The organism is Burkholderia puraquae (assembly GCF_002099195.1).
Taxonomy (GTDB): Bacteria; Pseudomonadota; Gammaproteobacteria; order Burkholderiales; family Burkholderiaceae; genus Burkholderia; species Burkholderia puraquae.
In genome coordinates this window covers 1-55,047 of sequence record NZ_NBYX01000021.1, presented here as the reverse complement: position 1 = coordinate 55,047, position 55,047 = coordinate 1, and the positions used below count along the sequence as shown (strand labels likewise).

The 55,047-nt window shown below is 67.6% G+C and carries 53 protein-coding genes, 1 tRNA gene, 1 pseudogene and 1 riboswitch (1 of these 56 only partly in view); of the genes and pseudogenes, 25 read left to right on the top strand and 30 right to left on the bottom strand.

Translation table 11 applies throughout. The features are described 5' to 3' along the window. A protein-coding gene (locus tag B7G54_RS30190) for a tetratricopeptide repeat protein (RefSeq protein ID WP_085042354.1) crosses the window boundary here: on the top strand, nt 1-1,635 show its 3' portion. The gene continues 21 nt to the left of window position 1, outside the view; the window shows 1,635 of its 1,656 coding nt (coding positions 22-1,656); the start codon falls outside the window, past its left edge; it ends in the stop codon at nt 1,633-1,635. 79 nt (nt 1,636-1,714) lie between these two features. Here the strand turns inward: B7G54_RS30190 and lnt are convergent, their stop codons facing one another. The 8 genes from lnt to B7G54_RS30155 all read right to left on the bottom strand — a co-directional run bounded on the left by lnt (nt 1,715) and on the right by B7G54_RS30155 (nt 10,035). Further along, nucleotides 1,715-3,403 carry an apolipoprotein N-acyltransferase gene (lnt, locus tag B7G54_RS30185; protein ID WP_085042353.1) on the bottom strand — a complete coding sequence of 563 codons (1,689 nt, stop codon included), beginning with the start codon at nt 3,401-3,403 and terminating at the stop codon, nt 1,715-1,717. Between the two features lie 52 nt (nt 3,404-3,455). After that, nucleotides 3,456-4,343, bottom strand: coding sequence for an HlyC/CorC family transporter (locus tag B7G54_RS30180; RefSeq protein ID WP_021160150.1), 888 nt, complete (start codon nt 4,341-4,343; stop codon nt 3,456-3,458). A 305-nt stretch (nt 4,344-4,648) separates the two neighbouring features. Beyond that, nucleotides 4,649-4,798 (bottom strand): hypothetical protein, encoded by a 150-nt coding sequence (locus B7G54_RS39210; protein WP_165765636.1) that lies wholly within the window; start codon nt 4,796-4,798, stop codon nt 4,649-4,651. Between the two features lie 70 nt (nt 4,799-4,868). Then, entirely contained in the window at nt 4,869-5,501 is a 633-nt protein-coding gene (locus B7G54_RS30175) for a gamma-glutamylcyclotransferase (RefSeq protein ID WP_085042352.1), read from the bottom strand. Nucleotides 5,502-5,513: 12 nt separating this feature from the next. Beyond that, nucleotides 5,514-6,290: an rRNA maturation RNase YbeY gene (gene ybeY / locus B7G54_RS30170; protein ID WP_085042351.1), complete on the bottom strand. Its 777-nt coding sequence runs from the start codon at nt 6,288-6,290 to the stop codon at nt 5,514-5,516. A gap of 148 nt (nt 6,291-6,438) precedes the next feature. Next, a complete protein-coding gene (locus B7G54_RS30165) occupies nt 6,439-7,485 on the bottom strand; it encodes a PhoH family protein (protein WP_085042350.1) in 1,047 nt (348 codons plus the stop codon). 29 nt (nt 7,486-7,514) lie between these two features. Further along, nucleotides 7,515-8,888: a tRNA (N6-isopentenyl adenosine(37)-C2)-methylthiotransferase MiaB gene (gene miaB, locus B7G54_RS30160; RefSeq protein ID WP_085042349.1), complete on the bottom strand. Its 1,374-nt coding sequence runs from the start codon at nt 8,886-8,888 to the stop codon at nt 7,515-7,517. A gap of 214 nt (nt 8,889-9,102) precedes the next feature. After that, a complete protein-coding gene (locus B7G54_RS30155) occupies nt 9,103-10,035 on the bottom strand; it encodes a LysR family transcriptional regulator (protein WP_085042348.1) in 933 nt (310 codons plus the stop codon). 143 nt (nt 10,036-10,178) lie between these two features. On the opposite strand from B7G54_RS30155, the gene B7G54_RS30150 reads away from it, so the two are divergent. From B7G54_RS30150 to ribB, 3 genes are all read left to right on the top strand, one after another. After that, on the top strand, nt 10,179-11,354 hold the full coding sequence (locus B7G54_RS30150; protein WP_085042347.1) for an MFS transporter: 1,176 nt from the start codon (nt 10,179-10,181) through the stop codon (nt 11,352-11,354). Between the two features lie 218 nt (nt 11,355-11,572). Beyond that, nucleotides 11,573-12,274, top strand: coding sequence for a helix-turn-helix domain-containing protein (locus B7G54_RS30145; protein WP_085042346.1), 702 nt, complete (start codon nt 11,573-11,575; stop codon nt 12,272-12,274). 188 nt (nt 12,275-12,462) lie between these two features. After that, a riboswitch (FMN riboswitch) is annotated at nt 12,463-12,611 on the top strand. A 118-nt stretch (nt 12,612-12,729) separates the two neighbouring features. After that, a complete protein-coding gene (gene ribB, locus B7G54_RS30140; protein WP_085042345.1) occupies nt 12,730-13,440 on the top strand; it encodes a 3,4-dihydroxy-2-butanone-4-phosphate synthase in 711 nt (236 codons plus the stop codon). A 91-nt stretch (nt 13,441-13,531) separates the two neighbouring features. Here ribB and B7G54_RS30135 read toward each other — a convergent pair whose 3' ends face one another. From B7G54_RS30135 to B7G54_RS30115, 5 genes are all read right to left on the bottom strand, one after another. After that, entirely contained in the window at nt 13,532-14,218 is a 687-nt protein-coding gene (locus tag B7G54_RS30135; RefSeq protein WP_085042344.1) for an HAD family hydrolase, read from the bottom strand. Nucleotides 14,219-14,409: 191 nt separating this feature from the next. After that, nucleotides 14,410-15,396, bottom strand: coding sequence for an inositol 2-dehydrogenase (iolG, locus tag B7G54_RS30130; protein ID WP_085042343.1), 987 nt, complete (start codon nt 15,394-15,396; stop codon nt 14,410-14,412). 72 nt (nt 15,397-15,468) lie between these two features. Then, nucleotides 15,469-16,296 (bottom strand): TIM barrel protein, encoded by an 828-nt coding sequence (locus B7G54_RS30125; protein WP_085042342.1) that lies wholly within the window; start codon nt 16,294-16,296, stop codon nt 15,469-15,471. A 39-nt stretch (nt 16,297-16,335) separates the two neighbouring features. Then, on the bottom strand, nt 16,336-17,370 hold the full coding sequence (locus B7G54_RS30120; RefSeq protein WP_085042416.1) for a xylose isomerase: 1,035 nt from the start codon (nt 17,368-17,370) through the stop codon (nt 16,336-16,338). 168 nt (nt 17,371-17,538) lie between these two features. Further along, on the bottom strand, nt 17,539-18,603 hold the full coding sequence (locus tag B7G54_RS30115) for a LacI family DNA-binding transcriptional regulator (protein ID WP_085042341.1): 1,065 nt from the start codon (nt 18,601-18,603) through the stop codon (nt 17,539-17,541). A 233-nt stretch (nt 18,604-18,836) separates the two neighbouring features. Here B7G54_RS30115 and B7G54_RS30110 point away from each other — a divergent pair, with 233 nt between their 5' ends. The 3 genes and pseudogenes from B7G54_RS30110 to B7G54_RS38325 all read left to right on the top strand — a co-directional run. Next, nucleotides 18,837-19,859 carry a fatty acid desaturase family protein gene (locus B7G54_RS30110; RefSeq protein ID WP_425266528.1) on the top strand — a complete coding sequence of 341 codons (1,023 nt, stop codon included), beginning with the start codon at nt 18,837-18,839 and terminating at the stop codon, nt 19,857-19,859. A 36-nt stretch (nt 19,860-19,895) separates the two neighbouring features. Next, entirely contained in the window at nt 19,896-20,204 is a 309-nt protein-coding gene (locus B7G54_RS30105; RefSeq protein ID WP_085042339.1) for a non-heme iron oxygenase ferredoxin subunit, read from the top strand. A 9-nt stretch (nt 20,205-20,213) separates the two neighbouring features. Further along, nucleotides 20,214-20,363, top strand: a pseudogene (locus tag B7G54_RS38325) (FAD-dependent oxidoreductase); the annotation flags it as partial. Nucleotides 20,364-20,524: 161 nt separating this feature from the next. Here the strand turns inward: B7G54_RS38325 and B7G54_RS30100 are convergent. The 3 genes from B7G54_RS30100 to glpD form a co-directional block, all read right to left on the bottom strand. Then, nucleotides 20,525-21,241, bottom strand: coding sequence for an MIP/aquaporin family protein (locus B7G54_RS30100; RefSeq protein ID WP_006484467.1), 717 nt, complete (start codon nt 21,239-21,241; stop codon nt 20,525-20,527). Nucleotides 21,242-21,322: 81 nt separating this feature from the next. Continuing rightward, complete coding sequence (glpK, locus tag B7G54_RS30095; protein ID WP_085042338.1) at nt 21,323-22,825, bottom strand: glycerol kinase GlpK; 1,503 nt, start codon at nt 22,823-22,825, stop codon at nt 21,323-21,325. A gap of 105 nt (nt 22,826-22,930) precedes the next feature. Then, the gene (gene glpD / locus B7G54_RS30090) at nt 22,931-24,454 is read right to left on the bottom strand and encodes a glycerol-3-phosphate dehydrogenase (protein WP_085042337.1); all 1,524 of its coding nucleotides are present in this window, start codon (nt 24,452-24,454) and stop codon (nt 22,931-22,933) included. Nucleotides 24,455-24,616: 162 nt separating this feature from the next. Here glpD and B7G54_RS30085 point away from each other — a divergent pair, with 162 nt between their 5' ends. Continuing rightward, on the top strand, nt 24,617-24,985 hold the full coding sequence (locus B7G54_RS30085) for a hypothetical protein (protein ID WP_085042336.1): 369 nt from the start codon (nt 24,617-24,619) through the stop codon (nt 24,983-24,985). An 89-nt stretch (nt 24,986-25,074) separates the two neighbouring features. Here B7G54_RS30085 and B7G54_RS30080 read toward each other — a convergent pair whose 3' ends face one another. Further along, a complete protein-coding gene (locus tag B7G54_RS30080; RefSeq protein WP_006751304.1) occupies nt 25,075-25,272 on the bottom strand; it encodes a hypothetical protein in 198 nt (65 codons plus the stop codon). A gap of 305 nt (nt 25,273-25,577) precedes the next feature. Further along, nucleotides 25,578-26,357, bottom strand: coding sequence for a DeoR/GlpR family DNA-binding transcription regulator (locus B7G54_RS30075; protein WP_040141834.1), 780 nt, complete (start codon nt 26,355-26,357; stop codon nt 25,578-25,580). 222 nt (nt 26,358-26,579) lie between these two features. On the opposite strand from B7G54_RS30075, the gene B7G54_RS30070 reads away from it, so the two are divergent. The 3 genes from B7G54_RS30070 to B7G54_RS30060 all read left to right on the top strand — a co-directional run bounded on the left by B7G54_RS30070 (nt 26,580) and on the right by B7G54_RS30060 (nt 29,952). Then, entirely contained in the window at nt 26,580-28,220 is a 1,641-nt protein-coding gene (locus tag B7G54_RS30070) for a gamma-glutamyltransferase family protein (protein ID WP_085042335.1), read from the top strand. Between the two features lie 327 nt (nt 28,221-28,547). After that, complete coding sequence (locus B7G54_RS30065) at nt 28,548-29,375, top strand: ferritin-like domain-containing protein (RefSeq protein ID WP_011353107.1); 828 nt, start codon at nt 28,548-28,550, stop codon at nt 29,373-29,375. A gap of 70 nt (nt 29,376-29,445) precedes the next feature. Further along, nucleotides 29,446-29,952 carry a hypothetical protein gene (locus B7G54_RS30060; protein WP_085042334.1) on the top strand — a complete coding sequence of 169 codons (507 nt, stop codon included), beginning with the start codon at nt 29,446-29,448 and terminating at the stop codon, nt 29,950-29,952. Here the strand turns inward: B7G54_RS30060 and B7G54_RS30055 are convergent. The 3 genes from B7G54_RS30055 to B7G54_RS30045 form a co-directional block, all read right to left on the bottom strand. After that, nucleotides 29,946-31,409 (bottom strand): DEAD/DEAH box helicase, encoded by a 1,464-nt coding sequence (locus B7G54_RS30055; RefSeq protein WP_085042333.1) that lies wholly within the window; start codon nt 31,407-31,409, stop codon nt 29,946-29,948. The genes B7G54_RS30060 and B7G54_RS30055 overlap by 7 nt on opposite strands. A 134-nt stretch (nt 31,410-31,543) precedes the next feature. Then, on the bottom strand, nt 31,544-32,842 hold the full coding sequence (locus B7G54_RS30050) for a c-type cytochrome (protein ID WP_085042332.1): 1,299 nt from the start codon (nt 32,840-32,842) through the stop codon (nt 31,544-31,546). A gap of 19 nt (nt 32,843-32,861) precedes the next feature. Further along, a complete protein-coding gene (locus B7G54_RS30045) occupies nt 32,862-33,626 on the bottom strand; it encodes a c-type cytochrome (RefSeq protein ID WP_085042331.1) in 765 nt (254 codons plus the stop codon). 373 nt (nt 33,627-33,999) lie between these two features. On the opposite strand from B7G54_RS30045, the gene B7G54_RS30040 reads away from it, so the two are divergent. Then, nucleotides 34,000-34,932 (top strand): CopD family protein, encoded by a 933-nt coding sequence (locus tag B7G54_RS30040; RefSeq protein WP_085042330.1) that lies wholly within the window; start codon nt 34,000-34,002, stop codon nt 34,930-34,932. Nucleotides 34,933-35,088: 156 nt separating this feature from the next. On the opposite strand, the gene dgoD is transcribed toward B7G54_RS30040, so the two are convergent. Continuing rightward, on the bottom strand, nt 35,089-36,237 hold the full coding sequence (dgoD, locus tag B7G54_RS30035) for a galactonate dehydratase (RefSeq protein WP_085042329.1): 1,149 nt from the start codon (nt 36,235-36,237) through the stop codon (nt 35,089-35,091). A gap of 163 nt (nt 36,238-36,400) precedes the next feature. Between dgoD and B7G54_RS30030 the strand changes: the two genes are divergently transcribed. Then, nucleotides 36,401-37,084, top strand: coding sequence for a FadR/GntR family transcriptional regulator (locus B7G54_RS30030; RefSeq protein WP_085042328.1), 684 nt, complete (start codon nt 36,401-36,403; stop codon nt 37,082-37,084). Nucleotides 37,085-37,106: 22 nt separating this feature from the next. On the opposite strand, the gene B7G54_RS30025 is transcribed toward B7G54_RS30030, so the two are convergent. Then, complete coding sequence (locus B7G54_RS30025; RefSeq protein WP_085042327.1) at nt 37,107-37,352, bottom strand: DUF1272 domain-containing protein; 246 nt, start codon at nt 37,350-37,352, stop codon at nt 37,107-37,109. Nucleotides 37,353-37,504: 152 nt separating this feature from the next. On the opposite strand from B7G54_RS30025, the gene B7G54_RS30020 reads away from it, so the two are divergent. Then, nucleotides 37,505-37,852 carry a GFA family protein gene (locus tag B7G54_RS30020; RefSeq protein ID WP_085042415.1) on the top strand — a complete coding sequence of 116 codons (348 nt, stop codon included), beginning with the start codon at nt 37,505-37,507 and terminating at the stop codon, nt 37,850-37,852. Nucleotides 37,853-37,885: 33 nt separating this feature from the next. Here the strand turns inward: B7G54_RS30020 and B7G54_RS30015 are convergent, their stop codons facing one another. Continuing rightward, a complete protein-coding gene (locus B7G54_RS30015; protein WP_085042326.1) occupies nt 37,886-40,990 on the bottom strand; it encodes a transglycosylase domain-containing protein in 3,105 nt (1,034 codons plus the stop codon). A 423-nt stretch (nt 40,991-41,413) separates the two neighbouring features. On the opposite strand from B7G54_RS30015, the gene B7G54_RS30010 reads away from it, so the two are divergent. Both B7G54_RS30010 and B7G54_RS30005 read left to right on the top strand, forming a co-directional pair. Further along, nucleotides 41,414-41,806, top strand: coding sequence for an MAPEG family protein (locus B7G54_RS30010; RefSeq protein ID WP_085042325.1), 393 nt, complete (start codon nt 41,414-41,416; stop codon nt 41,804-41,806). 164 nt (nt 41,807-41,970) lie between these two features. Further along, nucleotides 41,971-42,255 carry a PAAR domain-containing protein gene (locus B7G54_RS30005; RefSeq protein WP_085042324.1) on the top strand — a complete coding sequence of 95 codons (285 nt, stop codon included), beginning with the start codon at nt 41,971-41,973 and terminating at the stop codon, nt 42,253-42,255. A gap of 58 nt (nt 42,256-42,313) precedes the next feature. On the opposite strand, the gene B7G54_RS30000 is transcribed toward B7G54_RS30005, so the two are convergent. Together B7G54_RS30000 and B7G54_RS29995 are read right to left on the bottom strand one after the other, a co-directional pair. Continuing rightward, nucleotides 42,314-42,625: a cupin domain-containing protein gene (locus B7G54_RS30000; RefSeq protein WP_085042414.1), complete on the bottom strand. Its 312-nt coding sequence runs from the start codon at nt 42,623-42,625 to the stop codon at nt 42,314-42,316. A gap of 59 nt (nt 42,626-42,684) precedes the next feature. Beyond that, nucleotides 42,685-43,368 (bottom strand): DJ-1/PfpI family protein, encoded by a 684-nt coding sequence (locus B7G54_RS29995; RefSeq protein WP_085042323.1) that lies wholly within the window; start codon nt 43,366-43,368, stop codon nt 42,685-42,687. A gap of 117 nt (nt 43,369-43,485) precedes the next feature. Between B7G54_RS29995 and B7G54_RS29990 the strand changes: the two genes are divergently transcribed. The 4 genes from B7G54_RS29990 to B7G54_RS29975 all read left to right on the top strand — a co-directional run bounded on the left by B7G54_RS29990 (nt 43,486) and on the right by B7G54_RS29975 (nt 47,322). Continuing rightward, nucleotides 43,486-44,460 (top strand): GlxA family transcriptional regulator, encoded by a 975-nt coding sequence (locus B7G54_RS29990; RefSeq protein WP_085042322.1) that lies wholly within the window; start codon nt 43,486-43,488, stop codon nt 44,458-44,460. Nucleotides 44,461-44,634: 174 nt separating this feature from the next. Continuing rightward, nucleotides 44,635-45,609 (top strand): LysR family transcriptional regulator, encoded by a 975-nt coding sequence (locus B7G54_RS29985; RefSeq protein ID WP_085042321.1) that lies wholly within the window; start codon nt 44,635-44,637, stop codon nt 45,607-45,609. 254 nt (nt 45,610-45,863) lie between these two features. Continuing rightward, nucleotides 45,864-46,652: a hypothetical protein gene (locus B7G54_RS29980; protein WP_085042320.1), complete on the top strand. Its 789-nt coding sequence runs from the start codon at nt 45,864-45,866 to the stop codon at nt 46,650-46,652. Nucleotides 46,653-46,695: 43 nt separating this feature from the next. Further along, a complete protein-coding gene (locus B7G54_RS29975) occupies nt 46,696-47,322 on the top strand; it encodes an Lcl C-terminal domain-containing protein (RefSeq protein WP_165765635.1) in 627 nt (208 codons plus the stop codon). Between the two features lie 158 nt (nt 47,323-47,480). Here the strand turns inward: B7G54_RS29975 and B7G54_RS29970 are convergent. From B7G54_RS29970 to B7G54_RS29955, 4 genes are all read right to left on the bottom strand, one after another. Beyond that, nucleotides 47,481-47,557 (bottom strand) — tRNA-Met (locus B7G54_RS29970). A gap of 162 nt (nt 47,558-47,719) precedes the next feature. After that, on the bottom strand, nt 47,720-49,378 hold the full coding sequence (locus tag B7G54_RS29965; RefSeq protein WP_085042318.1) for an MFS transporter: 1,659 nt from the start codon (nt 49,376-49,378) through the stop codon (nt 47,720-47,722). Between the two features lie 226 nt (nt 49,379-49,604). Continuing rightward, nucleotides 49,605-51,152: a sensor histidine kinase gene (locus tag B7G54_RS29960; RefSeq protein WP_085042317.1), complete on the bottom strand. Its 1,548-nt coding sequence runs from the start codon at nt 51,150-51,152 to the stop codon at nt 49,605-49,607. A 17-nt stretch (nt 51,153-51,169) separates the two neighbouring features. After that, nucleotides 51,170-51,898 carry a response regulator transcription factor gene (locus tag B7G54_RS29955; RefSeq protein WP_085042316.1) on the bottom strand — a complete coding sequence of 243 codons (729 nt, stop codon included), beginning with the start codon at nt 51,896-51,898 and terminating at the stop codon, nt 51,170-51,172. On the opposite strand from B7G54_RS29955, the gene B7G54_RS39205 reads away from it, so the two are divergent. From B7G54_RS39205 to B7G54_RS29935, 5 genes are all read left to right on the top strand, one after another. Continuing rightward, nucleotides 51,897-52,037: a hypothetical protein gene (locus B7G54_RS39205; RefSeq protein WP_165765634.1), complete on the top strand. Its 141-nt coding sequence runs from the start codon at nt 51,897-51,899 to the stop codon at nt 52,035-52,037. The genes B7G54_RS29955 and B7G54_RS39205 overlap by 2 nt on opposite strands. A 50-nt stretch (nt 52,038-52,087) precedes the next feature. Next, nucleotides 52,088-53,161 carry a recombinase RecA gene (gene recA, locus B7G54_RS29950; RefSeq protein ID WP_085042315.1) on the top strand — a complete coding sequence of 358 codons (1,074 nt, stop codon included), beginning with the start codon at nt 52,088-52,090 and terminating at the stop codon, nt 53,159-53,161. Then, on the top strand, nt 53,161-54,030 hold the full coding sequence (recX, locus tag B7G54_RS29945; protein ID WP_085042314.1) for a recombination regulator RecX: 870 nt from the start codon (nt 53,161-53,163) through the stop codon (nt 54,028-54,030). The genes recA and recX overlap by 1 nt, the downstream gene beginning before the upstream one ends. Nucleotides 54,031-54,174: 144 nt before the next feature. Further along, the gene (locus B7G54_RS29940) at nt 54,175-54,783 is read left to right on the top strand and encodes a DUF2889 domain-containing protein (protein WP_085042313.1); all 609 of its coding nucleotides are present in this window, start codon (nt 54,175-54,177) and stop codon (nt 54,781-54,783) included. 68 nt (nt 54,784-54,851) lie between these two features. Further along, the coding region (locus B7G54_RS29935) for an ATP-grasp domain-containing protein (protein ID WP_341866402.1) at nt 54,852-55,047 on the top strand (196 nt) is incomplete at its 3' end.

Below are 55,047 nucleotides of genomic sequence, written 5' to 3'. Positions count from 1 at the left end.
CTCATTCCGCTGCTTCCGCCCTTCCTCGCGCTGCTCGGGCAGGCCGCCGATGCGCAGGCGCGCGGCGAGCGCGCCGCGCGCGATCTGTGGCTCGCCGCCGCCGCGCACTTGCATGCGGTCGACGCCGATGCGCTCGCGCAACTCACCGGCGCGCTCGTCGCGCGGCAGCGCACAGCCGACGCGGTCGCACTCGCTGAACGCGTGGCAGGTGTGCAGCCGGGTGCGGCCGCGTACTTCAATCACGGCTACGCGCTGCAGATGGCCGGCCGTCACGCGGACGCCGTGGCACCGTATCGCGCGGCGCTGGCGCTCGATGCCGAGCGGCCATCGCTGCGCAACAACCTCGCGATCGCGCTGCGGCTGTCGGGCAGCGACCGCGCGGAGGAGATCGCGCTGCTCGATGCGGCCGTGCGCGCCGATCCGCGCGACGTGCAGGCGTGGATCAACCTCGTCGTTGCGCGGCTCGCGACGCGCGACCTGGACGGCGCGCTCGCGTGCGCCGCGCGGCTCGTCGAGCTCGCGCCCGACAACGCGCTCGCGATGAACAACGTCGCGATGGCGATGAAGGAGGCACAGCGCTGGGACGACGCCGAGCACTACGCGGCGCGCGCGTGCGCGCTGGCGCCCGACGACGCGTCGTACCGTTTCAACCTGGCGATCATCCAGCTCGTGCGGGGCAACTACGCGGCCGGCTGGCGCGGCCACGAGGCGCGCTGGGACGGCGCGGGCGAGTTGCGCGGCCGCCGGCCGGCGCTGCCGGGCCCGCGCTGGCAGGGCGAGCCGCTTGCCGGCAAGACGCTGCTCGTGTGGGGCGAGCAGGGGCTCGGCGACGTGCTGCAGTTCTGCCGCTTCGTCGCGCCGCTCGCCGAGCGCGTGCATCGCGAGGGCGGCCGGCTCGTCTGGAATACGTTCCCGCCGGTGGGCACGCTGATGCAGCGCAGCCTCGGCGCGCATGCGGATGGATTCAGCGCGGGCGGGGGCGTCGACGTGCTGCCCGCCTTCGATTACGAAGTCCCGCTGATCGGCCTGCCGCTGATGCTCGGCATGGAAGCGTCGATGCTCGCGTCGTCGGTGCCATACCTGCGGGCCGACCCGCCTGCGCGCGACGCGTGGCGCGCGCGGCTCGCGGGCGACAGCCGGCTGAAGGTCGGGCTCGTGTGGACGGGCAGCGCGGGGCACCAGCGCAATCCGTTCCGGCGCGTCGGGCTCGAGCGCTATGCCGACGCATTCCGCGGGATCGATGGCGTCGCGTTTTATTCGCTGCAGCCGGGTGCGCAGGCGGATGTCGCGGCGGCGCGCGCAGCCGGCTTCGCGATCGAGGATTTCACGGCGGAACTGACGAGCTTCGACGATACGGCCGCGTTCATCGGCGCGCTGGATCTCGTGATCACCGTGTGCACGTCGGTGGCGCACCTGGCGGGCGCACTCGGCGCGCGCACCTGGGTGCTGCTCGACGTGAATCCGCACTGGCCGTGGCTGCTCGAACGCAAGGACAGCCCGTGGTACCCGACCGCGACGCTGTACCGGCAACCCGCATTCGGCGTGTGGGAGCCGGTGATGGAGGACGTGGGCCGCGATCTGCGGCGCCTGGCCGCGCAGCCGGTTCAATCGGCTGCGTCCGCCCGGCAGGCCTGAGCGGCCGGGCGGCTTGCGGTCACGGGCCGCTGCATGCGGCCCGTGACCGCCACGTACTGCGTAGCGGCCACACGTTGCGTCATTTCGGCTGGTCGTCGCCGTGCGTCCGGCTGTTGCGCCGGCGCAGCGCGGGTCCGAACGTGAAGCCGAACGCGAGCAGCACGAACGACACCGCGAGCACGATGTTGTTGCCGCTCGTCACGTAAGGCGTGAAGCCGCTCGTGCCTTCGATCCGCACGTCGAGCGAGCCGATCGTGAACGGCTTCAACTGGCCGAGCACGCGGCCGCGTGCATCGATCGCGGCCGTCATCCCCGTGTTGGTCGAACGCAGCATCGGGCGGCCCGTCTCGAGCGAGCGCATCCGCGCGATCTGCAGGTGCTGGTCGAGCGCGATCGTGTCGCCGAACCACGCGAGGTTCGTCACGTTGACGAGCACGCCCGGCGGCTGCGGGTTGTCGCGGATCGTCGCGGCGATTTCCTCGCCGAACAAGTCCTCGTAGCAGATGTCGGCCATCACGGGCTGGTTGTGGACGAGGAACGGTTTCTGCACGGGCGCGCCGCGCGCGAAATCGCCGAGCGGCATCTTCATCAGGTCGACGAACCACCGGAAGCCCCACGGGATGAATTCGCCGAAGGGCACGAGGTGGTGCTTGTCGTAGTGATAGATGTCGCGCGAATTCGGCGTCACGCCGTACAGGCTGTTCGTATAGTCGACGTAGTGGCCGTCCTCGGTCACCGATGCACCGACCGCACCGAACAGCACGGCCGAGCCCGTCGTGTCGCTGAACTTGCGGATCGCGACGGCGAACGGCTCGGGCAGCTCCTGGATCATCACCGCGATCGCGGTTTCCGGCGTGACGATCAGGTCGGCCGGCTTCTCGATGATCATCTGCGTGTACATCTTGATCGCCGCGTCGATGCCCGCTTCCTCGAACTTGATGTCCTGCTTCACGTTGCCCTGCAGCAGCCGCACGGTGAGCGGCGCGTTCGCGGGTACCGTCCACGCGACCTGCGACAGTCCGAGACCGGCCGCGACCAGCGCGAGCGCAATGCCGGCCGGCGCGGCGATGCGCACGCGCCCATTGCCGGCGGGAGGGGCGGCGAGCGGCGACGGCCGGGCGGCGGCGAGCGCCTGCACGACGAGCGCGGCGAACAGCGCGAGCACCCACGCGATCCCGTACACGCCGGCGACCGGCGCGAAGCCCGCGAACGGGCCGTCCACCTGCGGATAGCCGCTGGCGAGCCACGGGAAGCCCGTGAACATCGTGCCGCGCAGCCATTCGCCGAGTGCCCATGCGCTCGCGAACGCGAACGCGCCGTGCCAGGTCGGCGCGAACGGCCGCGGATCGGGCGTGCGGCGATGCCACGCATGGCCCGCGCAGAACGACCACAACCCGGCAGAGAACGCCGGGTACAGCGACAGGTACAGCGAGAACAGCACGAGCGCGCCGCCCGCGAGCGGCGCGGCCATCTCGCCGTACACGTGCATGCTGATGTAGAGCCACCAGATGCCGCTGATGAAATTGCCGAAGCCGAACGCGCCGCCGGTGAGTGCGGCGCTGCGCCAGCTCGCGGTGCGCGTGAGCTGCGCGAAAAACCAGACGAATACGACGAGTTGCAGCCAGCCGCCATGCGGCGTCGGCGCGAAGCTGAGCGTATTGGCTGCGCCGGCGAGCAGCGCGGCCGGGTAGTGCCAGCGCGGCAGCGCGCGGCCGGGTGTCGGCGCGAGAACGCCGCCAGCCGGGCGGGACAGGATCGGATCGTCCATGTGAAGCGAAAGTGGGCGAGCGGTTGTGGAACGCGCGGCTGGCGCGCGACGGTCAGTCTTCGTGCGAGGTTTCGGCGCGACGGCTGGCGAGCGGGTTGCGGCGCACCAGCAGCACGTGAACCTGGCGCGCATCGCCGCGCTGGATCTCGAACACGAGGTTGCCGAGCTGCAGCTTCTCGCCGCGATGCGGGACGCGGCCGAAATGATGCGTGATCAGCCCGCCGATCGTGTCGACCTCGTCGTCGGGGAAATCGGTGCCGAACGTCTCGTTGAACTGTTCGATCTCGGTGAGCGCACGCACGCGGTAGCGGCCGTCGGGCCCCGAGATGATGTTGCCGGCTTCCTCGTCGAAATCGTATTCGTCCTCGATGTCGCCGACGATCTGCTCGAGCACGTCCTCGATCGTGATCAGGCCCGCGACGCCGCCGTATTCGTCGACGACGATCGCGAGGTGGTTGCGGTTCACGCGGAAGTCGTGCAGCAGCACGTTCAGGCGCTTCGATTCGGGAATGAACACGGCCGGGCGCAGCATCCCGCGCACGTCGAATTCCTCTTCGGCATAGAAACGCAGCAGATCCTTCGCGAGCAGCACGCCGATGACGTTGTCGCGGTTCTCCTCGTACACCGGGTAGCGCGAGTGTGCCTTTTCGAGGACGAACGGGATGAAATCTTCTGGCTTGTCGGCGATGTTGATCGCGTCCATCTGGGCGCGCGGCACCATGATGTCGCGTGCGCACAGGTCGGATACCTGGAAAACGCCTTCGATCATCGACAGCGAATCGGCGTCGATCAGGTTGCGCTCGTGGGCGTCCTGGAGGATTTCCAGCAGCTCGCCGCGGGATTCGGGCTCGGGCGAGATGAAGTCGGTCAGGCGCTCGAGCAGCGAGCGCTTTTCTTGCGGTTTGTCGGTTGGCTTACGACTGGGATACGAATCGTTCATGGTGGTGCGCCCGGGTCATGCCGGAGCGCGCTGTCACGGAGTAGGCAAGGATACACCAAGGGCACGACGCGACCGTGTCACACCAGCCGTACGGCCAGGGTGGCAGATCGCGCGGGCCCCGCTCGCGGACGGCCGCGCCGGGCGCGACATCGTCTTCGTGTCCATCCTATCTCAGAAAGGGGTGGCAGGGCAGCGGCGGCAAAAAACGGGTGTGGACGGGGCGGGGAGCCGTGACGCGGGAAAACGGCCGGCCGAGGGGGCCAGCGGCGGCATTCTGCCGCACGCGGGTTCCGCGGGGCCGCGGTTCAGAAACGCATGCCGGCCGAGCAACCGCCGGCGGCCGCGCCATTGGTCGCGGCGCCGCCGCAGCCCAGGATCCCGCAGCCGGACAGCGCGACGCTCACGGCGACGATCAGCACGGCACCCTTGCAACGCGACCAGCGTGACGGTTTCATCGGTCCTGCCCTCGTTCGAATGCGCACGTGGCGCGGCAGCGCGTGGCGGCAAGCCGGGCGCCGTGCTGCGTCACCGGCATCGCGCGAGCAGCCCTTCCAGTGCGCGATCCGGGATGCCGCTCGCGCGCAGCGCGTCGACCGTGCGGCTCACGTAATCGAGCGTCGTGCCGTAGCGGCCGGCCGCGCAGCCGAACACTTCCTTCACGACGGGATCGGACAGCTTGCCCGTGTAGGTCGGCGCGTCGCGGCGCATCACGAACGCGAGCGCATTCACGCGCTCGCCGTTCTCGAGCGAGCACGGCAGCCACGCGGGCCGGTACGAACCCATCGGCATCTCGCGTTTCCACAACGTTTCGAGGTGCGGCTGCGCGGTCGGGCCGGCGAGCCGGAACGCGATGCCCGAGCACGAGCCGCCGCGATCGAGCGCGAGCACGAGGCCCGGGCGCTCGGGCGTGCCGCGGTTCACGCGCGACCACAGGTAGAGCCCGCGATGATAGCCGTGCACCTTGCCGCGCACGGCGGCGACGGTCGGCAATCCCGGGTTCCAGATCAGCGAGCCATAGCCGAACAGCCAGAGATCCTGCCGGCCGTCCCAGTCGCGCATCGTGTGCGCGAGCGAGGCCGCGAGCTCGTCTTCCGTCAGCAGGCGCCCGTCGCCGATCGACGGCGGGTAGGCGGGCGGGAGCGTCGCGGCGTTGCGCATCGTGCGGACGGCTTACTGGTACGGGTTCGGGAAGCCCAGCTTCGCGAGGATGTCGACTTCGAGCGCTTCCATTTCGGCCGCGTCCTCGTCGCTCGTCTCGTGGTCGTAGCCCTGCGCGTGCAGTGCGCCGTGCACCAGCAGGTGTGCGTAATGGGCGGTGAGCGGCTTGCCCTGGTCGTGCGCTTCCTTCTCGACGACCGGGCAGCACAGCACGAGGTCGCCGATCACGGTGCCGTCGGGCGCCGCGTCGTACGCGAAGGTCAGCACGTTGGTCGGGTAGTCCTTGTGCCGGTAGCCGGCGTTCAGCGTGCGGCCTTCGACTTCGCCGACGAAGCGCACGGTGAGCTGCGCGCTGGCGAACAGCGCCGGCTCGATCCATTCGGCGATCAGCTTGCGCTTGGGGAGCGTCTTGCGCACGTCGCTCGTGATCTCGTCACCGTACTGCACGGACAGGTCGAGCTCCGGCTCGCGCAGTGCGTCTTCGGCGTCGTCTTCACGCGGTGCGGGCTCGGCACCCACGTGCAGCGTCACGCTGTCGTAGTGCTCGGGCTGCAGCGCGAGCTTCGCGCGCATGGCCGGATCGTTGTGTTGCGCGACGATCGCGACGGCTGCTTCCCCCGAACTGCCCGACAGGTCGAACATCAGGCTGCGGCCGTCCGGGAAGTCGATTCGCAGCCCTTGCGCGTTGACGGTCCGGGCCTTGCCCTTCGCATCGAACAGCGAAAGGCGGGGGGAGGCGGGCGCGGCGGACTGGGCGCGCCCGGACTTGCGGGAACGGGAGGATTTCATGACGCGTGCGGCGATTGGGACGCGTTGAGGATACACCAAACGGCCGATCGCACCCGAATTCGCGCGGGCGAAAAAAAAGCCCGGCGCGCCGTCTGGCGGGCCGGGCCGGGCTGTCGGGCCGGGGCGGGATGCAGGTGCCGCCGGCCGGTCAGCCGTCCTGGTGCTGCGCGTGGAATTCGTCGTACGCCTCGACGATGCGCGCGACGAGCGGATGGCGCACGACGTCCGCGCTCGTGAAGCGCGTGAGCGCGATGCCGCGCACGCCGCTGAGGACCTGCTGCGCCTCGACCAGGCCGCTCTTGTGGCCGCGCGGCAGGTCGACCTGGCTCGTGTCGCCGGTCACGACCGCCTTCGAGCCGAAGCCGATCCGCGTGAGGAACATCTTCATCTGCTCGGGCGTCGTGTTCTGCGCCTCGTCGAGGATGATGAACGCGTGGTTCAGCGTGCGGCCGCGCATATAGGCGAGCGGCGCGATCTCGATCATCTGGCGTTCGAACATCTTCGCCGTCTTGTCGAAGCCGAGCAGGTCGTACAGCGCGTCGTACAGCGGACGCAAATACGGGTCGACCTTTTGCGCGAGATCGCCCGGCAGGAAGCCGAGCCGCTCGCCGGCCTCGACGGCCGGGCGCGTCAGCACGATCCGCTTGACCTGGTCGCGCTCGAGCGCGTCGACCGCGCAGGCAACCGCGAGGTAGGTCTTGCCGGTGCCGGCCGGCCCGATGCCCAACGTCACGTCGTGCGACAGGATCTGCTTCAGGTACTCGCGCTGCGCGGGGGTGCGGCCGCGCAGGTCGGCGCGCCGCGTGTAGAGCTTCGGTCCGGGTTCCTCGTCCGGCTCGCTGGCGTCGAGCTGCACGACCGGATCGTCGAACGGATGGTCGGGGTCGCCGCGAAAGCGCACGTCGACCGTGTCCTGGCGGCCGTTGCCGGACGTGTGGCGCACTTCGACCAGCGCGAGCTGGATGTCGTCGACCGACAGCGCATCGCGCGCGCGGTTGTAGAAGTTCTCGAGCGCGGTGAGCGCGAGCTTGGCGCCGCGACCGCGGATCGCGATCCGATGGCCGCGTCGCGACAGCGTGACGTCGAGCGCCTGTTCGATCTGCCGCAGGTTCTCGTCGAGCGGGCCGCAGAGGTTGGCGAGGCGCGCATTGTCGTCGCGCGGCGCGACGAATTCCAGTGCTTGGGTCGGCTTCAAAGTGGCGTCGTGCTCCTGTTGAGCGTCAGTCAGTGGGTGGCCGCGCTCGCGTCGCCGCTCACGAGCAGGAGCTCGCCGCGCAGCGAATGCGGGTACGCATGGTTGATCTTCACGTCGATCATCTGGCCGATCAGGCGCGGGTGCGACGCGAGCGGCGCCGGGAAATTCACGACCCGGTTGTTCTCGGTGCGGCCCGCGAGTTCGTTCGGGTCCTTGCGCGACGGGCCCTCGACGAGGATCCGCTCGACCTTCCCGACCATCGACTGGCTGATGCGCGCGACGTTTTCCTCGATGGTCGCCTGCAGATGTTGCAGGCGTTTGAGCTTGACCTCGCGCGGCGTGTCGTCGTGCAGGTTCGCGGCCGGCGTGCCGGGGCGCGGGCTGTAGATGAACGAGAAGCTGGTGTCGTAGCGCATCTCGTGCACGAGCGCCATCATCTTGTCGAAATCCTCCTCGGTCTCGCCGGGGAAGCCGACGATCATGTCGGTCGACAGCGACAGGTCCGGGCGGATCGCGCGCAGCTTGCGGATCACCGACTTGTATTCGAGCACCGTGTAGCCGCGCTTCATCGCCATCAGGATGCGGTCGGAGCCGTGCTGGACGGGCAGGTGCAGGTGGCTCACGAGCTTCGGCACCTTCGCGTAGGTGTCGATCAGGCGCTGCGTGAATTCCTTCGGGTGCGACGTCGTATAGCGGATCCGCTCGATGCCGGGGATGTCGGCGACATATTCGATCAGTGTTGCGAAATCGGCGATTTCCGACGAGCCGGACGCCAGCGCGCCGCGGTATGCATTCACGTTCTGGCCGAGCAGCGTGACTTCGCGCACGCCCTGGTCGGCGAGGCCGGCCACTTCGGTCAGCACGTCGTCGAGCGGGCGCGATACTTCGTCGCCGCGGGTGTACGGCACCACGCAATAGCTGCAGTACTTCGAGCAGCCTTCCATGATCGACACGAATGCGCTCGGCCCCTCGACGCGCGCGGGCGGCAGGTGGTCGAACTTCTCGATTTCGGGGAACGTGATGTCGACCTGCGCGCGGCCGCTCTCGCGGCGTGCGTCGATCATCTGCGGCAGGCGGTGCAGGGTTTGCGGGCCGAACACGAGGTCGACGTACGGTGCGCGCGACACGATCGATGCACCTTCCTGGCTCGCGACACAGCCGCCGACGCCGATCAGCAGGCCGGGCTTCGCTTCCTTCAGCTCGCGCACGCGGCCGAGATCGGAGAACACCTTCTCCTGCGCCTTTTCACGCACCGAGCACGTGTTGAACAGGATGATGTCCGCGTCTTCCGGCGTGTCGGTCTTTTCGAGGCCTTCGGCCGCATGCAGCACGTCCACCATCTTGTCCGAGTCGTACTCGTTCATCTGGCAGCCGAAGGTCTTTACGTAAACTTTCTTGGTCATGGGGGTTCGCCGTTCGCAGTGGTTGACCTGGGGGCGTCGTCAAGAGTGAATCGGGACGGCCATGCGTTGCACACGGTTGGCGCGCAGCCGGCATGAAAAGCCGTCGGGAAAGCCTTTCATTATAGCTTTTCATGCCGCCCGGGACGGGCGGCGGGTTGCGGCCGCGCGACGCCGCCGGCCACGTTCCGACCCCTGAACGGCCATGCGCGGGCGGTCAGCGGCACGCGTTCAGCAGGTCGTCGTGCGCGGCTTCCTCGCGCGCGAAGCGTTCGGCGAGAAAGTCGAGCAGCACGCGCACGCGCGGCGCCATGTAGCGCTTGCCGGGATAGATCGCGTGCAGCGACGCGCTCTGGTGCCGCCAGTCAGGCAGCAGGACCTTGAGCCGCCCGGCGCGGATGTCGTCGGCGACATCCCAGATCGAGTTCAGCACGATGCCGCGGCCGCGCAGCGCCCACTCGCGGGCGAGGCCGCCGTCGTTGGTCTCGAACGCGGTGGCGAGCGGCACCGTGCAGGTCTGCGTATCGTCGCCGCGCGTAAAGCGCCACGTGTTCATCGGCCCCGACGCCACTGTAATCACGTTGCACGGAAAGCGGGCCAGATCGTGCGGGTCGCGCGGCACGCCGTGGCGTTCGACGAACGACGGCGCCGCGCACGGCACGCGCCGGTCCGCGGCGAGCCGGCGGGCGATCAGCGCGCCGTCGGGCGGCGCGGCAAAACGGATCGCGAGGTCGATCTCGTCCTGCCACAGGTTCACCGTCGAGTCGGATGCCGTCAGCGAGAACGTCACGTCCGGGTAGCGCGCGGTGAATTCGTCGAGCCAGTCGAGCAGCCGGCGGCGGCCGAAATCCGACGTCGCCGACAGCCGCACCCGGCCGCCGACGACGTTGCGGCCGGCCTGCAGCAGCGCGTTTGCGTCGTCGAGCGCCTGCAACGCCTGCCGGCAGCCGTTTAGGTACAGGCGGCCCTCGTCGGTGAGCCGCAACTGTCGGGTCGAACGGTCGAACAGCCGGGTGGCGACCGCCGCCTCGAGCTTCGCGAGGCGCGCGCTCGCGGCGGCCGGCGTGAGGTTCAGCTTGCGCCCGGCGGCGGACAGGCTGCCCAGATCGGCCGCCTCGACGAACAGCCGGATGTCGCCCAGTCGATCCATGCGATTTTCCAGAAATATTTGAAAATGGTTCAAATGCCACGCCAATTATCAAATACAGACATCTTCGGGACAATGCGCACATCCTGCTTTTGTGCGGTGCGGCACCGACCGGGCGCCGCGTCCGCCGCCTTCCGGAGAATGTCATGCCCATTCCGTTACTGGCGCTTGCGATCAGTGCCTTCGCCATCGGTACCACCGAGTTCATCATCATGGGCCTGCTGCCCGAAGTCGCGCACGACCTGGCCGTGTCGCTGCCGTCGGCCGGCCTGCTGGTCACGGGCTATGCGCTCGGTGTCGCGGCCGGCGCGCCGCTCCTCGCGGTGCTGACGAGCCGCATGCCGCGCAAGGCCGCGCTGCAGTTGCTGATGGCGATTTTCATCGTCGGCAACGTGCTGTGCGCGACCGCGTCCGGCTACGCGATGCTGATGGTCGCGCGCGTCGTCACGTCGTTCGCGCACGGGTCGTTCTTCGGGATCGGCGCGGTGGTCGCCGCGTCGCTCGTGCCGACCGACAAGCGCGCGAGCGCGATCGCGCTGATGTTCACGGGGCTCACGCTGTCGAACGTGCTCGGTGTGCCGTTCGGCACGTTCGTCGGCCAGTTGCTCGGCTGGCGCGCGTCGTTCTGGATCGTCGCCGTGCTCGGCGTGCTGGCGCTCGGCGGCGTCGCCGCGCTCGTGCCGAACCGCCACGACAGCGGGCCGGTCGGCCTCGGCCACGAAGTGCGCGTGCTGAAGGAGCCGCAGGTGTGGCTTGCGCTGCTGATGACCGTGCTCGGCTTCGGCGGCGTGTTCGTTGTGTTCACGTATATCGCGCCGATTCTCGAGACCGTGTCGGGCTTCTCGCCGCGTTCGGTCGCGTTGATCCTCGTGCTGTTCGGCGCGGGGCTGACGATCGGCAATACGCTCGGCGGCAAGTTCGCCGACCGCGCGCTGATGCCGTCGCTGATCGTGATCCTCGTCGCGCTGATGGCCGTGATGGCCGTGTTCGCGAAGACGAGCCACCTGCCGGTCGCGGCCGCCGTCACCGTGTTCGTGTGGGGGATCGCCGCGTTCGCGACGGTGCCGCCGCTGCAGGCGCGCATGGTCGAGAAGGCCGCGAGCGCACCGCATCTCGCGTCGACGCTCAATATCGGCGCGTTCAACGTCGGCAATGCGGGCGGCGCGTGGCTCGGCGGCCTTGCGCTGGAACACGGCCTCGCGCTCGATGCGCTGCCGTGGGTCGCCGTCGCGGTGACCTTCGCGGCGCTCGTGGTCACGTGGTTCGCGATGCGGCTCGACGCGCGTGGGCCGGCACGCGGCGCGGCGCCGGCGGCGCAATGAGTGGCGCAATGAGCGGCACCCGCTCGACGCGATAGCGGCAGGAAAAGGTTCGCGAGGAACGCATTCCTCCGCGATGCTGATAACGGTGTGAAGATAACTTCGTTTGCCGGTGCAAGACCGGGTGATAGCGTCTCGATACGCGCCGTTGCTGGCGCAACCCGATTCCGATCCCGGCTTACCCCATACGCAGGGCTGCACAGCGGCCCGGAGGCAATGCTATGTCTTCATCCCTGGCGCTCGTGCGCGACGTGTCTTCCTTCGAGTCCGGCAACGCCGCCGATGCGCGGGCGTCCGCATCGCTCGACGTTCTCGAGCAGGTGGTCGGCGTGAACCTCGCGCGGTTGCGCGCCGAGCGGCAGTTGTCGCTCGATGCGCTCGCGCGGCTGTCCGGTGTGTCGCGCGCGATGCTCGCGCAGATCGAGTCGGCGCGCAGCGTGCCGTCGATCAAGGTGCTCTGCAAGATCGCCGCGGCGCTGAAGGTATCGGTCGCCGCATTCCTGCGCCGCCATGCGGTGAACGGCTTCGAGCACCTGGCGGCCGAGCGCGCGTCGCGCGTCGTCAGCTCGAATGGCCGCTTCTCGGCGCGTGCGCTGTATCCGGAAGGCGAACCGGCCGCGGCCGAGTTCCACGAACTGCGGATCGCGCCGCTGCATACGGAGCCGGGCGCGCGCCGCGCGCCCGGCACGACGGTCAACCTCGTCGTCAGCGAGGGCACGCTCGAAGTCAGCGTGCATGACCGCCGGCAGTTGCTCGCGACCGGCGACGCGATCGTGTTCGATGCCGACCAGCCGTACAGCCTGCGCAACCCGGGCGACAGCGAGGCGCGGGCGTTCCGCGTGACGGTGAGCCCCGAGGTGCCGCCGCGCTGGCTTGTGCCCGACGCGGCGCACACCGCACATGCAGCGCACGCGGCCGGCTGATTGCGCAGGCCGCACGGAGCGGGCCGCGTTCTTCCCGTTCGGGCAGGATCGCGGGCCATTCGTCGGCCGTTTGGACGATGCCGTTAGACGGGGTCGTCAGTAAGGTTTTAGGTGGTGTTGGCTGCGCCGGGGGCGCAGCTGTTGTATGCTTGGCCCGCCGTTGACGGGGTTGTCCCGTCCGGCAATCAGTGCGTCTTCAGGGCGGGGCGAAATTCCCCACCGGCGGTAGGCTGGCGTAAGCCGGCGAGCCCGCGAGCGCCCGCGCATCCGCGCGGGGTCAGCAGATCTGGTCGAATGCCAGAGCCGACGGTCATAGTCCGGATGAGAGAAGATGTGCAGATAGTCATGTCCGCCAGGGCTGCTTCGCCATGCGTGCGAAGCGGGTCGTCGTTCTGTCTGTTTGCAATGCCCTGAAACGTTTTTCGCCCAAATCGTCTTTGCGAGGAGCGTTTCACATGTCCTTGATGTCCGTTTCGTCGGCACCCGCCGACGCCTTTGCCGATCTCCCGTTGCTGGATTCCGAACCGGTGCCGCCGCGCATCGCCGCCGCGCTCGATGCGATGCGCGCAGGCCGTGCGGTCGTGCTGCAGGACGACCACGACCGCGAGAACGAAGCCGACCTGATCGTTGCCGCCGAGCGCATCACGCCCGAGACGATGGCACTGCTGATCCGCGAGTGCAGCGGCATCGTGTGCCTGTGCCTGACCGACGACACGGTGCGCGCGCTCGAACTGCCGCCGATGGTGCAGACCAACGAAAGCCGCAACGGCACCGCATTCACCGTCTCGATCGAGGCACGCGAAGGCGTGCATACGGGCGTATCGGCGGCCGATCGCGTGACGACGATCCGCGCGGCGATCGCAGAAGGAGCGAAGCCGCACGACATCGTGCGCCCCGGCCACGTGTTTCCGTTGCGTGCGCAACCGGGCGGCGTGCTGGCACGCCGCGGTCACACCGAAGGCACGGTCGACCTGTCGATCCTCGCGGGCCTGAAGCCGGCCGGCGTGCTGTGCGAGCTGATGAATCCGGACGGCACGATGACGCGTGGTGACGATGTCGAGCGTTTCGCGCAGCAGCACGGGCTGCCGATGCTGACGATCGCGGAACTCGTCGAGTTCCGCGAGGCGCTGGCCGCCGCGCGCGAGCGCTGCTGCGAACCGGCCTGAGTGAAGGGAAGGCGGGCGCGTTCGTGCGCCCGTGGCACGGCGTGCGGGAACCGGTGCACGCCGGGCCGGCCCGATCGGGCCGGCATGATCGTCAGGACTGTACGTTCCCGAATTCGCCGCGCATGCCGGCTTCGACGAACGTCGGCAGTTCGTCCATCTTGCGCATGATCCGCGTGATGCCCATCGCGCGCAGCGCGTCCGCATAGTTGTCGGGGATGTGGCTCGCGCCGACGAACGCGATCGTCTTCATGCCGGCCGCACGCGCGGCATTCAGCCCCGACACGCTGTCCTCGACGACGACGCAGCGCTCCGGCGCGACGCCGAGCGTGTGCGCCGCATGCAGGTAGACGTCGGGGTAGGGCTTCGGCCGTGCCACCTGCTCGGAGCTGAACACGCGATCGCCGAAGATCTCGGTGAGCGAGGCGCGCTTCAGCGAGCTGCGCACGCGTGCGAGCCGGCTGTTCGACACGACGGCCGCCGGCAGGCTCACCTTCAGCAGCGCGTCGCGCACGCCGGAGATCGGCGCGAGCGACTGCGCCAGCGCGCTCTCGATGTTGTGCTCGATGGTCTCGATGAAGTTGGCGGGCATCTCGACCCCGAAGCGGGATTCGATCCCCGCGAGGAAGCGCGACGTCTGCTGGCCGAACGCCGACTTCGCGGCCGCTTCGAAATCGAGATTCGGGAACGTGGCGGACAGCGTGTCGAGCAGTACGCGGTCGGCGATGATTTCGCTGTCGACGAGCACGCCGTCGCAGTCGCAGATGAGGTGATCGAGCATGGTGGTGAAAAAGCGGGATGTCGGCGACGCAGATCAATTCGCCATCATACGTGCTTTCACGCGCATGCCGCGCGACGCTTCGGCAAATTTTCCCGATGCGGCCGGACGCTTGCCGCGGCTCGTCCGGGTGTGCGCCGATCGTCCGGCGGCGGCCGGCTTGCGCGGTTCGCCGCCGCTTGCCACCGGCCGCGTTACAGCTCCATCACGCGCCCCGTTTTCCACGACGTCATCGCGGCCTCGGCCAGTTCGAGCGCAGCGAGCCCGTCGTCGATCGTCGTCCGGACCGGCGTGCCGTCGCGCAGCGCGTCGACGAAGTGCGCGATCTCGGCCGCGTACGCATGCCGGTAGCGCTCGAGGAAGAACGGCTCCGGCACGTCCGTCGCGATGCCGCCCGCGAGCCACGCGCTCACCTCGGTCGGCCGTACGTTGCCGGCCTGCAGCATCCCGTTGCTGCCGAGCAGCTCGAAACGCTGGTCGTAGCCGTAGGCGGCGCGCCGCGACGTGTTGATCTGGCACAGCAGCCCGCGCCGCGTGCGGATCGTCACGGCGGTCGAATCGATGTCGCCCGCGTCGCGCACGGCCGGATCGGTCAGGCAACTGCCGGTCGCGTGCAGCGTCTGCGCTTCGTCGCCGAGGATCCAGCGGAACACGTCGAAATCGTGGATCAGCATGTCCTTGAAGATGCCGCCCGAGCTGCGGATGTAGTCGACGGGCGGCGCGCCCGGGTCGCGGCTCGTGACGACCAGCATTTCCGGCGCGCCGATCTCGCCGCGCTCGACGCGCGCCTTCAGCGCGGCGAACGTCGGGTCGAAGCGGCGCTGGAAGCCGATCATGCAGGTCACGCCGCTGCGCCGGACGACGTCCGCGCACGCACGCGAGCGCTCGACGGTCAGGTCGACGGGTTTCTCGCAGAACACCGCCTTGCCGGCGTTCGCGGCCGCGACGATGAGGTCCGCATGCGTGTCGGTGCTCGATGCGATCACGACCGCCCGGATGGCCGGATCGCCGAGCGCGCGCTCGACATCGGCTACCTGTGCGCCGTGCGCGTGGGCCAGCGCATCGGCCGACGGCGCATGCCGGTCGACGACGTACTTCAGCTTCGCGCCCGGGTGGCGCGCGAGATTCGCTGCGTGGATCTTGCCGATCCGTCCTGCGCCGAACAACGCGAATTCGATCATTCCGTTCTCCTGTTGATTGCGTGTTTTTGCGCCGGCACGCGGCTTGGGTCGGCCGCGTAGCGCTGGCGGCGCTCATTGATCCGACAGTTCGCCGCGCACGTAGTCGATGCTCGCCCGCAGCCGGTCTTCGATGTCGTCGGCTTCGGCGATTTCGTTTGCGAACGGCTCGAACGAGAACGCGCCGCGGTAGCCGCGCGCGAGCAGTTCGCGCAGTTGCCGGATATTGCCGAGCCGGTCGGCGCCGCCGACCAGCACGCGATGGCCGTCGCGCATCCGGTCGACCGGCAGGTCGCCTTCGTCGACGCCCGAGATGTGCACGAGGCCCGTCAGGTTCGGGAAGAAAATGTCCTCCCCGGACAGGTGATGGTGAAACGTGTCGTGCACGAGCCGGAACACCTGTTCGCCCGCCGCGTCGTAGATGCCCTTCACCGCATCCGACTTGCGGCGCAGCGCGCATTCCTCGAAGCCGAGGGGTTCGATGAAGCCGAGCAGGCCACGCGCTTCGAGGATCGGCTTGAGCGCCTTCAGCGCCTTCACGAGATCCGCGTGGCGCACGTCCGCGCCGCGCGTGTCGCCACGGCAGTTGGTCGGGCACAGCACCAGCGCACGCGCGCCGCATTGCGCCGCGTAGTCGGCCAGCGCGGTCGCCTCGTCCGCACGCTCGGCGTTCCATTGCTCGAAGCGCTGTAGCGCGTTGATCGTCAGGATCGTCACGCCGCCCGCTTCGGCCGTCGTGCGCACGGCGGCAGCCGGTGTGCCGTCGGTGATCTCCACGCCGTCGAGATCGTTGCGGATCTCGATCGTGTCGACGCCGAGGCGCTTGCACAGCGCGACGTAACGGTCGAACGGCAAGCGCGGCGCGCTCATCCGGTTCAGCGAAAAATGAAAGGCTTGCGTCATCGTTCTGTCCTTGGGTCTCGAGTGGGGGCGGGGTTCGAATCAGGTGCCGGTGCACGCAATGTCGGCGGCCGGCCGGGTCGACGGCGGCGCGGCGAGGGCATGCCACGTGTCGCGCAGCCATTGCGCGCACGCGACGTTGTTGTCGAAGATCGAGTAGCGCGCGCCGCCGCCGTAGTCGGGAAACGGGATGAACTCGCAGCTGATCTGTTCGACGCGCGCCGGCTGTGCATGGGCCTGCGATTGCAGCAACTGCCGAAGTGCGGCCTGCCACGTGTCGAGTGCCGCCGCGCGCCATGCGCCGTGATAGGCGCCCGGTGCCGGTGCGACGAACGGATACTGGATGCCGCGCCCGGGTCTGCCGTCGGCGCGGCGCATCCACGCGTTGTCCGGATTGTTCGGCATGACGCTGCGCGCATGCGCATGCCGGACCCAGCCGCGCGCGATCCAGTCGGCGTAGACGGCGCCGGGCGACGCAGGGTCGAGCATCCGGCGGCCGTCGTCGTCGGCTTCGCGTATGCCCGATGCATCGAGTTCGGCGCGATTGCCGATCTTGAACAGCAGGTGCGAATGATCGAGCGTGATCCGGAACGGCACGCCGGCCTGCTCGACCTGCTGCGCGACGCGTGCGATGCGCGTGAAATCCTCGCTCCACATGTCGACGTGCACTTCCATGCTCGGCAGGCAACCGGCCGGCTCGCCGCGCTCGTAGGCACGCAGGTAGAAATCGGCGACCTCGCGGTCGGACAGCGGATGGCCGTCCGCATGATTTGCATACAGCTGGCAGTTGAGCACCATGCTGCCGAAGCGCGCGCCTGCATCGACGATCTCGGCGACGTGTGCTTCGTCACGGCCCGCGCACCAGATACCGCCGATCACGCGAATCGGTAGCGCATGGCGTTCGACCAGCGCGAAATACGGTGACAGGTCTTCGCCGCGGGCCGGGTTCTTTTCGACATAGTCGAATATCCCGGCGCCGGCGACCATCCGGAATCGTTCGGCGGGCGCGGGCAACGGCAGGCCGTCGTGTTCGAGCACGCCGTCGAGGTTCACGCCGATGAGGATCGGGTCAGCCATCGTCTCCTGTCCGCCGTTGTCATGGGAATGGCTGCCCAATGTACGGATGCGCGGCGCGGGCTGCATGACAAACGTTGGCGAAAAATCGCCAATGCGGCGGTCGATTTTTTTGCAACGCGCACGCGGCGCGACAGGCGGTGCACCAGACAGCGCACCAGGCGGCGCGATTCAGGCCGGCAGGTAGGCGCTCGTCCTCACGTTTGCCGGACAGAACACGCGGAATTCGACCGGGTCCGCCGGCGGCGGCTGTTCGACGATCCCGCACGCATGCAGCACGTGCTGCAGCGCGGAAATCACCTGGCCGTCCGGATCCTGGTCGATCGCGAGATCCATCGCGCCGGCTTCGATGAAGGTGCGGTGCTGGTCGATCATCTCGTGGCCGATCCACACGACGCGGCCGGCCGCGCCGGCCTTGCGCAGCGCCGCTTCGATGCCGGCCGAGCCGGCGCCGCTGTTGTAGATCGCGACCACGTCGTCGTGCGCCTGCAGCGCCTTCGTCACGGCGCGGTAGCAGCGGTCGTCCTGGTCGAGCGTCTCGACCGGCTCGTCGTCGCAGCGGACGGCGGCGAACGCTTCGGCGAGCTGGTCGCGGCAGCCGGCCATCCGGTCTGCGTGCGCGCGGTAGCCCATGCGCCCGCCGAGCAGCAGTACGCGGCCGGGGCGCGCCGCCAGGCGGCCGATGTAGTAGCCGGCCGTGCGGCCGGCCCGGTAGTTGTCGATGCCCGCGAAGTGCACGCGGTCGATGCCGCCGATGTCGGTGACCATCGTGACGACGGTCTCGCCGCGCGCGATCGCGCCGGCCAGCGCGTCGCGCACGCGGGCCGTGTCGCGCGCCGTGACGATCAGCGCCGCGCGCCGGTAGGCAGGTCGTTCGATCAGCGCGGCGGCCCGCTCGTCGTCCGCGGCGGGCAGGATCGTCCGGTGCACGACCACGCGCCGGTCGAGCATCTGCAGCGAGCGCTGCAGCGCCAGCTGCAGCCGCCGGAAGAACGTCGCGTCGGTATCCGGCAGCAGCACGTCGACGTGGATCAGCCCATGCCGCGTGTCCGGCAACTGGCGCGGCACGCCGAGCTGCCGCGCGGCCGCGACCACGCGTTCGCGCGCCTGCGCCGATACGCTGCCGCGCTCGTTCAGCACGCGGTCGACGGTGGTCGTGCTGACCCCGGCGAGCGCTGCGATCTCGTCGAAGCGCGCGGTGCGCTTGCGCCAGCGCGGCCCGGATTCGCCTGCCATGGTTGTCTCCATCCTGGTGTCGCCATCGAGACGTGGCGATGCGTGGAACGCTAAAGCGATGGCGAAATTTCGTCAACGTTTCGATTGAGCGGGAGAGGCTGCGGGCCTAATTTTGATTCCATGCGCGAAGCGCTTGCCGCGCTTCCTAAGTACAAGGAATCCAGGAGACGCACGTGGTTCATATCGACGACCAGGCGCACGACCGCACGGCGGCGCGCCGTCGGGAATACCGGATGATCGGCGGCGCCGGCGAGCGCGCGCACGCGGCCGGGCTCGTCAACGCCGAGTGGTACCGGTGCCCGGTGCCGCGGCCGCTGATGAAGCAGCTGATGCAGCGCGGCGATGCCCGCGCGATCCGTGACACGCTGATCTGGTACGCGGCGATCGCGATCAGCGGCGTGCTCGCGTGGCTGGCATGGCGCGCGCATTCGGCGTGGGCGATCCCCGCGTTCTTCGTGTACGGCACGCTCTACTGCAGCCCGGCCGACTCGCGCTGGCACGAATGCGGGCACGGCACCGCGTTCCGCACGCGCTGGATGAACGACGTGCTGTACCAGGTCGCGTCGTTCCAGGTGTTCCGCCGCGCGACGGCGTGGCGCTGGAGCCATGCGCGCCATCACACCGATACGCTGGTCGTCGGGCGCGATCCGGAAATCGCCGCGCCGAAGCCGACCGACTGGCTCTCGCTCGCGCTGAACATCGTCGCGCTGAAGCATGTGGCCGGCGAGCTGCGCAAGACGATCGCGATCGCGTTCACCGGCCGGCTCGACGACGAGGAGCGCACCTACGTGCCCGAATCGGAAGTGCCGAAGGTGGTGCGCGAGTCGCGCATCCATCTCGCGGTGTATGCGTGCGCGATCGGTGCTTCGCTGTACTGGCACACGATCCTGCCGCTGCTCTACATCGGGCTGCCGAGCCTCTACGGCGCATGGCTGTACCTGTATTTCGGCCTCACGCAGCACGCGGGCATGCCCGAGAACGTGCTCGATCACCGGCGCAACTGCCGGACCGTGATGATGAATCCCGTGTTCCGCTTCCTGTACTGGAACATGAACTATCACGTCGAGCACCACATGTTCCCGATGGTGCCGTTCCACGCGCTGCCGAAGCTGCACGAGGCCGTGAAGGCCGACATGCCGCCGCCGTATCGCAGCACGCTGGCCGCGTATGCGGAGATCGTGCCGGCGCTGGTCCGGCAGACGCGCGATCCGTCCCATTACGTCGTGCGGCCCGTGCCGGATACCGCGCGTGCGTGACCGATATCGAACCTTCCGACCCAGGAGACACGCAACATGACGCAATGGATCGACACCGTCGCGCTCGACGACATCGACGACGAAGACGTCGCGCGCTTCGACCATGCCGGCCACACGTACGCGATCTACCGCATCGACGGCGAAGTCTATGCGAGCGACGGCCTGTGCACGCACGAGCACGTGCATCTCGCGGACGGGCTCGTGATCGACCACGTGATCGAATGCCCGAAGCACAACGGGCGCTTCGACGTGCGTGACGGCCGGCCGCTGTCCGCACCCGCATGCGAGAAGCTGCGCACGTATCGCGCGAAGATCGAAGACGGCCGCATCCTGATCGAGGTGTGACGCGATGACGAGCGACCGGCGGGCGGCGCGCTGGCCGTCGTGCTCGACGACGGCCACACACTGGTCGCCGATACGGTCGTGGCCGGCATCGGCATCGATCCGGCCGACGAGCTGGCGCGCGATGCGGGCCTGGCGGTCGAGCGCGGGATCGACGTGAGCCCGGCGGCCGTTGCGGATGCGGGCGTGAAGCTGAAGTCGCTGGTGTGAAGTCGCGGGTCTCGGCCGCTGGCGGCCGGTTGCGGAAACGAAGCAGCGGGGGAGCGAAGGAAGGCGAGTGAAGCGCGCGGCGGTGGAAGCCGCGCGCTTCGGTCAGACGGCGATCAGATCGTCGTGTGCAGGTGCAGGTACAGGCCGGCCGCCGCGGCGCCGCCCAGCAGCGGGCCGACGACGGGCACCCACGCATAGCGCCAGTCGCTGTCGCGCTTGCCGGGGATCGGCAGCAGCGCGTGCATGATGCGCGGCGACAGGTCGCGTGCGGGGCTCATCGCATAGCCGGTCGGGCCGCCGAGCGAGATGCCGATGCCGAGCACGAGCAGGCCGACGGGCAGCGCGTCGAGGGCGCCGAGGCCGACCTGCGGCGACGCGAGGTACAGCACGCCGAGGATCAGCACGAATGTGCAGATCGCTTCGGTCAGCACGTTGTGCGTGACGCTGCGGATCGCGGGCGCCGTGCAGAACACCGCGAGCTTCAGGTCCGCATCGGCTTCCTTCGCGAAGTGCTGGCGATAGGCGAGCCACACGAGCAGCGCGCCCGCCATCCCGCCGAGCATCTGCGCGAGGACATAGCCGCCGACTTTCGACCACGCGAACTTGCCCGCGAGCGCGAGACTGATGGTGACGATCGGGTTCAGGTGCGCGCCGCTGAACGATGCGGTCACGTAGACGGCGACGAATACGGCCATCGCCCAGCCCATCACGATCACGATCAGGTCCGCGCCTTTGCCCTTGGTCTTTGCAAGCAGCACGTTTGCGACCGCGCCGTTGCCGAGCAGCACGAGGATCGCTGTGCCGATGAACTCTGCAATATAAGGTGACATGGTTGTCTCTCGTAAGTCACGGCGGACTCGCGCGTTGCGCGGTCCGCCGGTGTTGTTGTATTTCGTCTGGATGTCTGAAGATTACTGGGCGTCGTCGGCCCATGCCTTCGCGGCACGCACGGCACGCTGCCAGCCCGACATGCAGCGTTCGACCTGCTCCTTCGGCATCGACGGCGAGAAGCGGCGATCGAGCTGCCACTGGTCGCGCACTTCGTCGAGGTTCTTCCAGTAGCCGATCGCGAGGCCCGCGAGGTAGGCCGCGCCGAGCGCGGTCGTCTCGGTGATCTGCGGACGTACCGCGTCGACGCCGAGCAGGTCTGCCTGGAACTGCATCAGCAGGTCGTTCGCGCTCGCGCCGCCGTCGACGCGCAGCTCGCCGATGCTGATGCCCGAATCGGCTTCCATCGCGGCCAGCACGTCGAGCGACTGGTACGCGATCGAATCGAGCGCCGCGCGTGCGAGGTGCGCGGAGGTCGTGCCGCGCGTGACGCCGAACACCGAGCCGCGCGCCCGCGCATTCCAGTGCGGTGCGCCGAGGCCGGCGAACGCGGGCACCAGGTAGACGCCGTCGGTGTGCGGCACGCTCGCGGCGAGCGCTTCGATTTCAGCGGCCGACTTGATGATGCCGACGCCGTCGCGCAGCCACTGCACCACCGCGCCCGCGATGAAGATGCTGCCTTCCAGCGCGTACTGCACGTTGTCGCCGATCTGCCAGGCGATCGTCGTGACGAGGTTGTTCTTCGACTCGATCGGCTTGTCGCCGGTGTTCATCATCAGGAAGCAGCCGGTGCCGTAGGTGTTCTTCACCATGCCCGAGGTCGTGCACATCTGGCCGAACAGCGCCGCCTGCTGGTCGCCGGCGATGCCCGCGAGCGGGATCTTCGACGCGAACACAGTGGTCTTCGTGTGGCCGTAGATTTCCGACGAGGCCTTCACTTCCGGCAGCATGCTGCGCGGGATGTCGAGCAGTTCGAGCAGCTCGTTGTCCCATTCGCGCGTGTGGATGTTGAACAGCATCGTGCGCGATGCGTTCGTCACGTCGGTCACGTGCAGTTCGTGCTTCGTGAAGTTCCACACGAGCCAGCTGTCGACGGTGCCGAACGCGAGCTTGCCCTGCCTGGCCTTCTCGCGTGCGCCCGGCACGTTGTCGAGGATCCAGCGGATCTTGGTCCCCGAGAAGTACGAATCGATCGGCAGGCCGGTCTTCGCGCGCACCTTCGCTTCGAGGCCCTGCGCTTTCAGCGAGTCGCAGAAGTCGGCCGTGCGGCGATCCTGCCAGACGATCGCGTTGTAGACGGGCTGGCCCGTCTCGCGATCCCAGACGATGGTCGTTTCGCGCTGGTTGGTGATGCCGATCGCGGCGATCGACGTGCCGTTCAGGCCCGTGCGCGTGACGGCTTCGGCGGCGACGCCGGCTTGCGTCGACCAGATTTCCTGCGGGTCGTGCTCGACCCAGCCGGGTTGCGGGTAGATCTGCTCGAATTCCTTCTGGGCGATCGATACGATATTGCCCTGGCGATCGAACAGCATCGCGCGGGAACTCGTGGTGCCCTGGTCAAGCGCGAGGATGTACTGATCCTGCATGTCTCTCATCTCCATCCGTGGATTTGGCTTAGTTGTGATGCGCGCCGCATGCGGGCGGCGCGTCGGTGAATCAACGTCGGTACGGCAACTGCAACTGCATCCGGATCAGGCGTGCGGCGCGTGCGCGGCAGCGAACCACGCGTCGACCGCGGCGGTCACCGCATCGAGCGTGCCAGGAGCCACGTGCAGGCCGAGCTTCGAGCGGCGCCACAGCACGTCCTGCGCGCAGGTTGCCCATTCGGCGTCGCGCAGGTAGCGGAGTTCGGCGTCGTGGATGCCCGGTGCGATTTCGGTGCCGAGATCGGCGAGCGACTTCGCACCGTCGATCACGCGCTCCGCACGCGTGCCGTATGCGCGCGCATAGCGGCGGGCGAGTGCAGCCGGCAGCCATGGATGACGCTTCGCGAACTGCGCGGCGAACGGGTCGAACTTCGCATCGGCGATGTCGCCGCCCGGCAGCGCGACGCCGGCCGTCCAGGTCTTCGCGTCGCGGCCGAGCGCCCGGCACAGCATGTCGCCGGCTTCTTCCGCGAGCTTGCGGAACGTCGTGATCTTGCCGCCGAACACCGACAGCAGCGGGGCGCCCGCGCCGTCGTCCAGCTCGAGGCGGTAATCGCGCGTGACGGCCGACGCGTTCGTGGCGTTCTCGTCTTCCAGCAGCGGGCGCACGCCCGAGTAGGTCCAGTGCACGTCGGCCGGCGAGATCTTGCGCTTGAAGTAGCGGTTGATCGAGTCGCACAGGTACTGCGTCTCGTCGCGATCGATCGCGACCTTCGCGGGATCGTTCGTATATTCGACGTCGGTCGTGCCGACCAGCGTGAAATCGTGTTCGTACGGAATCGCGAAGATGATCCGCTTGTCCGGGTTCTGGAAGATGTACGCGTGGTCGTGATCGAACAGGCGGCGCGTGATGATGTGGCTGCCCTTCACGAGCCGCACGCTGTGATGCGCGCCGCGGCCGAGCGCGCCGTGCAGCACTTCGCCGACCCACGGGCCGGCCGCGTTCGCGATCGCGCGCGCATGCACGACGCGGATCGAACCGTCGGCGTGCTGCAGACGCGCTTCCCATTCGTCGCCGCGGCGTTCGGCGGAGACCAGCTTCGTGCGCGTCAGGATCTCGGCGCCGCGCTCCTTCGCATCCATCGCGTTCAGCACGACGAGGCGCGCGTCGTCGACCCAGCCGTCCGAATAGACGAAGCCGCGCTTGATCGAATCGATCAGCGGCGCGCCGGCCGCATGGCGGCGCATGTCGATGCCGCGCGAGCCGGGCAGCAGTTCGCGTTTCGCGAGGTGATCGTAAAGGAACAGGCCGATGCGGATCAGCCAGGCCGGACGCAGGTTCGGCATGTGCGGCATCACGAAGCGCAGCGGCCACATGATGTGCGGCGCCGCGCGCAGCAGCGTCTCGCGCTCCTGCAGCGCCTTGCGCACGAGTCCGAACTCGTTGTACTCCAGGTAGCGCAGGCCGCCGTGAATCAGCTTCGTGCTGGACGACGACGTGTGCGACGCGAGATCGTCCTGCTCGCAGAGCATGACCGACAGGCCGCGGCCGGCCGCATCGCGCGCGATGCCCGCGCCGTTGATGCCGCCGCCGACGACGAGCAGATCGTAGCGATTCGGTTGGGTCACCTGCTGTCCTTATCGTCTGAGGGAAATGGGTGAACAGGAAATGTTCGAATTCGAAATTTAACGAACGAAATCGAAAAAGTAAAGTTCGAAAAAGCGGGGCCAGTAGCGCGCGGCACGATCCCGGACGATACTGGCGGAATCGACCGTTTCGCGAGGTGAATCATGCGTATTGGGATGTGGGCCGGCGTATGCGCCGTCCTTCTGGCGGGGTGCAGTGCCGGCATGCCGCCGCTCGCCGGCAACTGGCGCACGCCGTCGTTCGTCGACCTGCAGACGGCGTGCGGCGGCACGGCGCGGGACTGGGGCGCGGACGCGCAGCCGGTCTACTCGACGCTGTACGACGCGTACGTGGCGAAACGGTATCGCGGGCTGACCGAAGCGAACTATTGTGCGTTCGTAAACGAACTTTCGACGCGCTATGCGACGCCCGACGCGGCGGCGCGTGCCGGCTGGATCGCGTATTTCAACGGTGCGCGCGCGCAGGCCATCAGCTGGCGGGCGGCAGTCGATCCCACGCTGCGCGGCGGCTGAAGCGGGCTGCAGCGGGCTGGCGGGGGAAGCGGGAACGACCGCGCGGCCCGGAATCCGGGCCGCGCGGTCAGGTCAGGAACGGTGTGGTCTTACGAATAGCGGTATTTGATGGATCGCAGCGCGGCGTCGCCGGTTTCGGTCACGCAGTATTTGCGCCCCGATCCGAGTCCTTCCAGACGGACGAGCTGCTGTTCGAGTAGTGCATCGATTTCGTCCCGATCCATGTTGGTTTGATCGGGAGCGTCCTTCACAAGCAATAGCGTGGCGAATTCATGCGGACTCAGCATCGTTCTCTCCATGGCGACCAGTCAGCCCGCGCGGCCGGCGCGAAAGCCGACGCGCGATACCCATATCGGGGTATGGCTTGGGGGGAAAAGCTGCATTCGCCGGCCATGCCATTCGTCCGCGCCCTGGCACAGGCGCAACGGTAGAACGGGCCGGGGAACTGGAGTCTAGTCGAGCACGCCGGCAACGACAAATCGTGCCCCGTTAATTTTCCGTTTGACAGCCGGGCCGCGCGCAAGCGGTTTGCTCGTGACGCCAACTTCTTGATTTCACTTGAAGTTTCAGGTGCGGTGCAGCATCGGAGCCGTCACTCGGCGACGTACACCTGGGTGCCGGCGGCCGCCACGGTGTCGGCCATCTCGGGCGGCAGCGGTTTGTCGGTGAAGAGCGCGTGCACCTGGCTCAGGTGGCCCTGGCGCACCAGCGCGGGGCGGCCGACCTTCGAATGGTCGGCCACGAGGTAGACCGTGCGCGCATGCTGCATGATCGCCTCGGCCACGCGCACCTCGCGCGTGTCGAAGTCGCGCAGCGTGCCGTCGGCCTCGATCGCCGACGTACCGATGATCGCGTAGTCGACCTTGAACTGGCGGATGAAGTCGATCGCGAGTTCGCCGACGATCCCCTTGTCCCACGGCCGCACGATGCCGCCCGTGATCAGCACCTCGCAGTCGGGGTAGCCGCTCATCATCGACGCGACATTCAGGTTGTTCGTGATCACGTGCAGCCCGTGGTGGCGGTTCAGCGCGCGTGCGACTTCCTCGGTGGTCGTGCCGAGGTTGATGAACAGCGAGGCCTGGTCGGGAATGTGCGACGCCGCCAGCGCCGCGATGCGCCGCTTCTCGTCATGGAACATCCGCTGGCGCGCCGTGTACGACACGTTCTCCGAACTGGTCGGCAGGCTCGCGCCGCCGTGGTAGCGGCGCAGCAGGTTCAGGTCGGCGAGCCAGTTCACGTCGCGGCGGATCGTCTGCGGCGTCACCGCGAAATGCGCGGCGAGATCGTCGACGGTCACGAAGCCGTCGCGCTGCACCCATTCGAGCAGTTCCTGCTGGCGCGCGTTGAGGGTGAGGCGGGGATCTCGGGTCATGGCTCGATGGTCGTGTCGTGAGACGGAGCAGGTATTGTAAGGGCGGCAACGGCGTTGGGCCGGCCTGAGCTGCATGGTCGCCTGCCATTCATGCGGAAATTGCATTGATTCATGTGACAAATGAATTTGTGCGATTGCGCGGATCGCGCTGCAATGGCGGATTGCCCGCGCACGCGGGTGCGCGTCCGGCGCGTTCATTCAGCTTTCGACGAGGTGGAACCGATGACTGGCTTCAACTGGCACAACCCGTATCCGACGACCCGCATTCCGGTGTTCGCGCGCAACGTCGTGTCGACGTCGCATCCGCTCGCCGCGCAGGCCGGGCTGCGAATGCTGTGGAAGGGCGGCAACGCGGTCGACGCGGCGCTGGCGGCCGCGGCCGCGATCACGGTCGTCGAGCCCGTGTCGTGCGGGCTCGGCGGTGACGCGTTCGCGCTCGTGTGGGACGGCGAGCGGCTGTCCGGGCTGAATGCGTCGGGTGTCGCGCCGGCCGCATGGAACGTCGACTATTTCCGCAAGCGCCACGGCGAGGCCGCGAACGGCATCGCGAACAAGCCGGTGCGCGGCTGGGACACCGTCACCGTGCCGGGTGTGATCGCGGGCTGGGAAGCGCTGCATGCGAAGTTCGGTTCGCTGCCGTTCGCGGACCTGCTCGAACCGGCGATCGAGATCGCGGAGCGCGGCTATGCGGTACCGCCGATCGTCGCGCACAAGTGGGCGGCCGCCGTACCCGAGCTGCAGGGGCTGCCGGGCTTCGCCGAAACCTTCATGCCGCGCGGCCGTGCGCCGCTCGTCGGCGAGCGCGTGTGCCTGCCCGGTCATGCGCAGACGCTGCGCACGCTCGCGAAGGGGGGCGCCCGCGCGTTCTACGAGGGTGCGCTCGCCGAGCGCATCGCCGCGTTCTCGCGCGAAGGCGGCGGCGCGCTGACCGCAGCCGACTTGCGCGCGTACCGGCCGGAATGGGTCGAGCCGATCGGCAAGCGCTTCGGCCGTCATACGATCCACGAGATTCCGCCGAACGGGCAGGGCATTGCCGCGCTGATCGCGCTCGGGATCGCCGAACATGCTGGCGTGACCGGATGGCCAGTCGATTCGGTCGACTCGCAGCATCTGCAGATCGAGGCGATGAAGCTTGCGTTCGCCGATGTCTATCGTTACGTCGCCGATCCGCGCGCGATGGTGGTCACGCCCGAACAGATGCTCGACGACGCGTATCTCGCCGAACGCGCGAAGCTGATCGATCCCGCGCGCGCGACGCACTTCGGCGCCGGCCGGCCGCATTCGGGCGGCACGATCTACCTGTCGGCGGCCGACGAGCGCGGGATGATGGTGAGCTTCATCCAGTCGAACTACATGGGCTTCGGCTCGGGGCTCGTCGTGCCCGGCACCGGCATTGCGCTGCAGAACCGCGGGCACGGCTTCTCGATGGACCCGGCTTCGCCGAACGTCGTCGCGGGCGGCAAGCGGCCGTTCCACACGATCATCCCGGCGTTCGTCACCGAGGAGGTCGGCGGCCGAACCGAGGCCGTGATGAGCTTCGGCGTGATGGGCGGCGACATGCAGCCGCAGGGGCACCTGCAGACCGTCGTGCGGATGCTCGGCTATGGCCAGCAACCGCAGGCTGCTTGCGATGCGCCGCGCTGGAAGGTCAACCGCGACTTCACGCTCGACGTCGAGGTAACGATGAATCGCGCGACCGTCGATGCGCTGGCCGCACGCGGCCATACGATCAAGTCGATCGACGATCCTTACATGGATTTCGGCTCGGGGCAGTTCATCTGGCGTCTCGATCGCGACGATCGCGAGCGCGGCTACGTGGCCGCGAGCGACAGCCGGCGCGACGGTCTGGCGGCCGGTTTCTGACCGATTGCCGCTGGCTTTCGCCGGCATTTCCTGCGCTTCACGGGCGGCCGAATGGCCGCCCGTTTCGTTTTCCGCGGCCTGTATCGCCGCGCGGGCGCAAGCGGTTTGAAGGACTCGTCTAACCAACGGCAACAGACGCCGCGGAACTGCGCTCGTCGGGTATGGTCAGTGCTCTGGAGCACGAACATCAAAGTCCGGCTAAGATGCCAGCATGGTTCGGCCGGACCAATCCACTATAAACGCAAGTAATACGCCGCCTGCGGGGCGGTTGGCGCCAGTGCCGAAGGCATGGGCCGGCCCCCGCGCGACGACTGGGAGCGCACCACCATGGACACCAAAACGACGCATGTGATGCCGTGGCGAATCGAGGACATCGACCTGAACCGGATCGATCGTCAGCGTGCCGCCGCGAACGAGGATCTGTTGCTGCTGCTGTGCGCGTCGTCGTTCATCGAAAGCGGTTCGGATCTCTATACGAGCAATCTGAGCCAGTTCTTCAACGACGATCCGGAAGTCTCCGCATGGCTCAACAATGCATGGGAGCACGAAGAATTGCAGCACGGGCGCGCGCTGAAGGCGTACATCGCGCACGTGTGGCCGGAGTTCGACTGGGATACCGCGTTCGCGAATTTCTTCGCCGAATATTCGAAGACCTGCAAGGTCGAGGCGTTCGAGAAGACCCGCGCGCTCGAGATGGTCGCGCGCTGTGTCGTCGAGACGGGTACGGCCACGCTCTATCGCGCGATCAACGAATGCTCGGACGAGCCCGTGCTGAAGGAAATCACCGACAACATCCGCACGGACGAAGTGCGTCACTACAAGCACTTCTTCAAGTTCTTCAAGAAGTACAACCAGCTCGAAGGCAACGGCCGGCTTGCGGTGCTCGGCGCGCTGGCGCGCCGCGTGATGGAAATCAAGAACGAGGATTCCGAGATCGCGCTGCGCCACGTGTTCGCGGTCCGCTACCCGGATCGCGTCGGCGACAGCCAGTACAACCGCGAGCGAGCCGCGCGCATCAGCACGCTCGTGCGGCGCAACCTGTCGGCCGACATGTGCGTGAAGATGCTGCTCAAGCCGCTCGACCTGCCCGCGAAGATCCAGCCGGGCGTCCACTATCCGCTCACGAAGATCACGCGGCACGTGTTCCTGCGCTGATCGCCGCGGCGCGGCCCGTCGCGCGTATGCTGCGGCTTCTTCATCCGCTTTCCATCGGGGCCACGCCATCATGACCGATACCCATCGCCACGCGCTCGAACAATGGACGTTCGATGCGTGGCCGCCGGCCGTCGTCGCGCTGTTCGACGGCACCGCGCTCGAGCGTCATGCCGACTTCGCCGCATCGCTGATCGTCGCGACCGACGATGGCCAGTTACGCACGACGCTGCTCGGCGTCGGCGAGATCTATGCACACGATACGCGCACGCTGCTGCTGGCGCTCTGGCCGCAATCGCGTGCGGCGCGCGCGATCGCACAACGGCGTACGGCCGCGTTGACGCTTGTCGCGGACGGCGCGTTCTTTCAGGCGCAATTGAGGATGGCGCCGCTCGAAGGAGACTTCGGCGGCCTGGCCGGATTCGCTGCGACGATCGCGCACGGCGATGCGCAGCGGGTCGGCTATGCGCGTCTCGCGACAGGCGTCACATTCACGCTGGAAGGGGAGCGCGCCGCGGTGCTCGCGCGCTGGCAACGCCAGGTCGAGCACCTGCGGCGCGCGGCCGCGCGGCTTCAGTGACCGCGCTGGCCGCTGCGCGACGAACGGTTGCGGTTCGGGTGCGCGGCGTTGCCGTTCGCCGGGCGCGCACTGTTGCCGCCGCCCGCCGGGCGTCCACCGCTGCCGGCGGCACCGCCTTGTCCTTGCGTGCGCGGCTTCGCGGCCTTCTGCTGCGAAGCCTTCGGTTGCGACGCCTTCGGCTGCGCGTTGCCGTCGCGTTTCGCGGCCGGCTGGCCTGAGCCGCCTGCGCGCGGCTGGCGATTGCCGCCACCACCGCCACCGCCGCGCGGCTGCTGCTGCCCGCGGCGCTGCTGGATCGGCTCCGGTTTCGCATTCGGATCGGGTTCGAAGCCTGCGATCACTTCCTGCGGAATCTCGCGCTTGATCAGCCGCTCGATGTCGCGCAGCAGCTGCTTCTCGTCGACGCACACGAGCGACACGGCTTCGCCGGTCGCACCCGCGCGGCCCGTGCGGCCGATCCGGTGCACGTAGTCTTCCGGCACGTTCGGCAGGTCGAAGTTGACGACATGCGGCAGCTGGTCGATGTCGATCCCGCGCGCGGCGATATCGGTCGCGACGAGCACCTGCAGCGTGCTGTTCTTGAACTCCGCCAGCGCGCGCGTGCGGGCCGACTGACTCTTGTTGCCGTGGATCGCCATCGCGCTGATGCCGTCCTTCGTCAACTGCTCGGCGAGCCGGTTCGCGCCGTGCTTGGTGCGCGTGAACACGAGCACCTGGAACCAGTTGTGCTCGCGGATCAGATGCGTGAGCAGTTCGCGCTTGCGGTCGCGGTCGACCGGGTGGATTTTCTGCGCGACGCTTTCGGCGGTCGTGTTGCGGCGTGCGACCTCGATCAGCGCGGGCGAGTCGAGCAGGCTGTCGGCGAGCGCCTTGATTTCATCGGAGAACGTGGCCGAGAACAGCAGGTTCTGGCGCTGCGGCGGCAGCTTCGCGAGCACGCGCTTGATGTCGTGGATGAAGCCCATGTCGAGCATCCGGTCGGCTTCGTCGAGCACGAGGATGTCGAGATTCGACAGGTCGATCGTCTTCTGCTGCATGTGGTCGAGCAGGCGGCCCGGCGTCGCGACGACGATGTCGACGCCGCGCTTGAGCGCATCGATCTGCGGATTGATGCTGACGCCACCGAACATCACGGTCGAGCGCAGCTTCACGTACTTGCTGTAGGCGCGGACGCTTTCCTCGACCTGGGCGGCGAGTTCGCGTGTCGGCGTGAGGATCAGCGCACGCACCGCGCGCTTCGCGCCGCGTTGCTCGGCGTAGAACGTATGCAGGCGTTGCAGGATCGGCAGCGTGAAGCCGGCGGTCTTGCCGGTGCCCGTCTGCGCGCCGGCGAGCAGGTCGCCGCCGCCGAGGACGGCGGGGATCGCCTGCTGCTGGATCGGGGTCGGCGACGTGTAGCCGAGCTCGTTGACCGCCTTGACCAACGGTTCGGCCAAGCCGAGAGATTCGAAAGACATAGATACCACTCTTCAGTTTTATGATCGGCGACGTCTCGCGCGGCCCGCGCGGGAGATGACATCGCAAAATGCAAAATGCAAAAGGGCGCGGCCGCGGTTTCCCGCAGCCGCGCCCCGTGTGTGTCCGCCGCTTCTTAGTCGAGCGGCGCGGAACGTAGATCGCTCACCTGTTGCGGCGAGATCGGCGTCCCGTTGTTGCCCCACGACATCCGGATATACGTGACAACCGCCGCCACTTCCTGGTTCGACAGCGACTGTGCGAACGGCGGCATCCCATACGGACGCGGATTCTTGAACGTGCTCGGCGGATAGCCACCGTTCAGCACCATGCGGATCGGGTTGACCGCCGATTCCATCATGATCGAGTGGTTGCCCGCGAGCGGCGGATACGCCGGCGGCTTGCCTGCGCCGGTTTCGGCGTGGCAGGTCGCGCAGTTGTCCGCGTAGATCTTCTTGCCCTGGTCGAACAGCGCGCTGCCGAACTGCTTCGACGGCTCGTACTGCATGTTCTTCGGTGCTTCAGCCTTCTGCGGGATCGACTTCAGGTACGTCGACATCGCGCGCGTATCTTCGTCGGTCATGTACTGCAGGCTGTTGTGCACGACGTCCGCCATCGGGCCGAACACCGCGCCCTTGTTCGACACGCCGGCCTGCAGCAGGTCGGACAGCTCCTGCACGTGCCAGTCGCCGAGGCCGAGTTCCTTGTCGTTCGTCAGCGACGGCGCATACCAGTTCTGCAGCGGAATCAGGCCGCCGGCGAACGCCGACCCTGTAACCGGGCCGCCCATCATGTTGATCGACGTGTGGCACATCGAGCAGTGGCCGAGGCCTTCGACGAGGTACGCGCCGCGGTTCCATTCGACCGACTTGGTCGGATCCGGCTTGTACTCGCCTTCCTTGAAGAACAGCGTGCGCCAGCCGATCAGCAGGTTGCGGTTGTTGAACGGGAACTTCAGTTCATGCGGACGGCTCGGCACCGACACCGGCGCGACCGAGCGCAGGTACGCGTAGATCGCGTCCGAATCCGAGCGTGTGACCTTCGTGTAGCTCGCGAACGGGAAGCCGGGGTAGAGCAGGCTGCCGTCCTTCGAACGACCGGTGTGCATCGCGCGGTAGAAGTCGTCCGACGTCCACTTGCCGATGCCGTCCTTGTCGTCCGGCGTGATGTTCGGCGTGTACATCGTGCCGAACGGCGTCGCCATCGGCAGGCCGCCCGCGAACGACTTGCCGCCGCGCACGGTGTGGCACGCGATACAGTCGCCGACGCGCGCGAGGTATTCGCCCTTCTTGATCAGCGCGGCCTGGTCGGCCGGCGTGGCCGCGACGGCCGAGGCGCCGTGCAGCGTATCGTTGCCCGGCCACAGGACCGGCACGAGGGCGGCAGCCGCGACGATCGCGACGGCCGAGAGTGCAAACAGGGACTTGCGTTTCATTGTGTCTGTCTCCCTTGCCTTATTGCGGTTCGCTGCCGCAGGCGAGCGGAGTCTTCATCGAACGCGCCGGAGCCGGCACGGGGTTGGCGGGCGCCGGTTGCGCGGCGAGCCATGCGGTCACGGCCGTCACGTCTTCGTCGGAAAGCTTCGAGGCGACGTCATGCATGCAATCGGGCGCCTTCGCGTGACGGTTGCCCGAACGCCATGCGCCGATCTGCGCGCTCAGGTAGTCGGCGTGCAGGCCGACCAGGCCCGGGATCGCCGGCTGCATGCCGGTCAGCGTCGCGCCGTGGCAGGCCACGCAGGCCGGCAGCTTGCGGGACGGATCGCCTTGCGTGACCAGCTGCTTGCCGCGCGCGAGCGTCGCGGCCGGCAGCGTCGGCTTCGCCGGCGCCGGGTACGGCGGGCGTTCAGCCGAGAAGTGCTCAGCCATCTCGCGCAGGTAGTCGTCGTTCAGGTACGTCAGCAGGTAGTTCATCGGCGGGTACTTGCGCCGGCCGTCACGGAAGTTGACGAGCTGGTTGTACAGGTACTCGGCCGGCTTGCCGGCAAGACGCGGGAAGTAGTCGTTGTCCGTACCCTGGCCATGGACGCCATGGCAGGCCGTACAGCCGCGCACGCGCTCGGCCATGCTATCGGGTGCCTTGAGCGGCGCCTGCTGGGCATGCGCTTGCTCCGTGGGCTTGGTCTGCGCTTGGGCAGCGCTCATAAGGCCCGCGCTGCCGAACATCAGAACGGCGAGCAGCGGACGGAAGAGGCGTCTTGAAGACACACGAGACTCCATGTTTATTCGACGGGGACCTGTCCGGGCTACGATCGGCTCGGCGCATGACAGCAAGGCAGCCGGGCTGCTGCGACGCGGCATTCTATCATCGATGGGTAATGACGGCTATTTGGCAAAAGGACGTCGGTTCCTGTCCGTTTGCGACTTGCGACAATTTGACGCGCACTGCGACATGCCGGTGTGAACCGGCGTGCGTTTTCACCATCGAAGACCGTACACTCGCGGGTCGCGCGGCGCCGCCTCCGCCGCAGGTCCAGTCATTTCTCCCGTTTCCGGATTCATCGATGACGTTTTCTACCGTGCCGTTGCCTTCCTCACGCTGTCTGTCCCGTTGCCGCCCCGTCGGCCTGCCGCTTTCGGGAGGGGGCACGCGATGAAGTTCGACAGCTTGTGGATCGGTCAGGTCGCGCTCGCGGCGCTGATGGACGCCGCGTTCGCGATGGCGGTCGGCTCGGCGCTGCTCAAGGCATGGCTCGGCAAGGACGGTGCGCGTCCGGTCGTCGCGCCGTCTCATCCCGCATGGCTGCGCGCGCAACATTCGCTGGTTGCGGCGGCACTGGCGCTGGTGCTCGCGGATCTCGGCTGGCTCATCTACGAGGCCGCGACGATGAGCGGGGCAGGGCTCGGCGGCGCGTTCGCCGCGATTCCCGTCATGCTGACGCAGACGCACACGGGCTTCGCGTGGAGTGTCGCGTTCGCCGGCGCCGTGGTGCTCGCGATCGTCGCGCTGGCGAAGCCGGACGGCCCGGTTGCCCATGCCGTGCTGTGGCTCGCGGTGATCGTGGTCGCGGCCGGCAAGGCGTCGCTCGGCCACGCGGCCGATACGGGCGCGCTGTCCGCAGCGGTCGGCGTGCAGACGCTGCACCTGCTCGCGACGGCCGTGTGGGGCGGCCTCGTGCTCGCGGGCGGGCTCGCGGTGTTGCCGGCGCTCGGTTCGTCGGTCGCGCGCGGGGCGCTGATCCGCATCGGCCAGCAACTGTCGCGTACGTCGATCATCTCGGTCGTCTTCGTGCTCGGCGCCGGCGCGCTCAACGCGATCCGCGGGCTCGGCGGTTCGCTCGCGCCGCTCGACGGCAGTACGTGGGGGCGCGTGTTGCTGCTGAAGCTGCTGCTCGTCGCACTCGCGCTCGTGCTCGGCGGCCTGAACCGCTTCGCGGCGCTGCCGCGCCTGCGCCGCACCGCGTCGACCGAGGATGCGCACACGTTCCGCAACATCCTGCATCTCGAAGCGATGACGATGATCGGCGTATTCGTCGCGGCCGCCGTGCTGTCGTTCAGCGTGCCGGGGTTCGCGGCCCTCGGCTGACGGCAGGATTCGCGCGGCGCGACGCAAGGCCGCTGGCGCGCACCCGGCATGTGCCGGGTGTCGTGCCGCGCATGCAAAAACGGCTGCCCGTCGGGCAGCCGTTCTCGATTCGATCCTTACCGCGCGGGCCGCAGCCGCGCGCGCTGCGCATCGCGCTCACCATTCGGCGACGCTGCCGTCCGCGTGACGCCACACCGGGTTGCGCCAGCGGTGGCCCGTCTTCGCCATCTCGCGCACCTTCTCCTCGTTGACGTCGATGCCGAGCCCCGGGCCCTGCGGGATCGCGACGAAGCCGTCCTCGTAGCGGAACACCTCGGGGTTGCGCAGGTAGTCGAGCAGGTCGTTGCCCTGGTTGTAGTGGATGCCGAGGCTCTGCTCCTGGATGAACGCGTTGTAGCTGACCGCGTCGAGCTGCAGGCACGCGGCGAGCGCGATCGGGCCGAGCGGGCAGTGCAGTGCGAGCGCGACGTCGTAGCTCTCGGCGAGCGTCGCGATCTTGCGGCACTCGGTGATGCCCCCCGCGTGCGACGCGTCGGGCTGGATGATGTCGACGTAGCCGCCCGCGAGGATGTGCTTGAAATCCCAGCGCGAGTAGAGCCGCTCGCCGAGCGCGATCGGCGTGTTGGTCTGGTTGGCGATGTCGCGCAGCGCCTCGGCGTTTTCCGACAGCACCGGCTCCTCGATGAACATCAGCTTGTACGGGTCGAGCTCCTTCGCGAGTACCTTCGCCATCGGCTTGTGCACGCGGCCGTGGAAGTCGACGCCGATTCCCACATGCGGGCCGACCGCATCGCGCACGGCCGCGACGTTCGCGATCACCTGCTCGACCTTGTCGTAGGTGTCGACGATCTGCAGCTCCTCGGAGCCATTCATCTTCACGGCCTTGAAGCCGCGCTCGACCACCGCACGCGCATTGTTCGCGACGTCGCTCGGCCGGTCGCCGCCGATCCACGAATACACCTTGATGCGATCGCGCACCTGGCCGCCGAGCAGCGCATGCACGGGCACGCCGTGATGCTTGCCCTTGATGTCCCACAGCGCCTGGTCGACGCCCGCGATCGCGCTCATCATGATCGGGCCGCCGCGGTAGAAGCCGGCGCGGTACATTACCTGCCAGTGATCCTCGATCAGCAGCGGATCGCGGCCCACGAGGTAGTCGGCCAGCTCCTGCACGGCGGCCTCGACCGTGTGTGCGCGACCTTCGACGATCGGCTCGCCCCACCCGACGATGCCCTCGTCGGTTTCGATCTTGAGGAACAGCCAGCGCGGCGGGACGACGAAGGTTTCGAGGCGGGTGATTTTCACGATGCGGGTCTCCAGGATTGACCGGTGCGGGCAGTCGGGCGCGGCGCACGGTCGCGTGCTTTCACGGTTATCCTAGCGCAGGCCAATAAAAAATAGTATTAATAGCACTATTGTGCAGATAGTGGGCAGCCGGCACGCCTGGGTACCGGCATAACGGAGAACGATCATTCGACGCGACCTGCATGGACAGACGGCCTTCCGGCTTGCCACGGCGATCCTGCGCGGCGACTACCCGCCCGAGTCGCTGCTGCCGAGGGAGCCCGACCTGATGGCGCTGTACGGCGTGAGCCGCACGGTGATGCGCGAGGCGCTCCGTACGCTCACGTCGAAGGGGCTCGTCGAATCGCGGCCGAAGATCGGCACGCGCGTGCGGCCGCGCGGCGTGTGGAACCTGCTCGACGCCGATCTGCTCGACTGGTACGCGCGTGTTGCGCCGCCGCTCGCGTTCGCGCTGAAGCTGCAGGAGATGCGCGAGATGGTCGAGCCGTACGCGGCCGCGCTCGCCGCGCGCATGCATACGCCGGAAACCTTCGACGCGATCGACGGCGCGGCGCGCGCCATGGCCGCCGCGCGCAACGTCGACGAATGGGTGCGCGCCGACCTGCGCTTTCACCTGAGCGTGCTCGAGGCCGGCGGCAACGAGCTGCTGGTGCCGCTCGGCACGCTGATCGATCGCACGCTCGAGGCGCAACTGCATCTGAATGCACGCCGCGCGCACGTGTACAACGCGTCGCTCGCCGAGCATACGGCCGTGAGCGACGCGATCCGCGTGCGCGACGAGGACGGTGCGCGCCGCGCGATGGCGGCGCTGCTCGCGGTGACGCGCGCGCGGATCGAGATGTCGTGACGGGAGGGGCGGTGCGGCGCCGTCAGGCGTTCGCGCAGCCACCCGGCTTGTGGATGCGCTCGGTCGACGCCGGGTATTTCGCGAGCAGGCTTGCCGACCGCCGCGGGCGCACGACCAGGTCGCCGCCGCAGTTCGGGCAGCGGCCCTTCAGCACGTCGTCGGCGCAGGTCGCGCAGAACGTGCATTCGAACGTACAGATGCGTGCATCCGCCGAATCGGGCGGCAGGTCCTTGTCGCAGCATTCACAGCCGGGGCGCAGTTCGAGCATGACGGTTTTCCTGGGTGGGGGAGGTCGGGACGGGCGCCGCCGGACATTGCGTGCGGCGCATGTGCGCGCTACTGTACCCGTTTGAATCGGCCTGGCCAACGGTGTTCCGCCGGGGCGCCGTCGATGCGCACGGGCCGCACCGGGAGACGACCATGCTTTATCGCGGAAGCTGTCACTGCGGAGACGTGAAGTTCGAGGCGGAAGGCGACCTGCAGGGCGTGATGGCGTGCAACTGCTCGATCTGCCAGCGCAAGGGCGCGCTGATGTGGTTCGTGCCGCGCGACCACATGACACTCCTCACGCCCGACGAGCACCTCGCCACCTACATGTTCAACAAGCACGTGATCAAGCACCGCTTCTGCAAGCGCTGCGGGATTCACGCGTTCGGCGAGGGCGTCGGCCCGGACGGTACCGCGATGGCCGCGATCAACGTGCGCTGTCTCGAAGGCGTCGATATCGACGCGCTGCCGGTCACGCACTACGACGGCCGCTCGCACTGAGCGGCGCGTCGGTGCGCATGAATGGCGCGGCCGTCAGGACGGTTGCGCGGCGGCGCCCGGCGCGGGCGTTTCCGCCTGCGGGGCGGGGGCCGCGGCGTGCGTGCCGGTGCCGGCCGGACGTTCGATCAGCGGCGCGAGTGCCGGTGCCATCGACTTCAGCAACTGCACGGCCATCGCGCTCGTGAAGTCGTAGCGCGCCGCATACGGTTCGTGCGCCGTTGCCGTCAGGACCCCGAAGAACCGGTCGCCGAGCACGAACACGAACGTGCCGCTGCGGTTCACCTTGCGCGACTCGATCAGCCGCGCGCCGCGCGCATAGACGTTGAAGCGCTGGTCGCCCGTCCCCGTCTTGCCGTACACGTCGAGCGTCTTGCCGTCGGGCAGCGTGAAGCCGCCCGCGAGGCGGCGCGCGGTGCCGTTGAGCACGACGTCGCGCAGCAGCGTGTGCGTCACGTTGACGATCTCCGGCGACAGTACCGGCTGCGGCTGCGCGGCCGCGCGCACGAAGCGCGTTTCGTACGGCGTGCCCTTCGCGAAGTCGAGCCGCGTGATCGTTTCGGTCGGCGCTTTCTGGCCACCGTTCGCGACCAGTCCGATCAGTTTCGCGAGCGCATCGGGCTGGTCGCCCGAAGCGCCGATAGCGGCCGCATACGACGGCGTGACTTCCGCGAACGGGTAGCCGAGCGCGCGCCACGACTTCGTGATCTCGGCATACGCGCGCAGCTCGACCATGCGGCGGATGCGGCGGTCCTGGGTTGCGTGGTAGCGCGTCTTGTACAGCCACGAGTACGTGTAGAAACGCGCATCGCGGCTCTCGCGCTGGACTTCGGCGAGCGGCGCTGCCGGGTGTGCGCGCAGGTAGTTGAGCGTCCACAGCGCGAGCGGATGCACGCTCGCGATATAGCCGCGATCGTTGAGGTTGAAGCGGTCGATCGCGTACTTCGCGTAGAGCCTGGCGAGGTCGTCGTCGGACAGTGTCGCGGCCGGCGTGCCCTTCAGTTGCGCACGCATCTGCGCGTCGAACCACGCGAGCGATTCATGCGGCGCGACGCTGCGCAGCACCGTCGCGATTTTCGGCGGCGACTTGCGCACGTCCTTCAGCATCAGCGCGAGCGCGTCGTCGGGCGCCTTGCCCGCATAGCGCGTGTAGTAGCGCTTCACGTAGACCTGGCTCTCGCCGTCGACGAATTGCTGCAGGTAATGCTGGCGCTGCCCGGGATCGCCGAGCCACGACGACGACGGGCCGGCGGCCTGAAGCGTCTCGTAGTGGACGATGTCGCGCATCAGCCGCACGAACACGAGGTTGACCGAGTGCTCGAACGCGGCGTGCAGCGTCAGGATGCGGCCGTTGTCCGATTTCTCGAAGTTCGAGAACACCTGCGCACCGCCGCCCGTATAGAACACGTCGGGGCTCGCCGAGTATTTGCGTTCGACAGCCGCGTCGAGCATTGCCTGCAGCGAGCGGTCGCGCGTATGCGCCAGATAGTCGAGCGCCCAGCGCGACAGCCCGTCGATCGGGTCGGGCTTCACGCGGGCCAGCTCCGCGTTCGACAGGTTCGCGTAGCGCGCATGCAGGTCGGACACGATCTGCAGGTACGTGATCAGCGTACGCAGTTTCGCGGTCGAGCCGAGGTTGATGCGGCCGCCGCGATTGACGTCGAATGGCTCGTTCACGCTGTCGGTCTGCACGCGCAGCAGGTTCGCGCCGTTGCGGTGTTCGTACAGCGTGAAGCTGTACGTGAGGTGCGACGGGTCGTCCTTCGGCGCGAGCATCTCGAAACCGTACAGGCCGGCGGCCTGCGCGCCGTCGCGCGTCGACGCCTTCGCGAGCCGTTCGGCGACGGCCTGCTGCACGCCGTTGTCGAGCGTGCTCGTCGCCTCCAGGTCGAACTGGTCGAGCTGGTACAGGTCGCTGATGCCGAGCGCCGACAGCAGCGACGCACGCGCGGACGTCACGGCCTTGCGCGACACGAACGATTGCACGTGCGCGGCGGCCGGCGGCGCGCTGCGTTCGATCTGCGCGGCGAGCGCGGCGTCGCGCAGCGCGGGCGAGATCACGCCGCCGTTCGACAGCAGCCGCAGGTAGCTGTCGGTCAGCTTCTGCAGCGCCGGATAGCCGCGGTTGAGGAAGTACGACGGCGCGCGCTGCGCGATGATCAGCGACAGCACCTCGCGGAACGTCTTGCCCTGTTCGTCGACGTTGTCGCCGGTCGTTGGCGCGGACAGGATGCGGTTCACGTCGTTGAAGTCGCGGCCGTACCACGCGGCGAGACCGTCGCCGATGCCGGTGATTTCGCCGATATGCGGCCGCGCGGCGAGCGGCACCGAGTTCAGGTAGCGCACGACGATGGTGCGGCGCGCGAGCATCGTCTGCGGGCCGTTCAGGTACGCGCGTACCGACGCGGACCCGATCTGCCGCAGCTTCTCGGGCGGCGTCGCGGTGCGGCCCTCGGGCGAATGGCGGAACTTCTCGATCTGCGTCGCGAGCGTGCTGCCGCCCGGGCGCGCCTGGTGACGGTTGACGACGTGCAGCGCCTGGTCGGCGAGCGCGCGGCTGAAGCGCCCCCAGTCGATCGCCGGGTTGCGGTTCGGCTCGTTCGCGTCGAGCAGGTAGCGATCCTCGATGAACAGCAGCGAATCGACGACCACGCGCGGCACCATGTCGAAGTCGGCGTAGACGCGCTGCGGGAACACAGTCGTGAACAGCGGCGCACCGGTCGAATCGAACAGCCTCAGGCCCGCCTGGTCCTTCTCTTCGAACGGGAGGAACAAGCCGCGGTCGCCGAGCGACAGCATCCGCTGGGAATCGCGCGCCTGCTTGCCGACGACGAAGCCGCGCGCGAGCAGCCGCTCCTGGAACGCCGGAATCATCGCGTAGCCGAAGCGCTGGTCGTACGGGCCGTTCGCGGGGAAGCGGATGTGATCGCTCGGGCCCGTTTCGACCGTGTAGCCGACGTCGCGGGTAAGCTCGGACAGGTAGTGCGCCTGCAGGCGCGACGTCTCGATCTCGGTCATGACGAGCCGCGCGACGATCGCCACCGCGATCAGCAAGGCGGCAAGCAAAGACCACTTGACCCAGGTCCAGACGGATGCGGTCCCGGTCACACGCGGCAGGATACGATTCAGCGGCCGATTCATAGCGGCGTCTCCCTGAGGGCGCGGGTTGTCCGGCCGCACCCCATTAAGGATTAGTGTAGTCCTCCGCAGCGGGCTGCCAAGGGCGGTCGACTACCGAGATGCGTCGACGCAACGCGCGTGCCCGTGCGGCGCGGCAACCGGCGTTGCGGCGCACGGGCACGCCCGGTCGCGGCGTAACGTTTGCGCGTTTCATGCCGGAGCGTCCGTGCGGCTAGGATTTCGCCGGGCAGGCCCGGGCGGCCGGGCAGGCGGACGATGCACCGGTTTCGTGCGGTGCGGCAGGGCGACAATTCGGGCCGGAACCCGCCCGTGAAATCGTGGCCCTTGTATGAAGATGCTGCGGGTTTCCGCGATAGCCGCGCGCACGGGCCGCGGGTAGGATCGTCGGATGTGCGGCGCATTTCCGCTTTCGCCGGGAGTCCCATGCCGATCCACCCCGTCGCACTCGTTTGCACGGCCATCCTCGGGCTGCTGCTGTTCGGGCTCGGCCTCGTCGTGTCTGTCACACGCTTCCGGTGCACCAGCGGATCCGGGTGCGTGCCCGATCCGGCGAACGGGTTGCACAAGATCGTGCGCGCGCATGGCAACACGGCTGAATACGCGCCGTTTCTCGCGGTGCTGTTTCTCTATTTCGGCGCGCACGGCCCGTCGCGCACGATCCTGGCGCTGATCGTCGCGGCAACCGCGTGCCGCTGCCTGCTGGTGATCGGATTGCTCGCGTGGCCGACGATGGCCGACCCGAATCCCGTGCGTTTCGCCGGCGCGCTCGGCACGTATCTGTGCGGCGCCGCGCTGTGTATCGCGCTGTTCGTCTGAATGGCGGCACGCGCCGGCATACGGCACAAGTCCTGATCCGGGAGGTGGCCTCGGCGAGCGGTGATATGCTCGCGGGACGCCCGCGACCGACGGGCGAATTCCGATTGCACGTGCGCGGCCATGCTGCCGCGTTGCACGGCATTTCCGAGGGAAGAACCGACATCATGAGCCGCAAATTCATTCTGAAGGGCGACACGACCGATCACGGCGGCGTCGTGCTCGACGGGATCGCCAATTCGTCGTTCGACGGACGCGAACTCGCTTATCTCGGTGCAGCGGTGTTCTGCGCCGCCTGCAAGTCGCCGGGCGTGATCGTGTCCGACGGCGGCGAGCGGACGATGACCGTGATGGGCAAGGTCGTCGCGCTCGAACACGACCTGTGCCAGTGCCTGTGCACGCCGCAACCGAAGCTGATCGCGTCGCAGGCTACGGGGACGATCACCGGATGACACGCGCCGCGCGGATGCGGTTGCGATCCGCGCGGCATCGGCGCACGGCCGCCGGCCGTCAGACGCTGCCTTCGGTTTCGATCACGAGGATGCGTGCTTCGCCGAGCGGATGCGCGACGTGCTCGGTGCCGGCCGCCGCGTGGAACACGTCACCCGTTTCGAGCACCGTCGTGTGTTCGACGCCTGCTTCGCGATAGCGCATCTCGACGCGGCCGTCGAGCACCGCGAACACTTCCTCGCCGTCGTTCACGTGCCATCGATACGGCTGGTCGGTCCAGTGCAGGCGGACCGTGATGCCGTTCAGGTTCGCGATGTCGAGTGCGCCCCACGCGCGGTCCGCGGTGAACGCGGCGCTGCGGATGATGTTCATCGATGTGTTCTCCGGCGCGAACGCGCGTCGTCTTTCCGTCAATTTCCCCACACTCGCATTCAATGCGACATCGCGCGCAGCGCCTGTTCGATCGTCTCCTTGCGCTTCGCGAAGCCGGCCGCCGACCGTTCGGTGACGCGCTTCACGACTGCTGCCGGCGCGGTGTCGGGCGAGCCGGCGTCGAACGGCGGTGCCGGCGCGTATTCGAGTTGAAGCTGGATTGCCTGCGCTGCTTCATCGCCGGCCAGTTCCGCGGCGATGGTCAGTGCGAAGTCGATGCCGGCCGTGACGCCGCCGCCCGTGATCAGGTTGCCGTCGCGCACGACGCGCTCGCGCACGGGCACCGCGCCGAGCGGCTCGAGCAGCGCGTGGAACGCCCAGTGCGTCGTCGCGCGCCGCCCGCGCAGCAGGCCGGCTACGCCAAGCAGCAGCGCGCCCGTGCAGACCGACGTCACGTAGCGCGCGGCGGCCGCGCGCTGCTGCACGAATGCGATCGTCTCGGCATCGAGCAGCAGGTCGTTGATCCCGATCCCGCCCGGGATGCAGATCACGTCGAGCGGCGGGCAGTCGTCGAACGTGCAGGTCGGCGCGAGCGCGAGCCCGCTGCTCGACGCGACGGTGTCGCGCGCCTTCCAGACCAGATGGACGGTTGCGTCGGGCAGCGACGCGAGCACGTCGTGCGGGCCGGTGAGATCGAGTTGCTGGACGCCCGGAAACACGAGAAAGCCGATATGCAGGGTCATGCGAAGACTCCGACTGGAAGGGGAGCGCACCGTTGCCGGCACGGGATGGACAGATCGATTCTAGGCGCGTAGTGTTTGGCGAAATTGCCATATCGCCCACGTTTTCAGCCAATCGCCATGCCTGTCGCTGCTCCGCGTTCGATCCTGGTCCTCGCGTTCCCGCGTGCGCAACTGCTCGACGTGTCGGGGCCGCTGCAGGTGTTCGCATCCGTCAACGAGCTCGCGCTGGAGCGCGGGCAGCCGGCGCCGTATGCGCCGCGCGTCGTGGCAGTCGAAGCAGGGCCCGTCGAGACGTCGTCGGGCCTCGTCGTGATGGCCGAGTCGCTGCGTTCGGCCGCGCGTCGTCCCGATACGCTGATCGTCGCCGGCGGCAAGGGCGTGCATGCGGCGTCGAAGGATGCGCGGCTGGTGCGCTGGGTGCGGCAGCAGGCCGGGCGCGCGCGGCGCGTGGCGTCGGTCTGCACCGGCGCGTTCCTGCTCGCCGAGGCCGGGCTGCTCGATGGGCGGCGCGCGGTCACGCACTGGGCGCGCTGCGACGAATTCGCGGCGCGCTACCCGAACGTGCGCGTCGAGCCCGACCCGATCTTCATCCGCGAAGGCGCGCTGTGGACGTCGGCCGGCGTCACGGCTGGCATCGATCTCGCGCTCGCGCTGGTCGAGGAGGATCTCGGGCGCGCGACGGCGCTCGACGTCGCGCGCGAACTCGTCGTGTTCCTGAAGCGTCCGGGCGGACAGGCGCAGTTCAGCGCGATGCTGTCGATGCAACGCACCGACGACCGGTTCGGCGACCTGCATGCGTGGATGGCCGAGCATCTGACTGCCGACCTGTCGGTGCCTGCGCTGGCCGAGCGCGTCAGCATGAGCGAGCGCAGCTTCGTGCGCCACTATCGTGCGGGGACGGGGCGCACGCCCGCGCGCGCGGTCGAGCAGATCCGCGTCGAGGCCGCGCAACGCCTGCTTGGCGAAACGGCGTGGCCCGTCAAGCGGATCGCCGCACGCTGCGGCTTCGGTTCGGAGGAGACGCTGCGGCGCAGTTTCGTGCGCGTGCTGGGCGTGTCGCCGCAGGGTTATCGCGAGCGGTTCGTGCGGTGACCCGCGGGGCGGGATCGGGCCGGTGCGGTCGATGTCGTGAACTGAACGAAAACAGTCGATTCCCAGTCCGAAACACTGCAACTATTCAGGATCGGATAACAATAGGCGGGGGCTTGTGCCGCGCCCGTCGCGCGCTCTATTCTGTTCCGTTGGCGATTCGAAGGGGGAAGCAGCATGGACCGAATCCAGGCAATGGAAGTTTTTACCCGTGTGGTCGACGCGAACAGCTTCACGCGCGCGGCCGATACGCTCGCGATGCCGCGCGCATCGGTGACGACCATCATCCAGAATCTCGAGGCGCTGCTCGGCGTGCGCCTGATGCACCGGACGACGCGCCGGCTGTCGCTGACGCCGGAGGGCGCCGCGTACTACGAGCATTGCATGAAGATCATCTCGGAGATCGCGGAGGCCGACGCGAGTTTCCAGACCGGCAACCGCAAGCCGAGCGGCGTGCTGCGCGTCCACATGCCGAGTTCGCTCGGGCGGCGCATCGTGCTGCCGTCGCTGTCGATTTTCCGGCAGCGCTATCCGGACATCACGCTCGAGCTGGGGCTGTCCGACCGCTACGTGGATCCGGTCGAGGAGGGCATCGACTGCATGATCCGCGTCGGGCCGCTCGAGGATTCGTCGATGGTCGCGCGGCGCATCGGGATGCTGAAACGCGTGACCTGCGCGTCGCCCGATTACCTCGCGCGTCACGGCGAGCCGCACGAAATCGCCGATCTCGCCGATCACCATGCGGTGAATTTCCGGTCGAGCCACGGCGCGCGGGCGATTCCGTGGGTGTTCATGATCGACGGGAAGCCGTTCGAGGTGCGGATGAACGGCAGCGTCACGGTCAATGATTCGGATGCCTACGTGACGTGCGGGCTCGAAGGGTTCGGGATGATCCAGCCGACGCTGTTCATGGTGCTGCCGCACCTGCTCGACGGCTCGCTGGTCGAGGTGCTGCCGGAGAGCAATCCGAAGCCGAAGCCGATCTCGATCGTCTATCCGCACAACCGGCATTTGTCGCAGAAGGTGCGGGTGTTCGCCGACTGGGTCGCGGAGGTGTTCGAGTCGACGCCGGCGCTGGAGGGCGGGGAGAACTGGCGGGGGAAGGTGGGGGCGCAGGCGGCGAAGCTCCAGAGAGGGGCGGTGGCAGCCTGACGCAGGCTATGTCGCGTCACGCTGCGCATCGGCGCGCCGCGCTTGGCCGCCGTTTCGGTTGCCTCATCGAATGCCGTCGCCACGCGATCCGGCCGTGGATGGCCGAGTCCCTGACAGACCCGACAGTTATCTTTTGACCGACTGATTCGTTAAATTCACGCACCGGCTTTTCGCATCCGGCGGATAGCCCCGCAGGGCGGATGTCGGTGTGAAAAAAATGATTAATGATTAGCGGGGAAGCGATGTCGAGGCCCATGAGGATCGTCCGATGCCTGACGTACGTTACGTGCGCGCTGGCGCTCGGTGCGTGTTCGAGCGATTGCCGCGATCTGTTTGCCACGAGTCATTCGGCGTCGTGCACGGTTGCGTGGGGCGCGGCCATCGTGGCTGTCGCGCCCGTCGCACTGGTGTCCAACGCCATTGACGAGCACCGGCAGAATGCGCGTGAGGAAGAAACGTGGAAGCGGTGGAACGCGGGAGATCCACCGGTCGTTGCGCAATGCGTGGTGAACTGTCGAGTACCGTTGCGCGTGACGCAATCAAAATCGGACGAGTACCAGCAGCTGTTCGCGCGTAGTCTCGACCAGATCATCGGATGGTGGGGCGAGCACCCGACACCCGGCCAGCTTCCGGTCGTGGCCGCCGCATACAAATACAAGGGATGGCGCCTGATGCGGTCGGATCCCGTCGCGGCTGAAGCGTATCTGCGCAAGGCGGCTGTCATGGTGGCCGAGCCGGAAATGGCCGAAGGCCTCAAATCGGATTATTTTCCGATCGGCGTGGTCCTGAACAACCAGTCGTACTACGTGGACATGGCGCAGGAAATCCAGGAAAGCCTGATGGTCCTGCGCTTCAAGAAGGACGGCGCCAATGCCGACGATTTCAGGTGTCAGCCCATTGCCGCATGGCCACCGAGCTACTCGGTGAAACTGGATAAAGCTTGCGACCGCGCGTATCAGCAACTTTTCGATCCTGAGTTCAAGACGATTTCCTACCGATATCAGCGTATCGACAGCGTCTATGAACCGGTTCAGCAGAAGTGACCGGTTCGGGCGACGGTTGCGGGACCGGGAGGCGAGTATCGATATGAAGAAGCACCAGAACGACTGCCGGCTGCCGCATACGTCGGGTATCTGCCGCGCAAGGAAGCCAGAGGTCGCCAAATGGAGAGCCATCGGGATGCTCGTATTGCTGCTTGTCGGCACGACGTCATTTGCTTCTCCTTGCTTCGCCGGGCCCGCAAGCACATTGATCGACAACCGCTATCTGATTCAGGGCAATGGCGCGATGGTCAAGGACACCCGGACCGGCCTGACGTGGATGCGATGCAGCGTCGGGCAGAAATGGGACGGGATGGACTGTCGAGGCGTGCCCGAGCGGCTTACGCTGGCCGAAGCCGGAAAACGCGTTGCCGAGGGCGACGTCGGAGCGGGACAGGCGCGATGGCGCTTGCCGACAGGTGACGAGTTGGCGGGCTTGCTGCTCTGCACCCATTCTCCGGAGTTGGTGCAGAAGGGGTGTGCCGAAACGCCCGCCGGCAAGGCAGTATCGGAAGTCGCTTTTCCCGGCATACCTGACCGTCCGTACTGGAGCGCGTCGACCGGGGACGATGGTAGCCCGGTGAGCGTTCTGTTCGATATCTCCGGATCGATGTACGGTTTTTCGGACCCGCAAGACGGCCTGTTCGTGCGGCTCGTCGAGATCGAGCGGTGATAGGGTGCCTGGAGCGTCCGATGATGGCCGGGCCGGATCATCGCGAGGGAGCGGGCGGTGGTGTTTGATGCCAGCGGGAATGTTGCGACAGGAAGGCGCCGAAGCGTGACGCAATGAAAAAAGCCGCTGTTTCTTTCGAAACAGCGGCTTTTCGCATTTGGTGGCGAATCAGGGATTCGAACCCCGGACCTGCGGATTATGATTCCGTCGCTCTAACCGACTGAGCTAATTCGCCGTGAAGAATTGAATTATGTCGGTCCGCTGCCTGGCTGTCAACAGCTTTTTCCATCTTCCGTGAAAAAAGTTGCCGGGCGGGCCACGGCGGCTTCGCGACAGGGCGGGTTGCGGGCCGCCGGCACACCCGTCCGGCAACCCGCACCCGCCCGCGCGTGCAACCTCAATCCTGCGCGTAGATGTTCGAGTCCTTCGTCTCCTTGACGAACAGCAGGCCGATCACGAACGTGGCCAGCGCGATCACGATCGGATACCAGAGGCCCGAGTAGATGTTGCCCTTCGCCGCGACGATCGCGAACGCGGTCGCCGGCAGGAAGCCGCCGAACCAGCCGTTGCCGATGTGATAGGGCAGCGACATCGACGTGTAGCGGATCCGCGTCGGGAACATCTCGACCAGCATCGCGGCGATCGGGCCGTAGACCATCGTCACGAAGATCACGAGGATCGTCAGGATCACGATCGTCATCGGCCAGTTGAGCTGCGCCGGGTCCGCCTTGGCCGGATAGCCGGCACCCTTCAGCGTCGACGCGAGCGTCTTGTCGAATGCCGCGCCCTGCGTCTTCGCATCGGCCGCCTTGCCGTCATAGGCTGGGATCACCGTGTCGCCCACCTTGATCTGCGCGGTCGAGCCTGCCGGCGCCGCAACGTTCTCGTAGTTCAGGCCGGCCTTCGCGAGCGCGCTCTTCACGATGTCGCACGAGCTCGTGAACTTCGACGTGCCCACCGGGTTGAACTGGAACGAGCAGGTGGCCGGATCGGCGATGACCGAGATCGGTGCCTTCTGCGTCGCGAGCTCGAGCTGCGGGTTCGCGTAGTGCGTGAGCGCCTTGAACAGCGGGAAGTAGGTCAGTGCCGCGATCAGGCAGCCCGCGAGGATGATCGGCTTGCGGCCGATCTTGTCCGACAGCGAACCGAAGAACAGGAAGAACGGCGTGCCGATCAGCAGCGCGATCGCGATCAGGATGTTCGCGCTCGCACCGTCGACCTTCAGCGTCTGCGTGAGGAAGAACAGCGCGTAGAACTGGCCCGTGTACCAGACGACTGCCTGGCCGGCGGTCAGGCCGACGAGCGCGAGAATCACGATCTTCAGGTTCTTCCACTGGCCGAACGCTTCGGTCAGCGGCGCCTTCGACGTCTTGCCCTCGGCCTTGATGCGCAGGAACACCGGCGATTCGTTCAGCTGCAACCGGATCCACACCGACACCGCGAGCAGCAGGATCGACGCGACGAACGGCACGCGCCAGCCCCAGTTGCCGAACGATTCCTCGCCGATGAACGTGCGTACGCCGAGGATCACGAGCAGCGACAGGAACAGGCCGAGCGTCGCGGTCGTCTGGATCCACGCGGTGTAGAAGCCGCGGCGGTTGGCCGGCGCATGCTCGGCGACGTAGGTCGCCGCGCCGCCGTACTCGCCGCCGAGCGCGAGGCCCTGCAGCAGCCGCATCGCGATGAAGATCACGGGCGCCGCGATGCCGATCGTCGTGTAGCCGGGCAGGAAGCCGACCACGAAGGTCGAGATGCCCATGATCACGATCGTTACGAGGAACGTGTGCTTGCGGCCGACGAGGTCGCCGAGCCGGCCGAACACGATCGCGCCGAACGGCCGCACCGCGAAGCCGGCCGCGAAGCCGAGCAGCGTGAAGATGAAGGCGGCGGTCGGATTGACGCCGGAGAAGAAACTCTTGCTGATGTAGGCCGCGAGCGAGCCGGCCAGGTAAAAGTCGTACCACTCGAACACGGTGCCGAGCGACGACGCGAAGATCACCTTCTTCTCTTCGCCCGTCATCGGCGCGTGCGAAATTTGCCCGCCTAGCGTTGCCATGAGTCGTCTCCAAGTCCCTTGATATAGATATGCGGCCGCCTTGGGTGAGCGGGCCTGTCGATGATTATTGGTACGGAAACTTACGGCGGACTGACTCGCGTGGGCAAAACGTCTGCGCGTTAACCCGCGTCTAATCTGTCGCTTTGTACGCCTATCGTGCTTCGAACGTCCGGCAAGTTGCCGGTTTTTATGCGATTGCGGTGTGCCGGGGTAATGCGCGTCAGGGTTAATCCGGGGCGGTTTCGGTCAGCGGCAGGCTGACGCGCACGAGCGTGCCGGCGAGGCGCGGTGCGTGCTGGTAGACGTGATCGTCGAGCGTCAGCGTGCCGCCGTGCTGCGTGGCGATCTCGCGCACGATCGCGAGCCCGAGGCCGCTGCCGTCGCCTTCGCGGCCGAGGATCCGGTAGAAGCGCTCGACGACGCGCTCGCGTTCGGCGGCCGGAATGCCCGGCCCCGTGTCCTCGACTTCGAGATGCACGAGCCGCGCCGCAGGCTCGGCGCGCACACGCACCGTGATGCGGCCGCCGTCCGGCGTGTAGCGGATCGCGTTGTCGATCAGGTTGCCGAGCATCTCGCGCAGCATCACCGGATTGCCGTCGACGTCGAGCGGCGTGTCGTCCGGCGGGCCTTCGTAGCCGAGATCCATTCGTTTCGCGAGCGCGGCCTGCACCCAGTCGCGCACCGCGCGCCGCGCGAGCGCGGCGATCTCGACCGGCTCGAATGTCAGCCCGCTCGCGCGGTTCTCGGCGCGCGCAAGCGCGAGCAGTTGCGTGACGAGCCGCGCGGCCTGCTCGGAACTCGTCGCGATCTGCTCGAGCGAGCGCTGCACGTCGGGCGGCACCGGGTGGCGCAGCGCGAACTCGGCCTGCGTGCGCAGGCCCGCGAGCGGCGTCTTCATCTGGTGCGCGGCGTCGGCAATGAAGCGCTTTTGCAGCGCCATGTTCTGTTCGAGACGGGCGAGCAGGTCGTTGAACGACGTGACGAGCGGCTCGATTTCGGGCGGGGCGCGCTGCGCCTCGACGGGCGACAGGTCGTCGGGCCGCCGCGCGCGGATGTGCGCCTGCAGCGCGTTGAGCGGCGCGAGCCCGCGCGACAGCCCGAACCAGACCAGCAGGATCGCGAGCGGCAGGATCACGAATTGCGGCAGGATCACGCCCTTGATGATGTCGTTCGCGAGCGCGTTGCGCTTGTCCAGCGTTTCGCCGACCTGCACGAGCACGGGCTGCGTGCTGTCCGATTGCGGCAGCGCGACCGTCGTATAGGCGACGCGCACGTCGTTGCCGCGCAGCAGGTCGTCGCGAAACATGACGACGCCCGGCGGCGGACGGTCCTCGTCGCGCGGCAGCGGCATGTCGGCTTCGCCTGCGACCAGTTCGCCGCGCGTGCCGAGCACCTGGAAGTAAACGCTGTCGACGTTGTCCGCACGCAGGAAGTCGCGCGTCTGCTCCGGCAGCGTCAGTTCGGCGACGCCGTTTACCGGATGGATCTGCCGCGCGAGCACATACGCGTTGGTCTCGAGCGCGCGATCGAACGGGCCGTTCGCGATCGTCTTCGCGACGAGATAGGTGACGGCGATGCTCATCGGCCACAGCAGCAGCAGCGGCGCGAGCATCCAGTCGAGGATCTCGCCGAACAGCGAGCGCGGGCGCGGGGCCTCGGGCGCATCGGTTTCGTCGGGCGGTGCGAACGGATTCTCGTAGCGCGCGTCGCGCGCCTCGTCGGCGGCCGACGACGGCGCGCCGGTCGGGTGGCGGGTATGGGCCGGCGTGGCCATTGCGGTGACGCCCGGCTTCAGCGCAGCGGCGTGCCGGCCACCGCGGGCTGGGGCGCTGCCGTGTCGGCCGGCGCGGCGGGCGCGACCTTCTCGAGGCAATAGCCGAGGCCGCGCACGGTCGAGATTCGTACGCCGCTGGGTTCGATCTTCTTGCGCAGCCGGTGCACGTAGACTTCGATCGCGTTGTTGCTGACTTCCTCGCCCCATTCGCACAGATGGTCGACGAGCTGCTCCTTCGACACGAGCCGGCCGATCCGCTGCAGCAGCACCTCGAGCAGGCCGAGTTCGCGCGCGGAGAGATCGAGCACCTGATCGTTCGCATACGCGATGCGGCCGACCTGGTCGAACGCGAGCGAGCCGTGGCGCACGACGGTCGGGCCGCCGCCCGCGCCGCGCCGGGTCAGCGCGCGCACGCGCGCCTCGAGCTCGTTGAGCGCGAACGGCTTGGCCATGTAGTCGTCGGCGCCGAGGTCGAGCCCCTTCACGCGCTCGTCGACGCTGTCGGCGGCCGTCAGGATCAGCACGGGGAGGTTGGAATTGCGGGCGCGCAGGCGCTTGAGCACGTCGAGCCCGGGCATTTTCGGGAGCCCGAGATCGAGGATCAGCAGGTCGAACGTCTGCATCGACAGCGCCGTATCGGCGTCGACGCCGCTCTTCACGTGGTCGACCGCATAGCCCGATTGGCGGAGTGACCGGGTGAGGCCGTCCGCGAGTATGCTGTCGTCTTCCGCGATGAGAATTCGCATGGTGCTGACCGATGGCCGGCAGGGCGTTCGCGCCGGCCGGCTGTCTCCGAAGTTATTCGTGTACGACGCAGCCTGCATTGCGGGCTTGCACAAAACACTGTTTTTTTATACAGTGTCTGAATTCGTGGGCGGCGCTTGAAAGCGGGCGCGCCTCTAACAGACGCTGCTCATCATAGCAAAGGACGATTCATGGAAGATAGCAAGAAGGGCTCCGGGATGACCGCCGAGAAGAGCAAGGCGCTGGCCGCCGCGCTTGCCCAGATCGAGAAGCAGTTCGGCAAGGGCTCGATCATGCGCATGGGCGACGGCGAGGCGGCCGAGAACATTCAGGTCGTGTCCACGGGCTCGCTCGGTCTCGATATCGCGCTCGGCGTCGGCGGCCTGCCGCGCGGCCGCGTGGTCGAGATCTACGGTCCGGAATCGTCCGGTAAAACCACGCTTACGCTGCAGGTCATTGCCGAACTGCAGAAGATCGGCGGCACGGCTGCGTTCATCGATGCCGAACACGCGCTCGATGTCCAGTACGCGGCGAAGCTCGGCGTGAATGTGCCCGAGCTGCTGATCTCGCAGCCGGACACCGGCGAGCAGGCGCTCGAAATCACCGACGCACTGGTGCGTTCGGGCTCGATCGACATGATCGTCATCGACTCGGTCGCGGCGCTCGTGCCGAAGGCCGAAATCGAAGGCGAGATGGGCGATTCGCTGCCGGGCCTGCAGGCCCGCCTGATGTCGCAGGCGCTGCGCAAGCTGACCGGCACGATCAAGCGCACGAACTGCCTCGTGATCTTCATCAACCAGATCCGGATGAAGATCGGCGTGATGTTCGGCAACCCGGAAACCACGACGGGCGGCAACGCGCTCAAGTTCTACTCGTCGGTGCGTCTCGACATCCGCCGGATCGGCTCGATCAAGAAGAACGACGAGGTGATCGGCAACGAAACCCGCGTGAAGGTCGTCAAGAACAAGGTGTCGCCGCCGTTCCGCGAAGCGATCTTCGACATTCTGTATGGCGAAGGCATTTCGCGTCAGGGCGAGATCATCGATCTCGGCGTGCAGGCGAAGATCGTCGACAAGGCGGGCGCCTGGTACAGCTACAACGGCGAGAAGATCGGCCAGGGCAAGGACAACGCGCGTGAATTCCTGCGCGAGAATCCGGAAATCGCACGCGAGATCGAGAACCGCATTCGCGAATCGCTTGGCGTGGTCGCCATGCCTGATGGTGCAGGCCAGGACGAAGCCGAGGCGATGGACGAAGAAGAGTGATGGTCGGGCGCCGAGGTCACGCTGGCGAACCGGAAGCGAGCGACGCGCCCGAATCGGCGGGTCGCTCCGGCCGGCGAGCCGGATCCTCGAGCGCCGATCGGCGGAGCGCAGGCAGCGATGCCGCGAACCGCACCGCGACGAGGGCATCCGACGATGCCCTCGTTTCGTTTGAGATTGCCGCACCGGACGATCCGTTCGACGACGATGAATCGTTCGACGCGCACGACCGCTCTCGTCGTCGCGTATCCGGTGTCAGCTTCCCGGGCGATCGCGCAGCCGATGCGGCGGCGCCGGCGAGGGAAGATGTCTATACGCGCAGCAGCCAGCATCCGCGCCGCACGCGTCGTGCGTCCGGTACTTCTTCCAGCACTGCTTCCGGTGAAGCCGCGGGCGCCGGTGAACGCAAGTCATCGAAGCCGCCACGGTCATTGAAGGGGCGTGCGCTCGGCTATCTGTCCAGGCGTGAATACAGCCGCGCTGAGCTTGCGCGCAAGCTTGCGCCCTACGTCGGCGAAGACGAATCCGCCGAACCCGTGCTCGATGCGCTGGAACAGGAAGGCTGGCTGTCCGATGCGCGCTTTGCCGAGAGTCTCGTGCATCGTCGCGCGTCGCGTGTCGGCGTTGCGCGCATCGTCAGCGAGCTGAAGCGTCATGCGGTTGGCGATACGCTCGTCGAGGAAGTCGACGCACAGCTCCGCGAGACCGAATGGGCGCGTGCGCAGGCGGTCTGGCGCAAGAAATTCGGTGCACTGCCGCAAACGCCGGCCGAGCGTGCGAAGCAGGCGCGCTTTCTCGCCGCACGCGGCTTCTCGAGCGCGACGATAGTGAAGTTGCTGAAGGTCGGCGACGATTTCCCGATCGACGACTGACCGCGCCGATCGCGCGTGGCGCGCGATTTTGCTGCAACGCAACCGCATCCGGACAGGCGGGAATACCCGCCGTCGCGTCAAACTGTCTCAAATACCCAATATGCTAAAATCCCTAGGTTTTCCTCTTCGGCCTCAACTTCCAGCATGCCGCTATCCGAGCCCGTGCCCCGTCAGTTGCGACATCAACGCGCAATCCGAGCGGAAGCTTACGAGCGCGGCGACGGCTTGTGGGACATCGAAGCCTGCCTGACCGACCACAAGCCGCGCGATGTCGCGCTTGCGTCGGGCATCCGGCCCCAGGGCCTGCCGATCCACGAACTCTGGCTGCGCGTGACTATCGATCGTGACCTCAATGTCGTCGATGCCGAGGCGTCTTCGGAATGGGTTCCCTATCCCGGTCACTGTCAATCCGCCTCTCCCGCCTATCGGGCCCTGATCGGGCTCAATCTCTTCCGCAATTTCCGCCGCAACGCGAACCGGCTGCTCGCCGGCGTCGCAGGCTGTTCCCATCTCACCGAACTGTGCGCCGTGCTGCCGACGGCAGCGATCCAGGCGTTCGCCGGTGACGTGTGGAACGTGCGCGAGGAGGGCGGCGAAGGGCCGGATCATGACGGCGTGCATGACGAAGCACCTTTCCAGCTCGGCCGCTGCCGGGCGTTGCGGTTCGACGGTGAGGTCGTGCGGCAGTACTACCCGCGCTGGTATGGCGCGAGCCGGCCGGACGTGCCCGGTGATGGCAGCACGAAGGAATGAACGGAAATCATTCGAAGAAGCGTCTTAAGCGACTTTTCATCCAACTCTCAGACTGAAGGGAATCACGCATGAAGATTCACGAGTACCAGGGTAAGGAAATCCTGCGGAAATTCGGCGTCGCGGTACCGCGCGGCAAGCCGGCGTTCTCGGTTGACGAGGCCGTCAAGGTGGCAGAAGAGCTCGGCGGCCCGGTGTGGGTCGTGAAGGCTCAGATTCACGCAGGTGGCCGTGGCAAGGGCGGCGGCGTGAAGGTGGCGAAGTCGA

What these genes read in the sequence shown, in the direction of transcription:
- lnt (WP_085042353.1), bottom strand. Translation starts at nt 3,403, where the DNA reads ATGGACGATCCGATCCTGTCCCGCCCGGCTGGCGGCGTTCTCGCGCCG.
- B7G54_RS30180 (WP_021160150.1), bottom strand. Translation starts at nt 4,343, where the DNA reads ATGAACGATTCGTATCCCAGTCGTAAGCCAACCGACAAACCGCAAGAA.
- B7G54_RS39210 (WP_165765636.1), bottom strand. Translation starts at nt 4,798, where the DNA reads ATGAAACCGTCACGCTGGTCGCGTTGCAAGGGTGCCGTGCTGATCGTC.
- B7G54_RS30175 (WP_085042352.1), bottom strand. Translation starts at nt 5,501, where the DNA reads ATGCGCAACGCCGCGACGCTCCCGCCCGCCTACCCGCCGTCGATCGGC.
- ybeY (WP_085042351.1), bottom strand. Translation starts at nt 6,290, where the DNA reads ATGAAATCCTCCCGTTCCCGCAAGTCCGGGCGCGCCCAGTCCGCCGCG.
- miaB (WP_085042349.1), bottom strand. Translation starts at nt 8,888, where the DNA reads ATGACCAAGAAAGTTTACGTAAAGACCTTCGGCTGCCAGATGAACGAG.
- B7G54_RS30155 (WP_085042348.1), bottom strand. Translation starts at nt 10,035, where the DNA reads ATGGATCGACTGGGCGACATCCGGCTGTTCGTCGAGGCGGCCGATCTG.
- B7G54_RS30150 (WP_085042347.1), top strand. Translation starts at nt 10,179, where the DNA reads ATGCCCATTCCGTTACTGGCGCTTGCGATCAGTGCCTTCGCCATCGGT.
- B7G54_RS30145 (WP_085042346.1), top strand. Translation starts at nt 11,573, where the DNA reads ATGTCTTCATCCCTGGCGCTCGTGCGCGACGTGTCTTCCTTCGAGTCC.
- ribB (WP_085042345.1), top strand. Translation starts at nt 12,730, where the DNA reads ATGTCCTTGATGTCCGTTTCGTCGGCACCCGCCGACGCCTTTGCCGAT.
- B7G54_RS30135 (WP_085042344.1), bottom strand. Translation starts at nt 14,218, where the DNA reads ATGCTCGATCACCTCATCTGCGACTGCGACGGCGTGCTCGTCGACAGC.
- iolG (WP_085042343.1), bottom strand. Translation starts at nt 15,396, where the DNA reads ATGATCGAATTCGCGTTGTTCGGCGCAGGACGGATCGGCAAGATCCAC.
- B7G54_RS30125 (WP_085042342.1), bottom strand. Translation starts at nt 16,296, where the DNA reads ATGACGCAAGCCTTTCATTTTTCGCTGAACCGGATGAGCGCGCCGCGC.
- B7G54_RS30120 (WP_085042416.1), bottom strand. Translation starts at nt 17,370, where the DNA reads ATGGCTGACCCGATCCTCATCGGCGTGAACCTCGACGGCGTGCTCGAA.
- B7G54_RS30115 (WP_085042341.1), bottom strand. Translation starts at nt 18,603, where the DNA reads ATGGCAGGCGAATCCGGGCCGCGCTGGCGCAAGCGCACCGCGCGCTTC.
- B7G54_RS30110 (WP_425266528.1), top strand. Translation starts at nt 18,837, where the DNA reads ATGATCGGCGGCGCCGGCGAGCGCGCGCACGCGGCCGGGCTCGTCAAC.
- B7G54_RS30105 (WP_085042339.1), top strand. Translation starts at nt 19,896, where the DNA reads ATGACGCAATGGATCGACACCGTCGCGCTCGACGACATCGACGACGAA.
- B7G54_RS30100 (WP_006484467.1), bottom strand. Translation starts at nt 21,241, where the DNA reads ATGTCACCTTATATTGCAGAGTTCATCGGCACAGCGATCCTCGTGCTG.
- glpK (WP_085042338.1), bottom strand. Translation starts at nt 22,825, where the DNA reads ATGCAGGATCAGTACATCCTCGCGCTTGACCAGGGCACCACGAGTTCC.
- B7G54_RS30085 (WP_085042336.1), top strand. Translation starts at nt 24,617, where the DNA reads ATGCGTATTGGGATGTGGGCCGGCGTATGCGCCGTCCTTCTGGCGGGG.
- B7G54_RS30080 (WP_006751304.1), bottom strand. Translation starts at nt 25,272, where the DNA reads ATGCTGAGTCCGCATGAATTCGCCACGCTATTGCTTGTGAAGGACGCT.
- B7G54_RS30075 (WP_040141834.1), bottom strand. Translation starts at nt 26,357, where the DNA reads ATGACCCGAGATCCCCGCCTCACCCTCAACGCGCGCCAGCAGGAACTG.
- B7G54_RS30070 (WP_085042335.1), top strand. Translation starts at nt 26,580, where the DNA reads ATGACTGGCTTCAACTGGCACAACCCGTATCCGACGACCCGCATTCCG.
- B7G54_RS30065 (WP_011353107.1), top strand. Translation starts at nt 28,548, where the DNA reads ATGGACACCAAAACGACGCATGTGATGCCGTGGCGAATCGAGGACATC.
- B7G54_RS30060 (WP_085042334.1), top strand. Translation starts at nt 29,446, where the DNA reads ATGACCGATACCCATCGCCACGCGCTCGAACAATGGACGTTCGATGCG.
- B7G54_RS30055 (WP_085042333.1), bottom strand. Translation starts at nt 31,409, where the DNA reads ATGTCTTTCGAATCTCTCGGCTTGGCCGAACCGTTGGTCAAGGCGGTC.
- B7G54_RS30050 (WP_085042332.1), bottom strand. Translation starts at nt 32,842, where the DNA reads ATGAAACGCAAGTCCCTGTTTGCACTCTCGGCCGTCGCGATCGTCGCG.
- B7G54_RS30045 (WP_085042331.1), bottom strand. Translation starts at nt 33,626, where the DNA reads ATGGAGTCTCGTGTGTCTTCAAGACGCCTCTTCCGTCCGCTGCTCGCC.
- B7G54_RS30040 (WP_085042330.1), top strand. Translation starts at nt 34,000, where the DNA reads ATGAAGTTCGACAGCTTGTGGATCGGTCAGGTCGCGCTCGCGGCGCTG.
- B7G54_RS30025 (WP_085042327.1), bottom strand. Translation starts at nt 37,352, where the DNA reads ATGCTCGAACTGCGCCCCGGCTGTGAATGCTGCGACAAGGACCTGCCG.
- B7G54_RS30020 (WP_085042415.1), top strand. Translation starts at nt 37,505, where the DNA reads ATGCTTTATCGCGGAAGCTGTCACTGCGGAGACGTGAAGTTCGAGGCG.
- B7G54_RS30015 (WP_085042326.1), bottom strand. Translation starts at nt 40,990, where the DNA reads ATGAATCGGCCGCTGAATCGTATCCTGCCGCGTGTGACCGGGACCGCA.
- B7G54_RS30010 (WP_085042325.1), top strand. Translation starts at nt 41,414, where the DNA reads ATGCCGATCCACCCCGTCGCACTCGTTTGCACGGCCATCCTCGGGCTG.
- B7G54_RS30005 (WP_085042324.1), top strand. Translation starts at nt 41,971, where the DNA reads ATGAGCCGCAAATTCATTCTGAAGGGCGACACGACCGATCACGGCGGC.
- B7G54_RS30000 (WP_085042414.1), bottom strand. Translation starts at nt 42,625, where the DNA reads ATGAACATCATCCGCAGCGCCGCGTTCACCGCGGACCGCGCGTGGGGC.
- B7G54_RS29995 (WP_085042323.1), bottom strand. Translation starts at nt 43,368, where the DNA reads ATGACCCTGCATATCGGCTTTCTCGTGTTTCCGGGCGTCCAGCAACTC.
- B7G54_RS29990 (WP_085042322.1), top strand. Translation starts at nt 43,486, where the DNA reads ATGCCTGTCGCTGCTCCGCGTTCGATCCTGGTCCTCGCGTTCCCGCGT.
- B7G54_RS29985 (WP_085042321.1), top strand. Translation starts at nt 44,635, where the DNA reads ATGGACCGAATCCAGGCAATGGAAGTTTTTACCCGTGTGGTCGACGCG.
- B7G54_RS29980 (WP_085042320.1), top strand. Translation starts at nt 45,864, where the DNA reads ATGAGGATCGTCCGATGCCTGACGTACGTTACGTGCGCGCTGGCGCTC.
- B7G54_RS29975 (WP_165765635.1), top strand. Translation starts at nt 46,696, where the DNA reads ATGAAGAAGCACCAGAACGACTGCCGGCTGCCGCATACGTCGGGTATC.
- B7G54_RS29965 (WP_085042318.1), bottom strand. Translation starts at nt 49,378, where the DNA reads ATGGCAACGCTAGGCGGGCAAATTTCGCACGCGCCGATGACGGGCGAA.
- B7G54_RS29960 (WP_085042317.1), bottom strand. Translation starts at nt 51,152, where the DNA reads ATGGCCACGCCGGCCCATACCCGCCACCCGACCGGCGCGCCGTCGTCG.
- B7G54_RS39205 (WP_165765634.1), top strand. Translation starts at nt 51,897, where the DNA reads ATGGTGCTGACCGATGGCCGGCAGGGCGTTCGCGCCGGCCGGCTGTCT.
- B7G54_RS29955 (WP_085042316.1), bottom strand. Translation starts at nt 51,898, where the DNA reads ATGCGAATTCTCATCGCGGAAGACGACAGCATACTCGCGGACGGCCTC.
- recA (WP_085042315.1), top strand. Translation starts at nt 52,088, where the DNA reads ATGGAAGATAGCAAGAAGGGCTCCGGGATGACCGCCGAGAAGAGCAAG.
- recX (WP_085042314.1), top strand. Translation starts at nt 53,161, where the DNA reads ATGGTCGGGCGCCGAGGTCACGCTGGCGAACCGGAAGCGAGCGACGCG.
- B7G54_RS29940 (WP_085042313.1), top strand. Translation starts at nt 54,175, where the DNA reads ATGCCGCTATCCGAGCCCGTGCCCCGTCAGTTGCGACATCAACGCGCA.